Genomic DNA, 55,003 nt, shown 5'->3' with positions numbered 1-55,003 from the left:
TCGTGCTCACCGGCGGTCCCATGCTCAACGGGAAGTTCCGGGGCTGCGACGCGGGGTCCGGCACGCACGTGTGGCAGTTCGCCGAAGAGGTCCGGGCCGGGCGGATGAGCCGGGCCGAGTTCGGCCGGGCCGAGGCGTGCCTGTCCCGCAGCGCCGGGCACTGCACCACGATGGGCACCGCATCCACGATGGCCTGCCTGGTGGAGGTCATGGGGCTCTCGCTGCCGGGCAGCGCTGCCGTGCCCGCCGTGGACGCGGGCCGCTACGCGCTGGCCGAGCAGTCGGGCAAGCGGATCGTGTCCCTGGTGGAGGACGACGTGCGACCTTCGTCCATTCTGGACCGCAGGTCGTTCGAGAACGCCGCGCGGCTCAACGCCGCCATCGGCGGGTCCACCAACGCCATCGTGCACCTGAGCGCCCTGGCCGGGCGCGCCGAGGTCGACTTCCCGCTCGAGGAGTTCGACCGGCAGGCGCGCGACATCCCGCTGCTGGTGAACCTGCTGCCCTCCGGCCAGTTCCTGATGGAGGAGTTCAGCTACGCGGGCGGGGTGCCCGCGGTGGTGGCCGAGCTCGGCGAACGCCTGCACGGCGATGCGCGCACGGTCACCGGCCGGACCCTCGCCGAGAACTGCGAGGGCGCGCAGAACTGGAACCGCGAGGTCATCCACAGCTGCGCGGAACCGGTGCAGCCCGCGGGATCGGCCACCGCGGTGCTGCACGGCAACCTCGCCCCGAACGGCGCGGTGATCAAGCTGTCCGCGGCCTCGCCGGAGCTGATCGACCACACCGGCACCGCCCTGGTCTTCGACACCGTCGAGGAGTACTACGCGCGCTGCGACGATCCCGATCTGCCCGTGGACGCCGACACCGTGCTCGTCGTGCGGGGCGCCGGGCCGCGCGGCTACCCCGGGATGCCCGAGATCGGCAACCTGTCGATCCCGAAGAAGCTGCTCGACGCGGGGGTGCGCGACCTGGTCCGGATCACCGACGGCCGGATGAGCGGCACCTCCTACGGCACGATCGTCCTGCACGTCGCGCCCGAATCCGCCGCGGGCGGCCCGCTCGCGCTGCTGCGCACCGGCGACCGCGTGCACCTCGACGTGGCCAACCGCCAGCTCAACATGCTCGTCGACGACGCGGAGCTGGCCCGGCGCGCGTCCGAAGCCGCCGAGCGACCGGCGGACGCCCAGGGTGGTTGGACCGGGTTGTACCGGGAGCACGTCGGGCAGGCCGACACCGGCGCCGACCTCGACTTCCTGCGCGGACGGCGCGGGCACGCGATCCCCCGGCGGCACCTGTGACCGCCCCGCACACCAGCGAGAAAGGGAAGGACGAAGGCATGAACGAGCTCAGCGGGCGCAGGGCGCTCGTCACCGGCGCGGCGACCGGGATCGGCCGGGTCGTGGCGCAGGACCTGGCCCGGCGCGGCGCCGAGGTGCTCGGCGTCGACCGCGACGAGACCGTCGCCGAAATCGCCGAGGGCTGCGAGGATTCCGTTGCCGCGCGGCTGGAAGGCGCCGTCTTCGACCTCGCCGACACGGCGCAACTCGAGGCGCTCGCCGACCTCGCCGCCGCAGAACCCGGCTTCGACGTGCTGGTCAACTGCGCGGCGGCCTACCCGCCCCAGGGCGGTTTCCTCGAGGCGTCCATCGCGGACTGGACCCGCGTGCTCGCGGTGAACGTCGTCGCCACGGGCGTGCTGAGCACCGCCGTCGCGCGCGGGCTGCACGCGGTGGGCAAGGCCAGCGGTTCGATCGTGAACTTCTGCAGCCTCCAGGAGGCCATGCCGGTGCCCGGCTACGGGCCCTACGTCGCCAGCAAGGGCGGGGTGCGGGCGGCCACGAAGGCGTTGGCCGTGGAGCTCGCGCCGTGGGGGCTGCGGGTCAACGCGGTGGCACCGGGCGTGGTCAACACACCGTCCACTTTGGCCACTCTCGACGGCAGGAGCTGGGGTGACGACGGCGCACCACCGACGCTGCTCGGCCGCGCCGGGACCTCGGACGAGGTGGCCGACGCAGTGGCCTTCCTCGCCTCCGACGCCTCCTCGTTCATCACCGGCACCATCGTCCCGGTCGACGGCGGCCGCCACCTCAGCCGCCGCCCCGACCCGGTCGGCACCCGCGACGTCACCACCGGGAGGAACCGATGACCGATCCGGACCTGTCCCCGCTCACCGTCGTCTACCGGGGCATGGCTCCCCAGCAGGTGCTCCGGCTGAGCGAAGCGCTGCACCAGGCCGGGGTGCGCTCCTTCGAGGTCACCATGACCGGGGAGCGCCCGATGGAGACGATCGAGCTGCTGAGCCGGGAGCTCCCCGGCGACGCGCTGATCGGTGCGGGCACGGTCAGCACGCCCGAGCAGGTCTCGGCGTCGGCGGCCGCCGGTGCGCGCTTCGCGGTGTCGCCGCACTTCGACGCCGAGGTCGTCGAGCGCACCCGCGAGGAAGGTCTGCTGTCGGTGCCGGGGGCGTTCACCCCGACCGAGATCATGGCGGCGCGCAAGGCCGGTGCCGACGTGGTGAAGGTCTTCCCGATCAACGCGGTCGGCGCCGACTACCTCCGCCAGCTGCGCGGCCCGATGCCGGATCTGGTGGTGATGGCCAGCGGTGGCGTGACCCCCGCGCTGGCCGCCGAGGTGGTGGCGGCGGGCGCGGCGTGCGTCGCCGTCGGGCACCACCTGCTCGGGGCCGCCCCGGACGGCACCTTCGACCCCGCCGAGCTGCGGGTGCGGACGGGCGAGTTCCTGCGCGCCGTCGGAGCCGCGTCATGAGCGTCGACCCGGTGGGCGAGGTCCGCGCCCGCTTCGGTGAAGGGCCGTGCTGGGACGCCGACGCGAAAACCCTGCTGTGGGTGGACATCACGGGCGGGGCGGTGCACCGGACCAACCCCGCCGACGGGGTCACCGAGCAGTGCCCGCTGGGCGGTGAGGTCTCCGCGGTGTTCCCGACCACCCGCGGGACCTCGGTCGTGGCCCGCGACAGCGCGCTGCTGGAGGTGTCCGGCCCGGACGTCGTCGGCGAGATCGCGAGCGTGCCGCCGCACCCCCGGATGCGGTTCAACGACGGCGGCCCCGACCCGCGGGGCAGGCTGCTGATCGGCACGATGCACGCCGACAAGGATCCGGGCACCGCCGCGCTCTACCGACTCGACGACGAGCTGGTCCCGATCGTCACCGGGGCGACGGTGTCGAACGGTCTCGGCTGTAGCCCGGACGGCGGACTCCTCTACTACGCCGACAGCCCGACGTTGCGCATCGACGTGTTCGACTACGACGCCGATGCGGGAATGCCGCGCGGTCGCCGGACGTTCGCCGACGTCTCGGACCTCGGCGGGCGACCGGACGGGCTGACCGTCGACGCCGACGGCTGCGTGTGGGTGGCCATGATCGGCGGCTCCCAGCTGCTGCGGTACACACCGGAGGGGCGCCTCGACCGCGTCGTGCCGCTGCCGGTCTCGCACCCGACGAGCGTGGCCTTCGGCGGTGCCGACCTGGCCGAGCTGTTCGTGACGACCGCCCGCGACCCGCTGTCGGAGGCCGACCTCGCCGAGCAGCCGCTCGCCGGGCGGTTGCTGCGGCTCGACCCGGGCGTCACGGGCTCGGCCACCCCGTCAGTCCGGCTGCCCTGATCCGTCGTTCGCCGAGCGCTCGTCGTGCAGGTGCTTCAGCGCAGCACGACGAGCGCCGTCGATGTGCGCCTTGGCCGCTCGCCGCGCTGCGACGGGATCGCCCGCGATGACGGCTTCGTGGATGCGCGCGTGGTCGCGGCGGGACCGTTCCAGCCGCCCGGGCAGCTGCAGGGTGGTCTGCATGCCTCGCGCGAGGATGTCCTGCAGCACCGTCTCGGTGCGCGTCAGGAACCGGTTCCCCGCCGCCTCGACGATCCGGAGGTGGAAGGCGGAGTCCAGCGTGCGCAGCTCGGCCCAGTCGATCTCGGCGGAACGGGCGCAGCGGTCCAGCGCGTGGAAGGCCTCCGTCACCTTGGCCAGCAGCTCGCGGTCCTGGTTGCGCGCCGCCCACGCCGTGGCGGGGACCTCCAGCACTTCGCGCATGTCGAACAGCTCGGTGAGCGTGAGCTCCTCGGAGGCGATGGCGTCCCGCAGCGCGTGGGACCCGCGGGGGTCGGCGACGAACACGCCGCTGCCGTGCTTGATCTCGACGTGCCCGCTCGCCCGCAGCGAGCGCAGCGCCTCCCGCAGGGAGGGCCTGCTCGTGCCCAGGCGCGCGGCCAGCTCGCGCTCCGGGGGAAGCCGGTCCCCGGGTTGGAGGTCCTGGGACTTGATCGCGTGCAGGATCCGCTCCGCGATCAGGTCCGAGACGGAACCCTGGCGCAGCGGTACCCAGGGATCGTCCTCAACGCTCATGCCGTGTCTCCTCGCCCGGGCCGTAGAGGTTTGACCACTTTACCAGCCTACGGGCACCGGCCGGGCGGACTTCGGCGAGCGGGCCGGTCGCGCGGGCGGGGTGCCCGCGCGACCGGTGGTTCAGAACACCCAGGGGACCTCGTCGTGGCCGAAGTCGTGGAAGTCGCCGAACCTGCCGGAGTAGAACACCAATCCCGTTCCCTCCCGGCAGCGCAGGTTGCGGACCTGGCCGTAGAACACCGTGTGGTCGCCGATGTCGTGCGCGCTGCGCACGTCGCACTCGGCGTGGACCAGGGCGTCGGCGATCAGCGGCACCCCGAACTCGCCGTGCTCGCAGTCCAGGCCCTCGAACCGCGCGCCGCCGCGGGTGGCGAAGCGGCGGGCGACCGCCTCCTGCCGGGAGCTGAGGACCGAGACCGCGAACCGGCCGGTCGCGGCCACCATGCCGGTGGTGCGGGAGCCCTCGGTCAGGGACACCAGCAGGATCGCCGGGTCCAGGCAGATCGAGGTCAGCGAGCTGATCGTCATGCCGCAGGCGTTGTCGCCGCCCCCGCTGGACACGATCGCCACCCCGGTGGTGAAGCGCCCCATGCTGCGGCGCATGTCCGCCGCCGTCGGCGCTCGGAAGGCTGGAAGTGCCATGGCACGCCCTACTTCCCGCGGTAGCGGACTTCGAAGGTGACCACGCCCTCGTCGGTGCGCCAGGGGCCGTGCGGCATCCCCGGCGGGCGGCAGGCGTACATCCCGGCGGTGAAGGTCTCGCCGAGGGTGAGGTCGGTGAACGAGCCCTCCAGGATGTACACCTCCTCCCAGAAGTCGTGCTCCTGGACGCCCATCGGGGTCGAGTCCGCACCGGGTTCGTAGCGCAGGATGCGGGTGGCCACCCCGGTTTCGGGGTCCGCGGCCAGGATCCGCTCGGTGATCTTCGGGTCGTCGCCCGGGCAGACGGTGAACTCGACGTCGCTGACGGGGAAGAACTCGTGCTCCGGCTTGGCCATGCTGACCTCTCAATCCTCTTCGATCTGGTAGGAGCTCAGGAACTGCTCGACGTCGTGCAGCACCTCCTCGTAGCCGTAGTTGCGGTAGCAGTACGCGCCTTTGACCACGAAGGGCGCTCCGGCGTAGAACAGCTCGTACTGCTGGTGCCGCCCGCCGAACTCGGAACCGACGATGTCCCAGGCGAGCTTGAACAACTTCACCCGCTCCGCCGAGGAAACCCCCGGGGACTGCACGTAGCGCTCGACGTCGCCGGAGGTGAGCGGGCTCGTCAGGTCGCGGGCGCTGGAGGGCAGCTGCAGCACGCCGCCGCCGACGAGGTCGCGGAGGATCGCCAGCACGCGCGGGTAGGTCTCCGACTGCAACCCCATCGACCCGTACAGCGCGCGCTTGCCCGGCAGCCACATCCCGGCGTCGTCCTCGGTGGCGGTGTACTCGGCGGCGAGCACCGCGGACTCAACCCCGGAGACGAGGGCCGCCAGCTCCCCCAGCTTCTCCTGCACGCTGGGGATCTTGTCCACCCCGTTGACCTGGGTGACCCGGCGCGCGACCCCGGCGATGAACTTCAGCTTGGTGGCGAACCGGATCTGCGCCTGCCAGTTGCCCAGGACGTGCGCACCGGTGTCGAAGAACTGGCGGCGCACCCCGGCGGTGTCCCGGTTGACGAAGACGCGGTCCCACGGGATCAGCACGTCGTCGAACACCACCAGCGCGTCGGGCTCGTCGTAGCGGCTGGTCAGCGGGTAGTCGAACGCGCTGGTCGCCGCCGGGGCGTACGGGCGGCGGCAGAGCAGCTTGAGGCCGGGCGCCGCGGCGGGCACCACGAAGCCGAGGGCGAAGTCCTGGTCGTCGGGGCCCAGCGGCTTGATGCAGGACACGAAGATCTCGTCGGCGATCGCCGCCCCGGTCGCCAGCATCTGCGAACCGCGGACCACGATGCCCTCCTCGGTCTCCCGCACCACCCCGACCTGGAGGTACTCGCCCTCCCAGCCGGATGCGGTGGTGGCGCGGGAGACCTGCGGCGGGATGATGGCGTAGGAGACGTACAGGTCCTCCGCCAGCAGCCGCCGGTGGAAGGCCGTAACGTTGGCGGAGAAGTCGGCGAAGACCTCCGGGTGCGCCGCGAACGCGGCCAGGAAGGTCCCGACGTGGTCCGGGCTGCGGCCCACCCAGCCGTGCGTGTGCCGGGCCCAGGTCTCGATCGCCTCCCGGCGCAGCTTCAGCTCCTCCCGGCTGCGCGGGATGCCGAAGACGCGGTTGGCGGTGGCACCGGTTTCCGGTGCGGTGCACTGCATCCCGCTGCCCGGCTCGGCCGCGATGTCGTAGAGCTCCGCGATGGTGCGGGCCACCGGCGCGAAGGCCGGGTGGGTGGTGACGTCGACCTGCTCGCCGTCGACGAGCACGACGCGTCCGTCGTCGAGCGAAGCCAGGTAGTCGGCTCCGGTGCGCATGGTGAATCCCTTCGGTCGTGCAGTGGATGCGGGTCGAGTCGTCCGGCGGGGCAGCCGGACGCGAAAAGAGTCCGATGTGGACAGATCAGCGAGCGCGCGCTGGCGCGGCGGAGCTCTCCGCGCCGACCTCGGCCAGGTCGACGGACCTGGTCTCGGTGGCGAGCAGCGCCGCGCCGAGCGACACCGCGCCCATCGCCGCCAGGTAGGCGCTGATCGCGTACCCGCTGCCGAACGCCGAGTAGAGGGCGATGGCGATGATCGGCGCCAGCGAGCCCGCGAGGACCGAGGCGAGGTTGTAGGCCAGCGAGACGCCCGAGTAGCGCACCTCGGTGGGGAAAAGCTCCGAGAAGAACGCGCCGATGACCGCGCTGTAAGCGCTGAAGATCAGCATGCCGCCGACCACGGCAGCCGCGATCGCCACCGGATTCCCGGTGTCCAGCAGGGCGAAGAAGGCGAACGCCCACCCCACCGTGGCGATCGACGCTCCGATGTAGACGGGACGGCGGCCGATCCGGTCGGCGAGCACCGCGAACGCCGGGATCGCGGGCAGCGCGACGACCATGCCGATCATCACCGCGTTCAGCCCGGTGGCGCGGCCCAGGCCCTGGATCTGCGTGACGTAGGTGATGACGAACAGCGAGAACAGGTAGAAGCCCGCGTTCTCCCCGAACCGGGAGAAGGCGGCGAGCAGGATCTGCCGCCAGTGGCCGCGAACCGCGAGCCCGAGCGGCGCGGTCCGCGGCCGGTTCTGCGAGCGCATCTGCTCGAACAGCGGCGTTTCCGCGACGTAGAGCCGCAGCACCAGGCCGATCACCACGAGCAGCGCGGACAGCCCGAAGGCGATGCGCCAGCCCCAGGCCAGGAAGGCCTCCTCCGGCATGACTCCACTGAGGACGGACAGGACACCGGCGGCGAGCAGATTCCCCAGCGGTGGCCCCAGGTTCGGCCACGCCGCCCAGAACGCCCGGCGCTTCGAATCCCCGTGCTCGGACACGAGGAGCACCGCACCGCCCCACTCACCGCCGAGCGCGATGCCCTGCACCAGCCGGAGCACCACCAGGATGATCGGCGCGGCAACGCCGATCGACTCGTACGGCGGCAGGAACGCGATGAGGAAGGTCGAGATCCCCATCAGCAGCAGGCTTGCGATCAGGGTCGCGCGTCGGCCCTTGACGTCGCCGTAGTGCCCGAGGACCGCGGCCCCGAGCGGGCGGGCGACGAAGCCGACGGCGTAGGTCGCGAACGCCAGCAAGGTGCCGACCAGCGGATCTTCCGCGGGGAAGTAGAGCTCGTTGAAGACCAGCGCAGCGGCTGTTCCGTAGAGGAAGAAGTCGTACCACTCCACCGCCGTCCCGGCGAGGCTCGACCCGGCGATCACCGGGAGGCTGGTGTGGGTTCTTCGACTGCTAGGATTTCTGCTGGCAGTTGCCATAGTCGACTCCTGGGTCGAACCGTCGCGATCTGACGAGCCGCGCAACGTCCGCCTACCTGGCCGTAGGCGATCGGGACGAGTGCGCGGATGGTGCTGCCCGGCTCGGTGGTTGTTGGCGCAACCGCCGAGCCCCCTTGCCCCGCACCGCTTTTCGCGGCTGCGGAGCTCGCTGAACAATCGGTGTACTTGTTGTATACGACGTGTGGTGTGACCCGCAAGACTCTCGCCGAAATTTGTTCCGTGTACGCCCTAACTCGTCCCGCTCCCCCGCCGGCGATATAGTTCGTGCACGTCTTCGTGGGAGTGGGGAGGCCGGAGTGGCGTCCGATCGGGATGTCGGCGAGATGTTGGCGGCCGCGATCGGTGGGCTCGGGCCGCTGGCCCGTCGGCTGAACCAGCTGCACACCCGGCTGTGGTACGAGCAGGTGGACCGCGACCTCACCGGACCTCAGTTCACCGTGCTCAGCCTGCTGGAGATCCACGGCGACCTGGACCAGGGGACGCTGGGCTCGCTGGCGCACCTGGACAAGTCCACCGCGGCGCCGCTGCTCGACCGGCTGCGGCGGCGCGGCCTGGTCGAGCTCACCAAGGACCAGGCCGACAAGCGGCGCAAGCTGGTGCGCCTCACCGCCGACGGCCGGGCGGTGGCCCAGCGGCTGGGCCCGTCGGTCATCTCGGTGAGCGACCAGATGCTGGCGGTGCTGAACCCCGAGGAGCGCCAGCAGTTCCTGGCCTTCGTCCACCGCGTGCTGCAGGACGAACCGGCCGAATAGGTCCCGCCGTCAGGGCAGGGCTTCGCCGCGGGCGGTGATCCAGAGCCGGTACCACTCCTCGTGGGTGAGCTCCGGTTCCCGCTGGACCGCGTCCCGGCAGGCCCGGATGCGGTCCGGGTTCGCGCTGCCGATCACCGGCGCGATCCCGGCCGGGTGGCGCTGCAGCCACCACAGCACGACCGTCTCCGGCGAGGTGCCCTTCTCGGCCGCCAGTTCCGCGACGAGCTGCGCGGTCGCCCGCTCGGTCGCGGTCTCCTCGCGACCGGTGAAGCGGCCCTGCGCGAGCGGCCCCCACGCCTGCAGGGCGATCTCGTTGCGCCAGCAGTGCTCGACCGTCCCGGCCGGGAAGCCGTTGGCCGCGGCTTCCGGGGTGTTGACCAGCACCCCGGCCTCGCACCAGTCGCGCCGGTGCAGGCTCATCTCCAGCTGGTTGGCGACCAGCGGCACCCCGAGGTGCGCTTGGAGGTGGTCTATCTGCGCGGCGTTCATGTTGGACACGCCGAAGTGCCGGACGAGCCCCTGCTCGTGCAACGACATGAGCGCCTTGGCGACGTCCGCCGGATCGGCCAGCGGGTCCGGCCGGTGCAGCAGGAGCACGTCGATCACGTCGGTCCGGAGCCGGGTGAGGCTCTCCTCGACGCGCTGGACGATGCTGCGCCCGCGCAGGTCGTAGATCCCGGGCCGGTCGCCGTCGGCCAACCGGATGCCGCACTTGGTCTGCAGCACGATCCGCTCGCGCAACCCGGCCGAGCGGGACAGGACCTCGCCGAAAGCGGCCTCGGCCTTGCCGTTCCGGTAGATGTCGGCGTGGTCGAACATGGTGATCCCGACGTCCAGCGCCGCCTGCACGGCAGCCTCGGCCGCCGCGACGTCCCCGGCGCTGAGCGGTTCGCCGTCCCAGCTCCCGCCGAGCCCCATGCACCCGTACAACGCCCGATGCTCGCGCACATCCACCTCCGCGGTCACGCGGGGCATCATTCCATGATCACGCCCGGGTGACGAGGAGTGGCCGGGTGGTTACGATGCCCGCGTCGCCGGAACGTCGAAGGAGTTCTCCATGTCGTCTGATCACCTGAGCTGGGCCCGTGGCCGCGAGAGCCGCACCGGGCCCTCGGCCGACCTGGACACCGGGGTGCCGACCGCGGCTCGGGTCTACGACGTGATGCTCGACGGCAAGGACAACTACGCCGTGGACCGGGCGGTGGCCGAGGCCAGCCTCGCGGTGATGCCGGAGCTCAAGGAGATCGCGATCCACAACCGGGCGATCCTGCACCGGGTGGTGCGCCACCTCGCCGCGGAGGAGGGGATCACCCAGTTCCTCGACCTGGGTTCGGGGCTGCCGACCGCCCGGAACACCCACGAGGTCGCCCAGGAGGCCAACCCTGAAGCCCGGGTCGTCTACGTCGACATCGACCCCATCGTGCTCGCGCACGGCCGCGCGATCCTGGCCAACGACGACAACACCCGGGTCGTCACCGCCGACATCCGCGAACCGCAGCGGGTGCTCGCGCACCCGGACACCCGCGCGCTGATCGACTTCGACCAGCCGGTGTGCGTGATCCTGTGCGGCATCCTGCACCACCTCCTCGACGAGGAGGACCCGCGCGGCATCGTCGACGCCCTGCGCGAGGCCGTGGCACCCGGCTCCTTCTTCTTCATCACCAACTTCACCAGGCTCGGCGACGCACCGGAATCGGCCGAGCTGGAGAAGGTCCTGCTGTCCCAGCTGGGCACCGGTCGCGTCCGCACCCCGCAGGAGCTGGCCGAGTTCTTCACCGGGCTGGAACTCCTCACCCCCGGGATCGTGCCGCTGCCGCTGTGGCGCCCGGACGAGCCGGTCACCGACGCGACCTCCATCGCGGCCCGCTTCATGACCGGCGGCGTCGGGCGGAAGAACTAGTCGCCCGCGCTCCGCTCAGCGGTTGCGGCGGAGCTTCCGGCGTTCCCAGGCGTTGGGGTGGCGGATGACCACTCCGGCCGCCCCGCCGGTCCCGGTGAGGCGGACCACGGGTGCGCCGGGGTGGCGGTCGGGGGTGGTCTTGTCCTTCAGGCCGCCCAACCCCGGGTCCACGTCGTCGGTCTCGGCGGACCAGCCCTCGGGGATCACGATGGTCACCCCGGCCAGCTGGCCGTGCGCCTCCAGCTCGATCACCGGCAGTCGGCAGTCGACCTGGCTGAAGTCGAGCTTCACGCCGCCCATCCCGCCGTGCGCGCTGATCTGCGCGGGCACCTGCCAACGCCCGGTCCGCGAAGCGCCGTGCAGCCCGCCCTTGAGGACCAGCGGCTCGCCCTGGTCGATCACGCGCGCCGACGGCAGGTCGGCGGTGAGCGGTTCCAGCTCGGCGTAGGTCTTGGCGGCCAGCGCCCGGTCCACCCGCTCGGCCAGCTCGGCGAGGTCGATGCGGCCCTCGCCCGCGGCCTCCTGCAAACGCTGCACGACCGCATCGCGGTCGGCGTTGGAAGCGCGCATCTCGCCCCGGCGGTCGGGCAGATCGGACATCATGCGCGGATCATATCCAAGCCGCGATCCGGCCACCGGCGCTTCGCCGCACCAGCGGCTCAGATGGCGGCGATGGTTTCCGGGGCTCGTTCGGCGCGGCTCAGCGCGCGCAGCACCGAGGTCTGGCCGTGGCGCAGGACGGCGAGCTTGGCGAGCAGCCCGAGCACCGGTTCGACGACCTCCTCCGGGAGTTCCGGCGTTGCGATGCCCGCGCTGTGGGCCAGGTCGTCGGAGTGCACCGCGATCTCCATCATGCGCGTGAGCAGGAAGTCCGTCAGCAGCACCGGCCGCTGCCCGAAGGAGACGACCCGGTCGTCGGATTCCGCGGCCAGCGCGGCGCGCTGCTCCTCGACGGCCGCGGCGACCTCGGCGGCCAGCGCCTCGACGCCGCCGTCCGCCGCGTCCTCGCCCATCTTGCGGATGCGGACGTTGACGTCCGAATCGATGTCGGTGTGGAACGCCTGGGCCGCGGCGTAGAACCCGGCCAGGGTCAGCGGTCGCTCCGCCACCGGCTCCGCCGCCAGCAGCCGGGTGACGTACAGGACCTGGGACCCCAGGTGCCCGGCCAGGCCGCGGACGCTGAACTCCGGCAGCGAGCTGGGCCGGTCCCAGGCCTCGGCCACCGCCGGATTCCGGAGCAGCTCCACCGCCGCCTGCGCCGCCCGCAGGTAAACCCGGCTCATGCTGGTCATCACTGGCCTCCCGAACCACGCGCGATCATCGCGGGAACAAGTATGGCGCACCGGCTTTCCGCGCGATTCCCGGCTGCCCGCAACGAGAACGCGCTAACGGGAGGAAGCGGTACTTCCCGACACGTCGTCGCCGTTCTCGTCGGCGAGGACCACCTCGACGCCCCTGGCGCGGAACGGCTCCAGGTCGGCTTCCGCCGCCGACGCGTCCGTCACGAGTGTCCACTTAGGAGGAAGCGGCGCCCAGGCGTGGAACGGGCGGCGGCCGATCTTGGCCGCGTGGACCAGCACGTACACGCGGTCGCTGCGGCGCGCCATCAGCTCCTTGAGGCGGGTCTGGCGGATGTCGGCCTCGCAGATGCCGTCCTCCGCGGTGACCCCGTCCGCGCCCAGGAAGACCCGGTCGAAAGTCCGCCGTTCCAGCGCGGCTTCGGCCAGCGGGCCGATGAAGCCCTGGCTCTTCGGGCGGAGCACCCCGCCGAGGCACTCCACGGTCACCGCCTCGGCCGAGGCCAGCTCCTGCAGGGCCGTCATGCCGGTCGTCACCACGGTCAGCGCCGGGCCGTTGCGCAGCTCGTGGGCGAGCGCGCCGGTGGTCGAACCCGCGTCGAGCAGCACCGTTTCACCCGCCGCGAGCTGGCGGGCCGCCCACCGGGCGATGGCGCGCTTGGCCTCGAACTCCTCGCCGACGCGCTGGCGCAGGCTCGCCTCCGGGTGGGCGACGATCGCCATCGCCCCGCCGTAGGTGCGGGCCAGCGCGCCCGCCCGCTCGAGCTGGGCGAGGTCGCGCCGGATGGTCGACGCGGTGACGCCGAAGTGGGCGGACAGCTCGTCCACGCCGGTCAGACCGGTGGTGGTGGCCAGCTGGACGATGGCCTCCCGGCGGAGCTTGGAATCGCGGGCCACTCGCTGTCCCCTTCAGCCGACGGAAACCGGTGCCAGGTCCGCGGCCTGGCGCAGCGCCTCGACCATGCTACCCACCTCGGCCGTGCCGGTCCCGGCGATGTCGAAGGCCGTCCCGTGGTCCACCGACGTGCGGATCACCGGCAGCCCCACGGTGATGTTGACGCCCGCCTCGATGCCCAGCACCTTGACCGGCGCGTGCCCCTGGTCGTGGTACATCGCCACGATCAGGTCGTAGTCCCCGCGGCTGGCGAGGAAGAACGCGGTGTCCGCGGGCAGCGGGCCGCGCGCGTCGACGCCCTCGGCGCGCAGCTGCTCCAGCGCCGGGACGATCTTCTCCTCCTCCTCGCCCGCGCCGAACAGCCCGTTCTCCCCGGCGTGCGGGTTGATCCCGCAGACGCCGATGACCGGCGAGTCGACGCCCGAGGCGCGGATCGCCTGGTGGCCGCGGCGAACCGTGCGCGCCACCAGGCCGGGCTCGATCCGGGCGATGGCGTCGATCAGCCCGATGTGCGTGGTCACGTGGATGACCTTGACCTTGGGCGTGGACAGCATCATCGACACCTCCTCGGTGCCGGTGAGCGCGGCGAGCAGCTCGGTGTGCCCGGGGTAGAGGTGCCCGGCGGCGTGCAGCGCCTCCTTGTTGAGCGGGGCCGTGCAGATCGCCTGCACCTCCCCCGCGACCGCGAGTTCCGCGGCGACGCGCACGTACTGGTAGGCCGCTTCGCCCGCCGCCGCGCTCAGCTGCCCCCACGGCAGATCCGCCGGCAGCAGGCCGAGGTCGACGACGTCGATGCGCCCGGGCGCGAAGCGCGCTTCGGCGACCGAGCCGACCTCGACGACCTCGACCTCCGCGCCGCGCAGCCGGGCGGCTTCCCGCAAGCGGCGGGCGTCCCCGATGACCAGGGGGCGGCACAGCTCGTGCACGGCCGCGTCGGCGAGCGCGCCGACCACGACCTCGGGACCGATACCGGCCCCGTCCCCCATGGTGACGGCGATGACGGGCGACGACGAACTCACTGGGCCTCCTGAAGATCGAGCTGCTGGGTGATCGCGAACAGGCCGCCGAGCCGGGTCACGCGCTCGGACAACGCGCACCTGAACGTCCTAAGTATGCGCGAAACGCGCAATGTTGACCACATGTCCCCCGGCGACGGTGCACCCCCGGGAGGCGGAGGAACTCGGAAAGTTCAGCGTTCTTCGCTGATCCACGCCCACCCCCGCACATCGCTTTCTGCGCGAATCACGCTATCTATATTGCGCATATCGCGCAACTATGTCAGCGTGTCGCACCAACAGCTGCTCTCGGCAACGGCGCTCACGGGAGGTTCCAGGTGCGGACGGCGACGCCACGATCGGCGCGGTTATCCCGAAGAACACTGCTCAAGGCGCTGGGCGTCGTCGGCGGCGCGGCGGCGCTCCCGGCCTGCGCCGGTCCCACCGGCGGACCTCCGCCCGGTTCGGTGAGCCTCGGGCTGAACCGCACGCTCGTCTCGCTGGACAACAAGCTCAACCAGTTCGACGCCGCGGTGACCGTGCAGCGCGCGGTGCGCCAGGGGCTGACCCGCATCGGCCCCGACCTCACGCCCGTTCCCGTGCTCGCCGACCGGTTCGAGCGCACCGCCCCGACGCAGTGGACGGCGCGGCTGCGCGAGGGCATCCGCTACTCCGACGGCAGCCCCGTCCGCATCGCCGACGTCAGCACCGCGCTGGAGATGTACCGGCAGGTCAGCGGTTCCTACCTGGCCGCGTTCTTCCCGGAGTGGCCGACCGTGGTGCCCGTCGACGACCGGACCTTCACGCTCGAGACCGACCACCCGCTGCCGGTCCTCGACTACCTGATGGCCAACATCCTCATCACCCCGGCCGCCGCGAACCGGCCGGAGGAGCTGCAGAGCGGCGTCGGCACCGGCCCGTACGAGGTCATCGCGTCCAACCGCGGCACCGGCGAGTACACCTTGCGCCGCAACGAGAACTACTGGGCGGCGGCGCCGCGCGTGGCCCAGGTGCAGGTGCGGTTCGTGCCCGAGGAGTCCAACCGCGTGGTCGGGCTGCGCTCCGGCGAGCTCGACATCATCGACACCATCTCCCCGGACTCCGCCGTGCAGCTGCGCGGGTTGCCCGAGGTCGCGATCGAGCAGGTCCGCGGCACCCGGATCAACCAACTCTTCTACAACTTCCGCAAGCCCGCCGACCACCCGCTGGCCAAAGCCTCCGTCCGGCAGGCCCTCTCGCTCGCGGTGGACGGGCGGCGGCTGGCCGACGAGGTGCTGTCCGGTTCGGTGCGCTCGGCCACCGGGCCGGTCGCCGAAACGCTCAACGGCGCCGTCCGCTGCGGCAGCTACGAGTTCGACCCGCGGCGCGCCAAGCAGATGCTGGAGGCCGAGGGCATCGGCCACGGCGACCTGCGGCTCACGCTGATCTGGGAGACCGGGGAGTTCGCCGGGGACACCAGCGTGATGGAAGCCGTCGTGCAGATGCTCGGCGACATCGGCGTTCCGGTGGCGCTGCGCCAGTTCGAACCCGGCGGCGACATCTCCGAGTGGCGCCAGGGCCGCGGCGGGGACTGGGACGTGCTGGGCAACGGTTACGCCTCCCCCGTCGGCGCGGCGCTGCCGATCCTGCAGGGCATGTACGGCGGCACGCCGGAGCGCGAGCTCACCCGCGACACCTACCAGGGCTACGTCAACCACGAGGTGATCGCCCTGCTCGACGCGGCCTACGCCGAGGTCGACACCGCGCGGCGGCAGGAGATCACCGCCCGGTTGCAGCAGGTGGTGTGGGACTCGTGGCCGTCGATGTGGGCGTTCGTGCCGAACTCGGTGCTGGCCTACCGCACCCGCGTCACCGACGTCGCGCTGGAGGCCACCAACTCCTACGACCTCGCGAGCATCGGGCTGGGGGTGTGAGGTGATCCGCTACATCGCCGCCCGGCTCGGCCAGAGCGCGCTGGTCGTGCTGCTCACCGTCTCCACCGTGTTCGTGCTCATCCGCATGGCGCCGGGCGATCCGGCCACCGCCTTCGCCGCGCCCAACGCCACCGCCGAGGACCTGGCGGAGATCCGCACCCAGCTCGGGCTGGACGGCTCGATCCCCGCGCAGTACCTGACGTTCCTCGGGCAGCTGTTCACCGGTGACCTCGGCACGTCCTACTCGTTCCGGGCCCCCGCGCTCGACGTGGTGCTCGACCGGGTCCCGTACACGATCACGCTGGCGCTGGCCGCGATCGCGCTCACCGCGCTGGTCGCGCTGCCGCTGGGGATCTGGATGGCCCGCCGCGCCGACTCCGCGCGCGAGACCGGCGCGAACATCGCGGTGGTCGCCGCCCAGTCGATGCCCGAGTTCTGGAGCGGCATCATGCTGCTCACCGCCTTCTCCGTGCTGCTGCCGGTGCTCCCCGCCTCCGGCTTCACCACCTGGTCGGGCCTGGTGCTGCCCGCGGTCACCGTCGCGCTGCTGCAGGTCGCGCTCATCTCCCGGCTGGTGCGCCGCGAGATGGTCGGCAACCTGACCTCGCCGTACGTCACCGTGGCGCGCGCGCACGGCATCCCGGAGCGCCGCATCCTGTGGGGCTACGCGCTGGGCAACTCGGCCATTCCCGTGCTCACCGCGCTGGGCACCCGGTTCGCCGCGATGCTCAACGGCGTCGTCGTGGTCGAGGTCGTGTTCAACTGGCCCGGCGTCGGCTCGCTGGTGGTGCGCGCGCTGGAGACCCGCGACTACCCGCTGATCCAGGCGACGGTGCTGGTCACCGCCGCGCTGGCGATCCTCGCTCAACTCCTCGTCGACCTGCTGTACCCGCTGCTGGACCCGCGGGTGCGCCTCGGAAGGGCCACGGCGCGATGAACACCACGACCACCCAGGAGCGGCCCAGCCGCGTCACCCCCGCCCAGCTGCGGCGAGCCGGTGTCACCCGCCGGTCCCGCACCGCCAGGGCGAAGATCTGGACCGGGGCGGTCCTCACCGCGCTGGTGGTGCTGCCGGTCGCGCTCGCCGACCTGCTGCCGCTCCCCGGGGCCACCGAGCAGGACCTCGGGGCGCGGCGGCTGCCGCCGCTCACCGACGGCCACCTGTTCGGCACCGACCAGCTCGGCCGGGACGTGCTGGCCCGGGTCCTCGAAGGCGGGCAGGTGTCGATCCTCATCGGGGTGCTCGCCGTGGTCGTCTCCGGCCTGATCGGGCTCGCCGCGGGCGCCGCGGCTGGCTACTTCGGCGGCTGGGTGGACGCGGTGGTCTGCCGCCTCCTCGAAGCACAGATGTCGTTGCCGCTGCTGATGATGCTGCTGCTCGTGGTGGCGCTGTTCGGGCCGTCGGTGCCGGTGATCACGGCGGTGATCGCGGTCGCGCAGTGGCCCGACGTGGCCCGCATGACGCGGTCGATGGTGCTCGTGGAGCGCGAGAAGCCCTACGTGGACGCCGCCCGCACGCTCGGTCTCGCGCACCGCGCCGTGCTGCTGCGCCACCTGGTGCCCAACGTGGTCCGGCAGACCAGCCTGGTGGTGCTCCTGCTGCTGGCGCAGGCGGTGCTGCTGGAGAGCGCGCTGAGCTACCTCGGGGCGGGCCCGGAGCGGCCGTTCCCCACCTGGGGGCGGCTGATCTCCGACGGCCAGGACTACGTCACCACGTCGTGGTGGCTGGTCACGCTGCCCGGCCTGGTGATCGTGCTGCTGGTGGTCGGCGTGAACCTGCTCGGCGACGGACTGCGGGACGCCCCGCGCGGCAGGAAGGGAGCGGTGACGGCATGAACCGGCTGTTGGACGTCGAGGACCTGCAGGTCGAACTCATCACCGGGCGCGGCGTGGTCCGCGCCGTGGACGGGATCTCGCTGCACGTCGACCCCGGCGAGACGGTGACGCTGATCGGCGAGTCCGGTTCCGGCAAGTCGACCACGGCGATGGGCCTGCTGCGGTTGCTGCCGCCGGACCTGGCCGTGCTGTCGGGTCGCGCCGCGGTCGCCGGGCACGACGTCATCGCCGATCCCGCCGCGATCGAGGGCCTGCGCGGGCGCGTGGTGGGACTCGTCCCGCAGGACCCGATGACCGCGCTGAGCCCGGTGCACACCGTCGGCTCGCGGCTGGTCGAACTGGTCCGCCTGCGGCACCGGGGCACCAGCCGCCGCCAGGCCCGGGTGGCGGCGCGGGAGCTGCTGGAACGGGTGCGGGTGCCCGACCCGGAACGCGTGCTCGATCGCCATCCGCACCAGCTCTCCGGCGGCCTGCAGCAGCGGGTCCTGATCGCCTGCGCGCTGGTCGGCGAACCGGAGCTGCTGGTCGCCGACGAGCCGACCAGCGCGCTCGACGTCACGGTGCAGGCGGGGGTGCTGGACCTGCTCATGGAGCTGCAGGAGCGCACCGGGGTGGCGATCTTGATGATCACCCACGACCTCGGCGTGGCGCGGATGGTGTCCGACCGGGTGCACGTGATGCGCGGCGGGCGGTTCGTGGAGAGCGGCGAGGTCGAGCAGGTCATCGGCGCACCGGCGCACCCGTACCCGAAGCAGCTGCTGGCCGCCGTGCCGCGGCTGTCCGGCGAGGGGGCGACGGCATGAGCGAGGTCCTGCGGGTCGAAGACCTCGTCGTCGAGTTCCCCGCTCCCGGCAGGGGGAAGTTCCGCGCCGTCTCCGGCGTCGGGTTCAGCCTCGACGCGGGCCGCACCGTCGGCATCGTCGGCGAATCCGGGTGCGGCAAGAGCACCATCGCGCGCAGCATCGTGCGCCTGCAGCGCCCGACCTCGGGCCGGATCCTGCTGGACGGCACCGACATCTCGCAGCTGTCCGAGCGGCGCCTGCGCCCGCTGCGCGCCCGGGTCCAGATGATCTTCCAGGACCCGTACGGCTCGCTGGACCCGAGGCTCACCGCCGCCGAGATCGTCGGCGAGCCGCTCAAGCTGCGCGGGGTGCGGGACCGCAGGCGGCAGGCGCGGGAGCTGCTGGACCGCGTCGAGCTGCCGGAAAGCGCGCTGGACCGGCGCCCCGCCGAGTTCTCCGGCGGGCAGCGGCAGCGCATCGGCATCGCGCGGGCGCTGGCCTGCCGCCCCGACGTGCTCGTCTGCGACGAGGCCACCAGCGCGCTGGACGTGTCCGTGCAGGCGCAGGTCCTGGCCCTGCTCAAGGACATCCAGGCCGAGACCGGGGTGGCGTACGTGGTGATCTCGCACAACCTCGGCGTGGTGCACGAGCTCAGCGACGACGTGCTGGTGCTGCGGCGCGGCGAGGTCGTCGAGCGCGGCCCGGTGCGCGAGGTGCTGGCCCACCCCGCCTCCGACTACACCCGCGCGCTGCGTGACGCCGCGCTGGACCCGACGGCGATGTCCGGCCGCAAACCGCGGCACCTGCTGACCGCGATCAGCGCGAACCCCGACACGGGAGGGAAACCATGACCGACCCCAGGCTGGTCCTCGGCACGATGACCTTCGGCGACACCGCTCCGGTCGCAGAGGCCGAAGCGATGCTCGACGCCGCGCTCGACGCCGGGATCACCGAGGTGGACACCGCCAACGGCTACGCCAAGGGCACCACCGAGGAGCTGCTGGCCCCGCTCATCGCACCCCGCCGGGACCGGATCAGGCTGGCGACCAAGGCCGGGATGCCGCACCCGGACGCCGGGGAGCACTCACCGCTGTCGCCGCAGGGCCTGCGCGCCAGCGTCGAAGGCAGCCTGCGCCGACTCGGGGTGGACCACATCGACCTGTTCTACCTGCACCAGCCCGACTACGCGGCGAGCGTCGAGGACACCCTGCGCACCGTCGCCGACCTGGTCGCGGAGGGCAAGATCCGCGAGCTGGGCGTCTCGAACTTCGCGGCCTGGCAGATCGTCGAGCTCAACCACGTCGCCGACCGGGTCGGGGCGCCCCGGCCGGTGGTGGCGCAGCAGCTCTACAACCTGCTGGCGCGCCGGATCGACGACGAGTACGCGGCGATGGCGTCGGCCACCGGGCTGGACACCGTGGTCTACAACCCGCTCGGCGGCGGACTGCTCACCGGCAAGCACCGCTTCGGCAGCGAACCGGGCAGCGGCCGCTTCGGCGACTCCGTGCTCGCCGGGATGTACCGCCAGCGCTACTGGGACGAGCGGCTCTTCGAAGCCGTGTCGGCGCTGGGGCGGATCGCCGACGGTGCCGGGCTGCCGCTGACCGAGCTCGCGCTGCGCTGGTTGCCGACCCGGCCGGTGGTCGGCGCCGTGCTGCTCGGAGCGTCCAAACTGGACCACCTCACGTCCAACATCGCCGCGCTGCGCAGGGGTCCGCTGCCCGCCGACGTCGCCGCCGCCTGCGACGAGGTCGGTGCCGCGCTGCACGGCCCCATGCCCGCCTACAACCGCTGACCGAACGCGATTTCCCTTGAAATCGCACCTTCGATTTCCAGGGAAATCGCGGTCCCCCGGACGACGAGCCCGGAGAACAGGAGCAGATCCCGTGAACGCACTCGAATTCGCCCGCCGCGTCCGCAGCCGCCAGCAGGCCATCGGCTACTGGGTAGTGCTGGATGACCCGATCGCCACCGAACGCCTCGCCCGGCTCGGCTACGACTACGTCGCCGTCGACGCCCAGCACGGCCTGCTCGGCTACACCGGCATCCGCAACGCGATGCTCGCCATCGACGCCGGTGCCACGTCCGCGGCCGTGGTGCGCGTCGAGCAGAACGACCCGTTCGCCATCGGCCGGGTGCTCGACGCGGGCGCGACCGGTGTCATCGTGCCGCTGGTCGACACCGCCGAGGACGCCGCGGCAGCGGTCCGCGCCACGCGCTACCCGCCGGAGGGCCGCCGGTCCTACGGACCGATGCGCTCGCAGCTGCGCGTCGGCCCGAACCCCTCCGAGGCGAACGAATCGGTGCTGGTGCTGGCCATGATCGAAACCCCGGAGGGGCTGGCGAACGTCGCCGAGATCTGCGCGACCCCCGGCCTGGACGGGGTGTACGTCGGCCCGTCCGACCTGCGCCTGGCGGTCGGGGGTGCGACCTCGACCGACCCCGCGGTGGACGACGTCTTCGAGGCCGCGGTGCAGAAGATCGCCGAGACCGCCGCGGAGGCCGGGATCGCCGCGGGCATCCACACCCCCAGCGGGGAGGTCGCCCAGCGCAGGCTCGCGCAGGGCTACACCTACGCGACGGTGGCCTGCGACCTCGTGCACCTGGAGCAGGCGGCGAAGGCGCACCTGTCGGCAGCACGGGGCGAGCGGTGAAGCTGCGCGAGAACGGCCCCGGCCGCACCGACGCCACGCTCACCGCCCCGGTCGCGCAGTGCCACGCGGCGAACCTCGCCGTGCTGCCGGGTGGTGACATCGGCTGCGCCTGGTTCGGCGGCACCCAGGAGGGCGTGCACGACATCCGGATCTGGTTCTCCCGCCTCGCGCCCGACGGTGACACCTGGTCGCAACCCATCGCGCTCACCGGCGACCCGGACCGCTCCGAGCAGAACCCGGTGCTGTTCACCGCACCGGACGGCGTGCTGTGGCTGCTGTGGACCGCGCAGCGCGCGGGCCGCCAGGACACCGCCGAGGTGCGGTCCCGCCGCTCCGCCGACGGCGGCCGGACCTGGGACGAGCCGCGGGTCCTGCTGCCCGCCGACGAGCTGGGCGGGGTGTTCATCCGGCAACCGGTCCAGGTCACCGCGGCGGGCACCTGGCTGCTGCCCGCCTTCCGCTGCATCACCCCGGCCACCGGCACGTGGTCCGGCGGTGACGACACCAGCGCGGTGTACGCCAGCGACGACGCGGGCGCGACCTGGACGCGCTACGACGTGCCGAGCAGCCGCGGATCGGTGCACATGAACGTCCTGCCGTCCGACGCGGGCTACGTCGCGTTCTACCGGAGCCGCTTCGCCGACGTGATCCGCACCAGCACCTCCCCGGACGGTCTCAAGTGGACGGTCCCGGAACCGACGCAGCTGCCCAACAACAACTCGTCGATCCAGGCGACCGGGCTCGCCGACGGCCGGATCGCGCTGGTCTACAACGCCAGCAGCGCGGCCGACGCCACGCACCGCCGGGCGGGCCTCTACGACGAGGTGGACGAGCACGGCGCGCTCGCCGGGCAGGAGCGCGCAGCGGTCGCCGTCGACGGTGGCTGGGACGACCGGGAGGCGTTCTGGGGCGCGCCGCGAGCACCGCTGGCGCTGGCGACCTCGGCCGACGGCGGGCGCACCTGGCACCGGCACCCCGACCTCGCCAGGGGCGAGGGCACCTGCCTGACGAACAACTCCCGCGACGGGCTCAACAAGGAGCTGTCCTACCCGTCGATCGTCCAGGACGACCGCGGCCGCGTGCACGTGGCGTTCACCCACCACCGCTCGTCGATCTCCCACGTCCGGCTCGACCCGGACTGGCCCGGATGGCAGGAGACCGCATGACCCTGGTCCTGATCACCACACCGACGTTCGGCCGGTTCTCCGCCGAACCGTGGGACATGCTGCGCGACGCGGGCGTGCGCGCCGAACGGCCCTGCGAGGACGGCGCACTGCCCCGCGCCGACATGCTCGACCGGGTTCCGGAGGCCGAAGCGCTGATCGTCGGCATGGACCGGATCGACCGCGAGGTGTTCGAGGCGGCACCCCGGCTCAAGGTCGTCGCCAAGCACGGCGTCGGGTACGACAACATCGACCTCGACGCGGCGCGCGAAGCGGGCGTGCGCGTCGTCTACGCGCCCGGCAGCAACTCGCGCGCGGTCGCCGAGCTGACCTTCGGGCTGCTGCTCGACGTCGCGCGCGGGATCACCGCGAACGACCGGGGCGTGCGCGCCGGGGGCTGGCCCAAGACCTTCGGCGGCGAGCTGGCCGGGCGCAGCCTGGGCATCATCGGGTTCGGCCGGATCGGCAGGCTCGTGGCCGGGTACGCGACCGCGTTCGGCATGACCGTGGCCGCGCACGACCCGTTCCTGCCCGCCGAGGCCTTCGGCGACGTCCCGGCGGTCGACCTGGACACCGTGCTCGACAGCGACGTGGTGAGCCTGCACCTGCCCGCGACGCCCGGGGCGGAACCGCTGCTGGACCGCGACCGCCTCGCCGCGATGCGCCCCGGCGCGATCCTGCTCAACGCCGCGCGCGGCGGGCTGGTCGACGAGTCGGCCGCCGCTGAACTGCTGAGCAGCGGGCACCTGGCCGGGGCCGGGTTCGACGCCTTCGCCGTGGAACCGCTCGCAGACAGCCCGCTGCGCACCGCGCCCAACGTGGTCCTCACCGCCCACATCGGCGCGTGCAGCCGGGAGGCCAACCGGACGATGGGCGTCGCCGTCGCCGAAGGCGTGCTCGCGGTGCTCAACGGCACCGAACCACCGCACGCCGCCGCGTGAACCGATCTGAGACATCCGCCCTCGGTCAACCGCGGTTTCAGTTGAAACTGCGGAAACCCGTGGCCGGGGATCGCAGTTTCAACTGAAACCGCTCCCCTGACGATCCGCAGCACTGGAGCGCCGGGCGTTCAGCTCCGCGCAGGAAGCAAGGAAATCCATGGAGATCGAGCACGCCAGAACCCGCCGAACGAGGTTGATCGGGATCGACTTCACCAAGCACCGCAACGATTTCCCGGAGTCAGCCCGATGAGCGCCACCGCCACGACGACGGACCTGTACGCGCTGAGCGCGGACGACGTCAAGGAGCCGCCGGCGACGTTCCGGGCCAGGCTGCGCCACCTCGGCCCCGGCATGATCCTCTCGGCCGCGGTGGTGGGCTCGGGCGAGCTGATCCTGACCACCTCGCTCGGCGCCCGCGCCGGTTTCGCCCTGCTGTGGCTGATCATCGTGGCCACCACGGTGAAGGTCTGGGTGCAGCTGGAGCTCGGCCGCCTCACCGTCCTGTACGGACGACCAGCGCTGGAGGCGTTCAGCGACGTCAAGCCGCGCACCCGGCGGGGCGGCTGGATCAACTTCCTGTGGATCGGCATGGACTTCGCCAAGATGTTCCAGCGCGGCGGGATCATCGGCGGCACGGCCGCGGCGTGCTCGGTGCTGTGGCCGATCGCGGGTGCCCCGCTGAGCTGGACGTCGACCGCGGTGTGGTCGCTGATCATCGTCGCGGTCACGGTCGCGCTGCTGCAGAGCAGCCGCTACTCGGTCGTGGAAACGGCTTCGGTGATCGCGGTCGCGGTGTTCACCCTGATCACCGTCGCGCTGGCGCTGGCGCTGCCGTTCACCGAGTTCGGCTGGACGCCGGGCGATCTCGCGAGCGGCCTCGAGCTGGCGGTGCCCGCCGGAGCGCTGGGCATGGCGGTGGCGATGTTCGGCCTGACCGGCGTCGGTGCCGACGAGATGACCACTTATACCTACTGGTGCATGGAGAAGGGCTACGCCCGCTGGACCGGCCCCGCCGACGGCACCCCCGAGCGGGACCGCCGCGCGGTGGGCTGGCTGAAGGTGATGCGGCTGGACGTCGCGGTGTCGTGGCTGGTGTGCACCCTCTGCACGCTGTCGTTCTACGTCATCGGCGCCTCGGTGCTGCACCCGCAGCAGCTGGTGCCCGAGGGCAACGACATGATCACCACCCTCTCCCGGATGTACACCGACACGCTCGGCCCGTGGGCGGAGGTGCTGTTCCTGCTCGGCGCCATCGCGGTCCTGTTCTCCACGATCATCGGCTCGACGGCCAGCGTCCCCCGGCTGTGGACCAACACGCTCGGCATCCTCGGCGTCCTGGACTGGAAGAACCCCGAGGTGCGCAAGCGGACGATCCGCATCCTGACGTACTGCCTGCCACCGCTGTGGGCGGCGTCCTACCTGTTCGTCCAGTCCCCGGTGCTGATGGTCCAGATCGGCGGCTTCGGCGGCGGCGTCTTCCTCGTCGCGGTGGTGATCGCGGTGTGGTACCTCCGAGCGCACGAACCGGACAAGCACCTCCGCCCCCACCCGCTGGTCACCGCAGCCCTGATCCTGAGCAGCCTGGCGATCGCCGCCCTCGGCGTCTACTCCGCCCTGGAGGTCTTCGGCATCGAGATCAGCTGACCGGATCCGTCCCGAACAGCACCGCCCGCCGGTTCGCGGTGGGCGGTGCTGTTCGCGACGGTTCGGAGCAGGCCCGAGTGGTCCAGGTCACCGTCGCCGGCGACGACCATCCTGCCGAACTGGGCGCGCAGGAGCTCGGCCACCTCCGACGGCGCACCGGCGCTGTTCGCCGCTTCCACGGCGAACACGAGGTCCTTCAGCTGGTTCCGGGCGCTGCCACCACCGGTGAAGTCCTCGCTCAGCCAGCGCGCCGACTTCTGGTTCAACACCTCGGATCCGGCGAGACCGCCGCCGAGCGCCCGCAGCAGGTCCGCGCGGGGCAGACCGCCGCGCTGCGCCAAGCAGAGCGCCTCGCACAACGCCGCGATCGTGCCCGCCACCACCACCTGGTTGCACGCCTTGGCCAGCTGCCCGGAGCCGCACTCCCCCATGCGCACCACCGTTTCCGCGACCGCGGCGAACACCGGTTCCAGCGCCTCCACCGCGTCCGGATCGCCGCCCACCATCAGGCTCAGCGAGCCGCGTTCCGCACCGGGCACCCCGCCGCTCATCGGCGCGTCCACCACCCGGACCCCGTGGTCGGCCCGCAGGCGCTCGGCGAATTCCCGCACCGCGACGGGCGAAACGGTCCCGTGCACCACCAGGATCGGGTCCACCGCGCCGCGGCCGCGCCACCCCGCCAGCAGGCCTTCCGGGCCGGCGAGCAGGGACTCGACCTGCGGGAGGTCCGGCAGCGCGGTGAGGACCACGTCGCAGGCGGCTTCGGCCGGTGACGCGGCCTGCCGGGCCCCCAGCTCCACCACGCGCGACGCGCGTTCGGGCGTGCGGTTCCACACGGTGAGCGAGCCGAGGCGGCGAACCAGGTTGGCCGCCATCGGCTCACCCATCGGCCCCAGCCCGAGCAGGGACACCGAACGTGCGGCGGATGTCGTCATCGTTGCTCGCAATCCTCGCGCGGCCGGTCAGTCCCGGGCCAGGAGCTGTTCGGCTTCCGCCCGGAGTTCGAGCACCTGCGCGAAGGAGTCGTCGAGCTCGACGTCGTCGCGGGTGAGGACGGCACCCTTCGGGATGTCGCGCCGCAGCTTCACGTGGTGCGCCAGCGCGATCGGCAGCGCGCCCCGCTCCACCGAGGCCCGGGCCGAGATCAACTTGCCCCACACCGTGTAGCCGCCTTCGCCGTCGAGCTCGTCACCCGCCTTCAGGTCCTTCTTCGCCGTCGCCACCACGTCGCCGAAGAAGCCCTTCGGCGCACCGGTCGGCACCCCGCGCAGGACGGCGTTGGCGATGGTGATCCCGAGCTCCAGCCCGACGTAGTGGTAGGGCCGGTACAGCGCGGCGTACTGCTTCGTCGGGTCCGGGTGCCAGGGGTACTCCGCGAAGCAGCCCGAGACGTAGTCGTTGGTGGCCTTGACGACGACGAAGACGCCCTCCTGCGTGTTGTGCGGGATCCAGTCGCCGTCGCGGGTCACGCTGGACATCACGTCCACCGACCCCTCGTGCGCCAGCACACCGCCGGATTCCCTCGGTCGGCAGATGGTGGCGATCTCCTCGACGTCGCCCGGGGTGAAGGTGAGCCCGTCGTCGGAGGGCACCAGGCCCGCGGCGTTGGCGACGGCGGCCATCTCGATCGCCGCTTTCGTGCCGTCCCGGAACGCGGTGTGCATGTAGGGGTTGAGCTGCCCGGAATCGGTGAGCTCCTTGGAGAACTCCCAGTTCTCCCACACGTTGTCCGGGTTCATCTCGTGGTAGTGCTCGAGGTACTTGGCGCCTTTGCCCGCGCACACCACCTGGAACCCGGAAGTCCGCGCCCAGTCGACGAGTTCCATGATCAGCGCCGGTTGGTCGCCGTAGGCCAGCGAGTAGACCAGCCCGCGGTCGGCGGCCCGCCGGGCGAGCGCCGGTCCCAGCAGCGCATCGGCCTCGACGGTCACCATGACGATGTGCTGGCCGGTCTCGATGGCCTTCAACGCGTGCGAGGTCCCCGCGATGGGGTTCCCGGTGGCCTCCACGACCACGTCGATATCCGGGGTGAACAGCGGGCTCGCCTCGGGCAGGACTGCGGTCCGGTCGCTGGACAGCGCGTCGGCCAGATCGGTCGCGACGGCTTCCTGCGGCCAGTCGACCAGCTTGAGAGCCCGGTGCGCGCGGTCGAGGTCGATGTCGGCCACCGCGGCCACGTGCACACCCGGAGTCGCCCGGACCTGGGCGAGGAACATCGTGCCGAAGCGACCAGCGCCGATGACCCCGACCCGGATCGGCTTGCCGTCCTGTTCGCGCGCCAGCAGCAAATCGTGCAAGTTCACCGGAAACTCCCGAGGTGGTAACATGTGGTAACGGTTCCAGTTTTGTACCACCCCGGGTTTCCGGCCGTCAACGCCCGACCGCGCCGATCACCTCCCGCCCCGGCCCACCCGCAGCGGTGGCTTAGGGTCCGAGCTCGGGAAGGAGTGCCATGAAGAAGGCGGCAACCATTCGAGACGTCGCCGCGCGGGCGGGCGTGTCCGTCTCGGTGGTGTCACGCGTCCTCAACGACACCGGCCCGGTCGCGCCGGAGAAGCGGGCGAAGGTGCTCGCGGCGATCGACGCCCTCGCCTACCGGCCGCGCGCCGCCGCGCGGCAGCTGAGCCAGGGCCAGAGCAGCACCGTCGGCCTGCTGCTGGCGGATCTGACCAACCCGTTCTTCGCCCGGCTGGCCGACCGCGTGGTCGCCGAAGCTCGCTCGCGCGAGCTGCAGATCGTGCTCATGACCACGCAGGAGGACCCGCACCTGGAGGCGCAGGCGCTCGACACCCTGCTGGACCGCTCCGTCGGAGGCCTGATCGGCACGCCGACCAGCGCCAACGTCGAGCGCTGGGCGAAGCTCGCCGCGTTGGACATCCCGGTGGCATTCGTGGACCGGGCGATCGACGGGCTCGACCAGGTCGACGTGGTCAGCATCGAGAACGTCGACTCCGCTGCGACCGCGACGGCGCACCTGCTCACCCGCGGGCACCGGCGGATCGGCCTCGTCTCCGGCCCGCTGGACACCACGACCGGGTCCGACAGGGTGCGCGGGTACGAGCGGGCGCTGCAGGAGCACGGGGTGCCCGTGGACGACCGCCTGGTGCGCCCGGTGCCGTTCCGCGGCGACCAGGGCGCCGACGTGGTGGCGCAGATGCTGGCCCTGGACGAACCGCCGACCGGCCTCATCGTCGCCAACACCGCGCAGGTGCGCGTGGTGCTGCGGATGCTCTTCCAGGCCCGGGTGTCCATTCCGGACGACCTGTCCGTGGTGGTCTTCGACGACAACCCGTGGACCGAGCTGATCCACCCCCCGCTGACCGCGGTCCGCCAGCCGATCGAGCTGCTCGCGCTGCACGCCGTGGAGCTCATCCACGCGCGCATGCGGCAGAAGCTCGCCCCCCGGCCGCGCCACGTCCGCGTCGCCGCTGAGTTCTCGGAGCGGGCCAGCACCGCACGAGTGTGACCTGTCAGCACCAGATCGGAGCGAACATGCCAGTGATCGTCACCGCCGTCTTCGAACCGCTGCCCGACTCCCGAGCCGCGGCGAAGCAGGCCATCCAGGCCGCGCTCCCGGCCGTCCACGAGGAAGCGGGCTGCGTCCACTACGCGCTGCACGACGCGGCGGACGGCTCGCTGGTCCTCATCGAGAAGTGGGAGTCCCAGGAGCTCCTCGACGCCCACTCCGCCGGAGCGCCGGTGGCGCGGCTCAACGACTCCCTGGCCGGACTCCTCCGATCAGCCCCGACCGTCACGCTCATGACGCCGCTGCCCGGCGGGGACCCGGCCAAGGGCCAGATCTGACGAACCGGTGTGCCACCGAGCCGCGAAGGCCCGGTGGCACACCGGTTCTCGCATCAGGCTTCGGCTCGCGTCCGGACGACCATCCACGAGCAGCAGAGCCCGATGGCGGCCGCGATCACGGACAACGCCGGTTGGACGACCAGCAGCGCCACGGTGAGCAGGCAGGACGACGCGGTCATCGCCCGCCAGATCCGCACGTTCCGCTGGAACTCGCCGCTGGCCCGGCGCTGCCGGGCCCCTTCTGCGGGCCGCGCGGGCGCGGCTCGCCACCCGAGGTAGACCTGCGATGCGGCCGCCAGGGCGAAGATCGCGGCCCAGAGCCACGATCCCTCGGCTGCCCGGAAACCGGCCAGCAGCAGGAAACATCCGGCGCCCAGCAGGTGTCCGGGGGTGATCTGCCGCGCCGCGCTCATCGCAGGACCCCTGAGTATTGGGCCAGCGCGATGAGCCCGGCGACCAGCAGCACGGCCGAGGACGCGGCGATGAGCGACCGCCCGGTGCGGCCGATCCGGAAGGACTTCGGCAGCACCCGGCGTTCCAGCACCAGCAGGCCGAACCCGTAGATCCCCACCGCGACGGTTCCGCCGACGATGTTCGCCGGGCTGATCAGCGACACCAGGTCCGCCCCGGTGAGAATCAGCGCGAGGCCGCCGACCAGCACGTAGCCGTAGACCCAGCGGCGGGTCCGCGCGACGCCGCCCTCGCGCACCCGCTTCGAGACCGCGGACAGCGATTCGTGGGTCGTGCGGGTGTAGACCTCCCAGATCGCGTACATGGTGCCGAGGAAGACCATGATGATCGCGACGATGTAGAAGTAGCGCAGGACCGGGTGGATGATGCCCAGCACGTCGCCCTGGTAGGTCAGCACGTTGTTCCCGCTGGGCACGTTGTGCGCGGCCCCGAGGATCTCCTTGCCGGTGATGATGAAGGCGACCGCGGTCAACCCCATGGTCGCGAAGCTCAGCACGACGTCGCCCAGCGGCGCTCGGGCCCAGCCGCGCACCCGGCGGCGCTCCTCCGGGGTGTCGGCCAGCTCCAGCGGCCCGGCGGTCGACGCCGCGCCGTCGCGACCGGGCAGCCCCAGCGCACCCCACCGCTTCTCCCGCATCAGGCCCGCGTAGCCGATGTAGTCGTACATGCCGCCACCGAGACCGCCCATGAAGACCACAGCCTCCACCCACGCGGACCGCTCGGCGATCTCCGGGTACTCGGCGAAGACGAACGGCTCGTAGCCGAGGCCCTGCGGCACGAAGCCGCCGAGCACGTCGAGCCACTGCGGGTTCGCGGCGAACACCGCGACCACGACCAGCGCCACCTTCAGCGCGACGATCGCGATCTGGGCGCGTTCCAGCAGCGCGTACCAGCCGAACCAGGCGATCGCGGCGGCCAGGACGAGCAGCACCAACCCCCAGGCGACCGCGGCCCCGCCGACGACCTTGTTCAGGTAGCCGCCGATCCCGGACGCCAGGGCGCTGGCCACGAACGGGAAGGACAGCACCGCCAAGGCGCCGATGAGCAGCGGGAACCAACCGCGCGGCCCCGGGATCACCCGCGCCAGCCCGCTCATCGGGTGTTCCCCGGTCAGCACGATGTAGCGGTTGGAGGAGTAGATCACCGCGGCCTTCGCCACCGTGCCGACCACCACCACCCACAGCACTGCGAAGCCGAAGACCGCGCCCATCCGGGAGGCGAGAACGGTTTCCCCGCTGCCCACGGTCAACGACGCGATGATCGCGCCCGGCCCGAAGAACTTCACGATCGTGGCCAGGCTCAGCCGGCGCCGCGCGAGCTCCGTGGGGACCTCCGGCAAGCACGCCCGCTCGGCGGGCACCTCCCGAGCGCTCATGATCCGGTCCCCGTTGCGGGCGCGGGGTCTTCGAGAGGCCGATTTCGCCCGCCGCGGACGCGAGCTCGGGCAGTTCGGACGCCTGTCATGCTGACTCCCTCGTCAGTCATGTATAACGTTATACGAGATGTGCAACGTTGTACTTTGTGCCATCCGGCCACATCGGTGTCAACCCGCGAGGTGAAATCGACCGAGCGGCGAAGCTCCGGAAAGATGGCGGAATGCGGAGGAGGACCATGGCACGCGGCCGGGCACCGACGGTCAAGGACGTGGCCGAGCACGCCGGGGTGTCGCCGGGCGTGGTGTCACGAGTCGTCAACGCCAACGGCTCGGTCTCGGAGCGGACCCGCGAGCGGGTGCTCGCCTCGATCAAGGCGCTCGACTACCGCCCGCACAGCGCGGCCCGGGAACTGCGCACCCGCACCACGAACACCATCGGGCTGGTCCTGGCGGACGTGGCGAACCCGTTCTTCGCCCACCTCGCCGAGCACGTCGTCCGGCACGCCGCCGAGGTCGGCCTGGGCGTCCTGCTCACCACCACGCAAGAAGATCCCGCGATGGAACTGCGGAGCATCGAGCTGCTGATGCAGAAGCGGGTGCGGGGCGTGATCGCCGCGCCGGGCACCGGCAACGCGGCGGCCTGGCGGCACATGCGCGACCTCGGCATCGACCTGACCTTCGTGGACCGGGTCATCGACCGCATCCCGGGGATCGACGTCGTCGGCATGGACAACGAGAGCGCCGCCCACGCAGCGACCACAGCGCTGCTCGAGCGCGGCCACCGCCGCATCGCGCTGGTGAGCGGACCGAGCACCACCTCGACTGGGCATGAGCGCATCGACGGGTACCGCCGGGCACTGGACGAGCACGACGTCGCCGCAGACCCGGCGCTGGTGGCGGAACTGGCCTTCCAGCGCGCCGGGGTGGAGAACGCGGTGCGCGCGATGGCCGGGCTGGACGAGCCCCCGACCGCGCTCATCGTCGGCAACACCGCGGTATCCGCACACGTCGTGCGATACCTCCAGGAATGCGGCGTGCGCCTGCCCGAGGACCTCTCGGTGGTGGTGTTCCACGACGCGGAGTGGACGACGCTGATGACGCCGCAGATAACCGTCGTCCGCCACCAGCTCGACGATCTCGCCCGCACCGCCGTGGAGATGCTGCACAGCCGCATGAACTCCGACGAGCCGCTGCGCCGCCGCGAGATCCGCCTGGACAGCGAACTCGTGATCAGGAGCAGCCTCGCGCCCCCGCGGAAGCGCCGCGCCCTCCTGAACACCTGAGCGCGCTCCCGGTGGTGGGCAGAACGCCAGCTCTGCCCACCACCGGTCCACCTTCGCACCCGACCACGCCCCGGCGCAGTGGCTGAGCCAGTTGGCCATTCGGGTATTGACTTCGGCGGGTGGATCGCTGAAAGTGGCTTAGCCAGTCAGCCACTGTGCCGCGCGCCACACCGGGGCGCGGCTGCTCGCCCGGCAAGGAGGCAACGGTGCCGCCCGAGTTGATATCGATCCTGGTGCTGGTCGCCGCGTTCGTCATCGCCACCACGCTCTCGGTCAACATGGGCTTGCTGGCGTTCGCCGCGGCCTTCCTGGTCGGCGCGCTGGCCGGCGGGATGTCCGAGGACGACATCTTCGCCGGGTTCCCCGGCGACCTGTTCGTCGTGCTGGTCGGCGTCACCTTCCTGTTCGCCATCGCGCGGGCCAACGGCACCACCGACTGGTTGGTGCGGCAGGCCGTGCGGCTGGTCGGCGGGCGGATCGCGCTGATCCCGTGGGTGATGTTCGGCATCGGCGCGGTGCTGACCGCCATCGGCGCCGTCAGCCCGGCCGCGGTCGCCATCGTCGCGCCGATCGCGCTGAACCTCGCCGCGCAGTACCGGATCAACCCGCTGCTCATGGGCGCGATGGTGGTGCACGGGACGCAGGCCGGGAGCTTCTCGCCGATCAGCATCTACGGCACGATCGTCAACGGCGTGGTGGACCGCAGCGGGCTGCCGGGCGACCCGGTGGTGCTGTTCCTGGGCAGCCTGGTGGTCAACGCGGTGATCGCCGCGGTCGTGTTCGTGGTGTTCGGCGGGCTGCGCCTGCGGCGCGCGGCCGAGGCGAAGCAGCTCGTCACCGTCGGCGCGGGTTCCGGGGGCTCCGGGGAGGAACCTGCCGAGGAGCTCGGCCTGAACCGGGACCGGGTGCTCACGCTGGCCGGACTGGTCGTCCTGGTGGTCACCACGCTCGGGTTCGGGCTCGACGTGGGGCTGGTGGCGATGACCGTCGCCGTGGTCCTGAGCGTGCTCTCACCGAAGATGTGCAAGCAGGCGCCCAGCGAGGTGGCGTGGCCCACCGTGCTGCTGATCTGCGGCGTGCTCACCTACGTCGGCGTGCTGGAGAAGATGGGCACGATCGACTACGTGGGCAACTCGGTGGCCGGGATCGGCGTCCCGCTGCTCGCCGCGCTCCTGCTCTGCTACATCGGGGCGATCGTGTCGGCCTTCGCCTCGTCGGTGGGTCTCATGGGCGCGCTCATCCCGCTCGCCGTCCCCTTCCTGCAGGAGGGCAGCATCGGCGCGGTCGGCATGATCACCGCGCTGGCGGTGGCGGCGACCGTGGTCGACGTGAGCCCGTTCTCCACCAACGGCGCGATCGTGCTCGCCAACGCCAAGGGGGTCGACCGCGACGCGTTCTTCCGCCAGCTCCTGCTCTACGGCGCGATCATCGTCGCCGCGGTCCCGGCCGCGCTGTGGCTGGTGTTCGTCCTTCCCGGACTGCTGTGACGCACCGCCGGACCGGTCGTCCTCATCGGACTCTCCAGGCGCTGGAGCGGCGCAGCACGGGATCACCGCTGGTGCTGGTACCGCGCCGCCGCAGCCCGGTGATCACCGGTCCCGGCTGGAGCCGTCGCGCCTCCAACGCGTCGACACCCTGCCGGACCCTGCCTGGCACGGTCACCGACCGGCTGCTTGTCTGGCGGTGCACGCACCGCCAGACCGAGGAGATCGACATGACCGACACGCTGACCACCAGCGTTCTTGGCACCGGGATCATGGGCGCGGCGATGGCCCGCAACCTCGCTCGCGCCGGTCACACCGTGCGCGTCTGGAACCGCACGCGGGCGAAGGCCGAGCCGCTGGCCGCCGACGGGGCGCACGTCGCCGACACGCCCGCCGAGGCCGTCCGAGGCGCTGATGTGGTCCTCACGATGGTGCACGACGGCCCCGCGGCGCTCGACGTGATGCGGCGAGCGGGCGCTCGCCCCGGCACGGCGTGGGTGCAGTCGACCACGGCTGGCATCGACGCCGTCGGCGAGCTGGCCGCGCTGGCCCGCGAGCAGCAGCTCGTCTTCTTCGACGCCCCCGTCCTCGGTACCCGCCAGCCCGCCGAGGAGGGGCAGCTCGTCGTCCTGGCCGCCGGGCCGAGCGGGAGCCGGGACGTGGTGACGCCGGTGTTCGAGGCCATCGGCTCCCGCACGGTGTGGACCGGCGAGGACGGCGCCGAGGCGAGCGCCACGCGCCTCAAGCTCGTGGCCAACAGCTGGGTGCTCGCCGTCACGAACGCCGCCGGTGAAGCCCTCGCACTGGCCAAGGGCCTGGGCGTGGAGCCGCAGCGGTTCTTCGACATCATCAGCGGCGGCCCGCTCGACATGGGCTACCTGCACGCGAAGGCCAGGGCGATCCTCGAGGACCGGCTGACCCCGCCGAGCTTCGCCGTGACCACCGCCGCCAAGGACGCCGAGCTGATCGTCCAGGCGGGGAAGGCGTGCGGCGTCCGCCTCGACGTCGCCGAAGCAGGAGCGCGGCGCTTCAACCGCGCCGCCGAGCAGGGCCACTCCGCGGAGGACATGGCAGCCGCCTACTTCGCCAGCTTCGAGGAAACCCCCGGGCGCTGACCGGCAGGGACTACGAGCGGCGGCGCGGTTTCCCGCGCCGGGGTCCGGCCGAGCCGCGCGACCGGTTCCGGCCGGACGATCCCCTGGCAGCGGGCTTCTTGGCCTCGGCCGGTCGCTTGCGCTTGTCCTGCGGCGGTGTCGGCGGGCGACCGCGGGTGCTGTTGACCGTGCGGCCGCGCACGATCCCGATGAACTGCTCCTGCAGGTCCGTGGTCTCCTCCTCCGGCCAGGACAGCGCGACCTGGGACTGCGGGGCGTCGGTCACCGGCCGGTAGGTGAGGTCCTTGCGGTGGTGCAGGCGGGCCAGCGACTGCGGGACCACGAGCAGGCCCACCCCGGCCGCCACCAGCTCGACGGCGTCCCCGGTGGTGGCCGGGCGCTCGATCGCCGGTCGTCCGGGCGGGCCCGACCAGTCGAGGGTGTCGTCGAGGGGGTGCAGCACCACCTCGTCGGCCAGGTCGTCGCCGGAGACCTCGTCGACCGCGGCCACCACGTGGTCCTTCGGGACCACCACCACGGTCGTCTCGGTGTAGAGCGGGATCGCGTGCAGACCCGCGCGGTCGGTCGGGAACCGGAGCAGCACCATGTCCGCCTCGCCGCGGCGCACCACGTCGGCGGCACCGGCGGCGGGCACCTGGACGAGCTCCAGCGGCACCTCGGGCACCCGCTCCGCCCACTTGCGCGCCCACTTGCCCGGCGTCACGCCCGGCACGTAGGCGAGCGTGAAGGGGGGCTGCTCGTCCGAACCAGTCACGCGGGCCAGGTTACCGGGCGTCACCGCAGGTGGTGCGGGTGCGGTCGATACCCTGGAGGGCATGAAGGCGCGCCAGACCTCCCAGACGATGAAGCCCGCGACCGCGGCGAAGAAGCTCAACGTGTACCTCGGAGCCACCCCCGCGGAGTTCCAGGAGGGCGTCATCTCGCGCGAGGAGCTCAACGCCCTGCAGGCCGACCCGCCGGAGTGGCTCCGCGAGCTGCGCCGCAACGGCCCGCACCCGCGCCAGGTGGTGGCCGCGCGGCTGCGCATCTCCATCGGCGGCTTGACCCGCGCGGGCATCACCGACCCGCTGACCACCGACGAGATCAACGCCCTGCGCGAGGAGAACCCCGAGTGGCTCCAGCAGGAGCGCGCCACCCAGCTGGAGGTCAAGCGCGAAGCCGCGCGCATCAAGGACAAGGCCGAGGCGAAGCGCGCCAGGGCCGACCAGCGGCGCGCCTGATCCTTAGTCCTCCCCGTCGGTTCAGCGCGGGGAATGTGCGGGTGCGCAACGGCGTCGCGCACCCGCGGCCGGTCAGAGGTGGTCGATGACCGAGGCGACGACGTCGGAGGTCTTGGCGGTCCCGCCGACGTCCGGGGTCAGCACGCCGGACGCGGTGGTCGCCTCGATCGCCTTGTTCACGCGGACCGCTTCGTCGGGCAGTCCGAAGTGGTCGAGCATGAGCGCCGCGCTGCCGATCGCACCGATCGGGTTGGCCAGACCTCGACCGGCGATGTCCGGCGCGGACCCGTGGACGGGTTCGAACATCGACGGGAACCGGCGCTCCGGGTTCAGGTTCGCGCTGGCGGCCAGGCCGAGGCTCCCGGCCAGCGCCGAGCCGAGGTCGGACAGGATGTCGGCGTTGAGGTTGGAGGCCACCACGACCGAGAGGTCCTCCGGTTTGAGCACGAACTTCGCCGACATCGCGTCGACCAGCACGCTCTCCGTCTCGACGTCCGGGTAGTCGGCGGCGACGCGGACGAAGGTCTCGTCCCACAGCACCATCCCGTACTGCTGGGCGTTGCTCTTGGTGACCGAGGAGACCTTCTTCCGGGGCCGGGTGCGCGCCAGGTCGAAGGCGAAGCGGATGATCCGCTCGCAGCCGCGCTCGGTGAACAGCGCGGTCTGCAGCGCGACCTCGTTGCCCGGACCGCGGCCGGAGAGGTTGCGGCCGCCGAGGCCCGCGTACTCCCCCTCGCTGTTCTCCCGGACGACGACCCAGTCCAGCGGGGTGTGGTCGGCCTTGCGCAGCGGCGAGGTGATGCCGGGGTGGAAGTGCACCGGCCGGATGTTGGCCCACTGGTCGAAGTTCTGGCAGATCTTCAGCCGCAATCCCCAGAGGCTGGTGTGGTCGGGCACCGAGGGCCAGCCGACGGCACCGAAGTAGATGGCGTCGAACTCGCGCAGCGCCTCCAGACCGTCCTCGTCCATCATCCGGCCGGTGCGCTCGTAGTACCCGCAGCCCCACGGGAATTCGGTCCAGTCGAAGGCGAACGCACCGCCCGATCCCGCGGCCAGCGCGTCGAGCACCGCGCGCCCGGCGGCGACGACCTCGGTCCCCACCCCGTCAGCGGGAACCGCCGCGATCTTGAAGGTGCGGGTCGTGGGCTGAGCTGACATCGAGCGACTCCCCTGGTGTCGGGTGCTGGTGCACCGAGTCAAGCCCGGCGGGCCTGCGGACGTCCAACACGCTTTCGCGATGCCATTCATAGGTTCCGGTTATCCCGGCTGGTCACGCACCCAGGTGGTCCGCGGGCCGGTAGGAGCGGGCCACGGCGAGGAAGGCCCGCGCCGCGGGGGTCAGCGGGGCCGACCGGCTGAGCAGGGCGACGTGCAGCTGCGCCGGTGGGTCGATGCGGGCGACGCGGGCACCGGCGCGCCGGGCCAGCGGGGCCCACGCGGACGGCAGCACGGCCAGACCGGTGCCGTGCATCACCAGCGGGAGGATCGACGTGCGGTGGGCCACCTCGGCGACGATCTGCAGGTCCGCGCCGTCCGCCAGCACTTCGTCGACGATCTGCCGCATGTGGCTGCCCGGCGGCGAGACGATCAGGCGCGCACCGGTCAGCGCCGAGCGCTGGACCGGATCACCGCTCGGGAAGTCCGCGTCCGGTGCCCCGACGAGGACGAAGTCCTGCGCTTCCAGGGGCAGCACGTCGACGCCCGGGGCCTGCAGCGGTCCGGGCGTTCCGATCAGCCCGAGCTCGCAGGCCCCCTGCTTGATCTTCTGCACCACCTCGTCGGGGGTGAAGGCCGCGTCGGCGCCGACCGTGACTCCCGGGTGCTGCTGGGCGAACAGGCGGGTCAGCGTGCCGAGGGGCTCGATCCCGGGGGACGGCATCGTCACGAGCTCGACCCGGCCGCGACGGGCTCCCCGGACCCAGTCCATCGTCGACCGGGCCGTGCGCAGGTCGCGGATGACCTGCCGGGCCGGGCCGATCAGCTCGGTTCCGGCGCTGCTGAGGACGGCACCCCTGCCGATGCGGTGGAACAGCTGCACGCCGAGCTCGCGCTCCAGACCGGCGATGGCCTGCGACAGCGAGGGCTGGGCGACGTGCAGCGCTTGCGCCGCCTTGCCGAAACCGCCGTGGTCGACGATCGCCAGGAAGTACTCGAGCTGGCGCACGTCCATGGGCGCACTCCTCCACGCGACGTATGGGCAGGTCAGAGCCCACTGATCAGCAGAACCTATCAGTCGGGTAGCGACTTTCTCTTGGACGGCGCACCGCGTCCGCGGTCACTGTGGTGCCCACGTTCGCAGGGCGAGGAGGATGCATGCACGAGGTGGTCGTGGCTCTCGACTCGTTCAAGGGTTCCATCGACGCGGCCCGCGCGACCGCCGCGCTCTCCCGCGGGCTGCGGCGCCACCACTCCCGCCCCGCCGTCCGCGAACGGCCCGTGGCCGACGGCGGTGAAGGCACCCTGGACGCGTTCGAGGCGGCGGGCTTCACCCGCGTCCCGGTCACGGCCGCGGACCCGCTCGGTCGCCCCGTCGAGACCGGCTACGTCCAACGCGACGGCGTTGCGGTCGTGGAGCTCGCGGACGTCTCCGGCCTGGGCCGGATCCCGAGAACCACACCTGCCACCGCGATGGCGGCCTCCTCGCACGGCACCGGCCAGGTGATCGCCGCCGCCCTCGACGCGGGCCACCGCACCGTCGTCGTCGGGCTGGGCGGCAGCGCGACCACCGATGGCGGAACGGGCATCGTGGCCGCGCTCGGCGGTCGGCTGTTCGACCGGGCGGGAAACCGGACCTCGCTGCTGAGCGCCGTCCGCGCCGTCGATCTCAGCAGTCTGCACCCGCGCCTGACCGGGCCGGACGCAGCCCGGCTGGTCGTGGCCTGCGACGTCGACAACCCCCTGCTCGGACCGAACGGCGCCGCAGCGGTTTACGGACCGCAGAAGGGCGCCGACGCGGACGCGATCGCGGAACTCGAACCCGCCCTCGGCCGCTGGGCGGAGCTGCTGGAGAACGCCACCGGCACGGCGGTTTCGGGCCACCCGGGTGCCGGAGCGGCGGGCGGCGCCGGATTCGCGCTGCTGGCCCTCGGCGGGCAGCTGCGCTCCGGGATCGAGCTCGTCCTCGAGCTGACCGGGTTCGCCGAGCAGCTCCCGGGTGCGCACCTGGTGGTCACCGGGGAAGGGTCGCTGGACCACCAGACCCTGCGCGGCAAGGCACCCGCCGGGGTCGCCTCGGCCGCGCGAGCAGCCGGGGTTCCCGTCGTGGCGGCAGCCGGGCGCAACCAGCTCACCCGTGGAGAGCTCACCGCAGCGGGCTTCACCGCGGCTTTCGCGCTCACCGACGTCGAAGCGGACGTCAGCCGCTGCGTGCGCGAAGCCGAACCGCTGCTGGAACTGCTCGGCGAACGGATCGCCGCTGAAGCACTCGCCCCCGAACCGGCTTTCCGATGACCGCCCACCGCCGCTGACAACGGCGCTCGACCACGTGCAGGAGAATGCAATGGCGCAGACCGCACAAAAACCGCTGCCGCCCGGGAGAACCGGGGCGAAGCCCTGGTACCGGCAGCTCTACTTCCAGGTCCTGGTCGCGATCGTCGTCGGCATCCTGCTCGGCTGGCGGTGGCCGGATCTCGGCGAGGCGATGCAGCCGATCGGGACGACCTTCATCGCCGCGATGAAGATGCTCATCGGGCCGATCGTCTTCCTGACCATCATCGGCGGGATCGCCGGTGTCGCCGACCTGAAGAAGGTCGGGCTCACCGGGCTGAAAGCGCTGACCTACTTCCAGATCGGCACCATCGTCGCGCTGGTGATCGGGCTCGTCGCGATCAACGTCGTCCGGCTCGGCGAAGGCGTCAACGCCGACCCGTCGAAGATCCAGGTGAGCGGGACCGCGCAGCAGTACGTCGAGACCGGCGAAACCCAGCAGTGGTGGGAGTTCTTCACGCACCTGGTGCCGGAGAGCTTCTTCGGCGCGTTCGCCGAGGGCGACATCCTGCAGATCATCTTCCTGGCCGTGCTCTTCGGCATCGCGATCAAGGCGGTCGGCCCGATCGGCGAGCCGATCGCCGCCGGGGTCAAGCGGCTGACCGAGGTCGTGTTCAAGGTCCTGAGCTTCGTGATGAAGGCCGCCCCGCTCGGCGCCTTCGGCGCCATGGCCTACGCGGTCGGGGCGTTCGGACTGTCCACGTTGACCAGTCTCGGCTCGCTGATCGCGCTGTTCTACGCCACATCGGTCCTGTTCGTGGTGGTCGTCCTGGGCGGCTTCCTCGCGCTCCACGTCCGGCTCAACATCTTCCAGCTGTTCCGCTACCTCAAGGACGAGTTCTTCCTCGTCCTCGGCACCTCCACCGCCGAACCGGCGCTGCCCGGCCTGATGCGGAAGATGACCTTCATGGGCGCCGACCGCACCACGGTGGGCCTGGTCGTGCCCACCGGCTACAGCTTCAACCTCGACGGCGCGGCGATCTACCTGTCGCTGGCCGCCGTCTACATCGCCCAGGCCACCAACACCCCGCTGAGCGTCGGCCAGCAGATCGGCCTGCTCGCGGTCATGCTCCTCACCTCGAAGGGCGCGGCCGGGGTGGCCGGTGGCGGATTCATCGCGCTGACCGCCACCCTGTCGACCATCGGCACCGTCCCCGCGGCGGGCATCATGCTGATCTTCGGCATCGACAAGTTCATGTCCGAGTGCCGAGCGCTGGTCAACTTCTACGGCAACGCGGTGGCGACGCTGGCGATCGCCAAGTGGGACGGGGCACTCGACGTCGAGCGCGCCCGCCGCGTCCTCGCCGACCGGACCTCCGCAGAGCGAGCGACGGCGCAGGAACCTGAAGCACCGCCCCGGTCTTCCGACGTGCCGAAGCAGACGTCGGCGGACGGGCTCACCCCGACGAGCGCGAGCAGCTGAGCCCCGGCCGCCCGGCTCAGGTGGTCGGGGGGAAGCGCGTCTCGTTGCGGTCGATCTTGGCGTTGGCGGCTTCGACGAGGTCGATGCCGCAGACGTCGGTCAGCCTGATGAGGTAGAGCAGGACGTCGGCCGCCTCGTCGGCCAGCCGGTCCTTGAGCCCGCCTTCCGCCAGGCCCGCCACGGCACCGGCGTCGTCCACCCACTGCAGCTCCGCGACCAGCTCCCCGGCCTCCCCGCTGAGCGCCATCGCCAGGTTCTTCGGCGTGTGGTACTGCTCCCAGTCCCGCGCCGCCGCGAAGTCCCGCAACCTGTCCCGGAGCCCGTCAACGCTGTCCATGCCGACCACCGTAGTCGGCAGCCCCTCCGCAGCGTGCACAGGTCGCTTTTCCGTGAGCACTTTCCGGTGCCACAGCCCCGGAAAGCGCTCACGGGCGTCGACCTGCGCAGCGGGATCAGGCGTGGACCTCGTGGTCGGCGACCGTCCAGGACCGGGCCTGGTCGCTGATCGTCACGCCGAGGCCCGGGCGCGGCGAGAGGTGCATCCGGCCGCCCTCGATGCGCAGGTGCTCGTCGAACAGGGGGTCCAGCCACTCGAAGTGCTCCACCCAGGGCTCCCGGGCGTAGGCCGCCGCCAGGTGGATGTGGATCTCCATCGCGAAGTGCGGGGCCAGCTGGAGGTTCCGGTCGTCGGCCAGGGCCATCACCTTCAGGAACTGGGTGATGCCGCCGACCCGCGGGGCGTCGGGCTGGACGATGTCGGCGCCGCCCGCCCGGATCAGCTCGCGGTGCTCGGCGACGCTGGTCAGCATCTCGCCGGTGGCGATCGGGGTGTCGAAGTGCGACGCGAGCAGCGCGTGCCCCTCGAAGTCGTGGGCGTCCAGGGGTTCCTCGATCCACACCAGGTCCAGCGGTTCCAGGGCGCGGCACATGCGGCGGGCCGTCGGGCGGTCCCACTGCTGGTTGGCGTCGACCATCAGCGGCACGTCGCCGATCTTCTCCCGGACCGCGGTGACCCGGGCCAGGTCGACCGCGTTGTCCGGATGGCCGACCTTGATCTTGATGCCGCCGATGCCCCCGGCCACCGCCTCCGCCGCGCGGTCCACGACCTCCTCGACCGGCGCGTGCAGGAAGCCGCCGGAGGTGTTGTAGCAGCGCACCGAATCGCGGTGCGCGCCGAGGAGCTTCGCCAGCGGCAGACCGGCGCGCTTGGCCTTCAGGTCCCACAGCGCGACGTCGAAGGCGGCGATCGCCTGCACCGACAGCCCGCTGCGCCCGACGGAGGCACCCGCCCAGACGAGCTTGTCCCAGATCTTGGCGATGTCGCTGGGGTCCTCGCCGAGCAGCACCGGGGCGATCTCGCGGGCGTGGGCGAACTGCCCCGGTCCACCGGCCCGCTTGGAGTAGCTGAAGCCGACGCCTTCCAGCCCGCTGGCGGTGGTGATCTCGGCGAACAGCACGGCCACCTCGGTCATCGGCTTCTGCCTGCCGGTGAGCACTTTCGCATCGCTGATCGCGGTGGGCAGCGGCAGCGCCACCGACGAGATCTCGACCCGGGTGATCCGGTCCAGCACGGCGGTTTCGGTCATGGTCACCTCTCCTATGCGTCCACTGCGGATGTTCAGTCGTCGAACCGGATGCGCTTGATGGTTCCCATCACGGCCAACCCGACCAGGGCCAGCGCGCCGTGCGCGGCGACGAACCACAGCGCCACGTCGAACGAACCGGTGGCCTGCACGGTGTAGCCGATGACGATCGGGGTCACGATGCCCGCCACGTTGCCGAACGCGTTCATCGTCGAGCCGACGAAGCTGGCGGCCTGCGGCGGTGCGAGGTCCGTGGTGATCGCCCACCCCAGCGAGCCGATCCCCTTGCCGAAGAACGCCAGCGTCATGATCGCCACGATCAGCGCGCTGCTGTCGGTGATGCTGCAGAGCGCGATGCTGGTCGCCAGGACCATGCCGACGACCGACGGGAGCTTGCGGGCGAAGGTCAGCGAGTGGCCGCGGCGCAGCAGCGCGTCGGAGGCGAAACCGCCCACCAGGCCTCCGGCGAAGCCGCACAGCGCGGGCAGCGCGGCGACGAAACCGACCTCCAGCAGCGACAACCCGCGGCCTTCGAGCAGGTACACCGGGAACCAGGTGATGAAGAAGTAGGTCAGCGCGTTGATCGCGTACTGGGAGAGGTAGACGCCCCACAGCGGTCGGGTGGTGAAGATCTTCGCGATGGTCCGCCGGTCCAGGCGGGCGCGCTGCCCGCCGGTCGTCGGCGCGTCCAGGTCGACCAGTCCCCCGCCGGAGCTGATCGTCTCCAGCTCCTCCGGCGTGACCCGCGGGTGCTGCCGCGGCGAGTCCATCCAGCGCAGCCACACCACGGCCAGCACCAGGCCGAGCACGCCGAGCAGGACGAACACCCACCGCCAGCCGAACTGGTGGGTGATCCAGCCCATCAGCGGTGCGAACAGGGCGGTGGCGAAGTACTGGGCGGAGTTGAACACCGCCGTCGCCCGGCCGCGCTCGGCGGTCGGGAACCACGCCGTGGCCACCCGCGCGTTCGCCGGGAACGCCGGGGATTCGAAGACGCCCAGCAGGAGCCGGAGCGCGAAGATGATCGCCACCGACACCAGCACCGGTGTGGTGATCAGGCCGACCAGGCTGATCGCGGCGGTCACCAGCGTCCACAGCGCGAGGCTCAGCGCGTAGATGCGCCGGGCGCCGAACCGGTCGAGCAGGATCCCGCCGGGCAGCTGGCCGAGCACGTAGGCCCAGCTGAACGCGGAGAAGATGTAGCCGAGCTGCACGCTGCTGAAGCCCAGGTCGGCCTGCAGGCTGGTGCCGGTGATCGACAGGCTGCTGCGGTCGGCGTAGTTGAGCGCGGTGATGATGAAGATCAGCGCCAGGACCAGATAGCGGGTCGGGATGCGGCGGCTGATCGGCGCACCTGCCCGCCCGACGGTGGAAGCTGTTGCGGTGTCAGACATCGGTGTCCTCCCGGTCGCCGCGGAGCGCTCCGCGGTGTTCAGGACACTAAGTCGGCCCGCCGATTCCGGTCCAACACCGAATGGACATCGATCAATACCCCGCCAGCATCGAAATCGGGTCCGGCGCGGGGTTTCGGGCGGCGATGCGCGGACGGTATCACTCGATACCGAATCGACCTTGGACACGCATCGACCGCGAACTTAGGCTGCCGAGCGTTCGACACCGTGACCGCGCTCACAGCGCGGCGGTGGGCCGCCTCGAACCGAAGGAGCCCCAGTGACGTCGAAGTCCCTCGCACGCCGAAGAGTTCTGCCGCCCCTGCTCGCCGCGGCGCTGTCCCTGCCGCTCGCCGCCTGCGGGGGCAACCTGTCCAGCAGCGGTGGCGGGGACTTCCCCAGCGGTCCGGTGACGATGCTGGTCGGCCAGTCGCCGGGCGGGAGCACCGACCTCATCGGACGCGCCCTGGCCGACGGCGCCGCCGACGACCTCGGGGTCGCGATGCCGGTGGTCAACACGCCCGGCGCGAACGGGGCGCTCGCGGCGAAGGAGTTGTCCGGCAAGCAACCCGACGGCCAGCACGTGCTGGTCCTCAACGCCTCGCTGACCTCGATCACGCCGCTGGCGGTCGCTCCGGAGGAAGCCGTCGACATCGACGACTTCGAGGTGATCACCGGGGTTTCCCGGGACGACTACGTGCTGGTCGCCAACGCCGCCTCGGGCCTGCGCTCGGTGCCGGACCTGGTCGGGGCGGGCCGCGACCTGAAGTTCGCCACGACGGGCGTCGGCACCGGCAGCCAGCTGTCCCAGGAGCTGCTGTTCAAGCAGGCCGGGATCGCAGGCACAGCAGTGCCGTTCGACGGCGGATCACCGGCGGTGACCGCGGTGCTCGGCAACCAGGTCGACGTCGCCGCCGTCCAGCTCGGCGAGGCGATCGGCCAGATCGAGGCCGGGCAGCTGACCCCGATCGTCACCTTCTCCGCGCAGCGCAGCCGGTACCTGCCGGGGACGCCGACGGCCGTGGAACAGGGTTACGACGTGCGGGTTTCGCAGTTCCGCGCGGTCGTCGCGCCGAAGGGCACCCCGCCGGACCGGATCGACCGGCTGCGCAAGGCGTTCCAGGCCACCTTCGCCACCGAGCGGTACCGCGAGTTCAACGAGGACAACCTGCTCGCGCCGCACGAGATCGACGGCGCGCAGGTGGTGCGGGAGTGGACCAGCTCGCTGGAGAGCTACCGCGCCATGACGCAGCAGTACGGGATCGACCTCGGCGGGCCGAAGTGAGCGGAGCCCAGCGGGAGCGCCCGGCCGGGACGACCGCGAACCTGGTCGTCGCGCTGGTCGTGGTCGGAGTCGGCGTCTGCGGCGCGGTCGGGTCCTGGTCGTTGGGGCTGGGCAGCGCCGCGGAACCGGCGGCCGGTACCTGGCCGTTCCTGGTCAGCCTCGCGATCGCGGTGCTCGGCGTGGCGCTCGGGCTGCAAGCGCGGCGGTCGCGCGACGCGGAGCGGATGTCGGCGGCGAGCTGGCCGGTCCTGGCCGCGGTCGCGAGCATGGTCTGCTTCGCCGCGCTGATCACCACGATCGGGTTCGAGATCCCGGCCGCGCTGCTGGCCTTCGCGTGGCTGCGGTTCCTCGGCCGGGAGTCGTGGCGGGCGTCGGTGCTCGGCGGGCTCGCCATCGTGGTCGGCTTCTACGCGGTGTTCGTCGGACTGCTCGACGTCCCCATCCCCCACCTGTTCTGAGGAGCGGCGATGGATCTCGCCCCGGTGCTCGACGGGTTCGGGGTCGTCCTCGAACCCACCAACCTGCTGCACTGCCTGATCGGCGTGGTGGTCGGGATGCTGGTCGGCGTGCTGCCCGGGCTCGGCCCGGCCGCCACGATCGCGATCCTGCTGCCGCTGACCTTCGACGTCGAGCCGGTCACGGCGATCATCATGCTGGCCGGGATCTTCTACGGCGCGCAGTACGGCGGGACCATCACCTCGGTGCTGCTGCGGCTGCCCGGCGAGGCGTCGTCGGTGGTGACGGTCTTCGACGGCTACGCGCTGGCTCGCCAGGGCCGGGCCGGGACCGCGCTGGGGATCGCGGCGATCGGCTCCTTCGTCGGCGGCACCGCCTCGATCGTGGTGCTGTCGCTGCTCGCCCCGCTGATCGCCGGGTTCGCCCTCGACTTCGGCCCGCCCGAGTACACCGCCCTGGCCCTGCTCGGCATCCTGCTGGTCGCCACCGTCAGCAACGGCAGCCGGGTGAAGGCCGTCGTCGCCGCGTGCGTCGGCCTGCTGCTGGCCACGGTCGGCCGGGACGCGTTCACCGGATCCGAGCGGTTCACCTTCGACCTGCTGCCGCTGTCGGACGGGCTCGACTTCGTGCCGATCGCGATGGGCGTGTTCGGGCTCGGCGAGATCCTGCACAACCTCGAACAGCGCCAGCAAGGCACTGCGACCACCGCGACGGTCGCCAACGCCTGGCCGTCGCGGAGCGACCTCCGGCAGTCGGCGGGGGCGATCGGCCGGGGTTCGGTGCTCGGGTTCGCGCTCGGCGTGCTGCCCGGCGGTGGTGCGACGCTCTCCTCGCTCGCGGCGTACGCGGTGGAGAAGCGGCGGTCGAAGACCCCGGAGCGGTTCGGGCAGGGCGCCGTCGAGGGCGTGGCCGCGCCGGAGACGGCGAACAACGCCGCGGCGACCTCGTCGTTCATCCCGCTGCTCACGCTCGGGATCCCGGCGAACGCCACGATGGCGATGATCTTCGGCGCGCTGCTGATCCAGGGCGTGACGCCCGGCCCGCAGCTGGTCGACGAGGACCCGGAGCTGTTCTGGGGCGTGGTCAACTCCATGTACCTCGGCAACGTCCTGCTGCTGATCATGAGCATCCCGCTGGTCGGGCTGTTCGTGAAGATCCTGCGAGTGCGCCCGGCCGTGCTCGCGCCCATCACGGTGCTGATCACGCTGGTGGGCGTGTACACCGTCCGCAACAGCGTCTTCGACATCGCGCTGGTCATCGCGTTCGGCGCGCTCGGCTACCTGATGAAGAAGTACGGGTTCGAACCCGGGCCCCTGGTGCTGGCGTTCGTCCTCGGCTCGCTGCTGGAGACCTCGCTGCGCCGTTCGCTGCTGCTGTTCGAGGGGGATCCGACCGGCTTCCTCACCAGGCCGATCTCCGGCACCCTGCTGGCGCTGCTGGCCGTGGTCGCGCTGTTCCCGCTGGTGCAGCGGCTGGTCCGCACCCGGGCCCGTTGAGCGTCCACAGTGGATCAGAGCAGGTCCAGCAGGGCGTGCAGCGCCGGGTTGTCGTTGGCCCGGCGCCAGACCAGGTGCAGTTCCACCGGATCCGGCTCGGGCAGCTGCAGCGGGCGGAAGTGCACGCCCTCGAAGTGCAACCGCGCCGCGGTGGCGGGCACCAGCGCGCTGCCGAGGCCGACCTGCACCAGCGCCAGGGCGGTGTGGATCTGGCTGACGTGCTGCACGTACGTCGGCTGCACACCGGTCCGGCCGAAGGCGGTGACGAGCAGCTCGTGGAAGTACCGCGCTTCGGTCGGCGAGTACATCACCACGTCGGCGCCGTGGAACTCGCCCAGCTCCAGCGGCTCGGTCCCGCTGGCGAGCGGGTGCCCGTCCGGCAGCGCGGCCAGCAGCGGCTCGGAGCGGAACAGCCGGGACTCGAGCTCGGGGCGCGCGGCCGGAGGTCGGGCGAGCCCGAGGTCCAGGGAACCGCCCGACAACCGCTCCGCCTGGTCGCGGGTGACCAGCTCGTGCAGCACCACCTCCACGCGCGGCAGGTGCTCGCGAACGGTGGCCAGCAGGCCGCCGAGCACCCCGTACGCCGAGGTCGCGGTGAACCCGATGCGGATGATCCCGGCCTGCCCCAGGGTCACCCGCCGCACCGAGAGCGCGGCGTTCTCCGCCTCGTGCAGCAGCCGCCGCGCGTCCTGCAGGAACGCGCGACCGGCCGGGGTCAGCCGCACGGTGCGGCTGGTGCGGTCGAACAGCTGGACCTTGAGCTCCTTCTCCAGCTGCTGGATCTGCCGCGTCAGCGGGGGCTGGGTCATGCGCAGGCGCTGCGCGGCCCGGCCGAAGTGCTGCTCCTCGGCCACCGCGACGAAACCGGTGAGTTGGTTGAGCGTGAACATCGATGCTGCCCCGGTATCAGTAGATGCATTGTTTGAGTTGGACGGGCATTGATGGCTCACCTTACTGTCATCCGCAGAACCAGGAAGTCGCTCCTGCTCGTCAGCGAACGCACCGCCCAGCCGCCGGGCCGCGCAGACAGCCACGACGTCGTCAGGAATCGCCCACGGAGGAGATCTTTGATGTCCGCGTACTCGCCCACCGACATGGCCCGGCAGCTCGCCGGCGGACTGCTGTCGTTCCCGGTGACCCACTTCCGCCCCGACCTCTCCTTCGACGAGGCCGCCTACCGCGAGAACATCGGCTGGTTGAGCGGTTTCGGCCCGGCCGGGCTGTTCGCGGCCGGTGGCACCGGCGAGTTCTTCTCGCTGACCCCGGCCGAGGTCGAGCAGGTGGTGACCGCCGCCGTGCAGGAGGTCCCGGACGGGCTGCCGGTGATCGCCCCGGCCGGGTACGGCACGGCGACCGCGGTCGAGATGGCCCGCGCCGCCGAGCGCGCCGGGGCCGCCGGTCTGCTGCTGCTCCCGCCCTACCTGACCGAAGCCGACCAGGAAGGGCTCGCCGCGCACGTCCGCGCGGTCTGCGCCGCCACCGGGCTCGGGGTGGTCCTCTACAGCCGGGCCAACGCGATCTTCGAGGACAGCACGGTCGCCGAGCTGGCCGAGGACTGCCCGAACCTGGTCGGGTTCAAGGACGGCGTGGGCAACGTGGAGAAGATGACCCGGCTGTACTCCCGGCTCGGCGACCGGCTCACCTACGTCGGCGGGCTGCCCACCGCGGAGACCTTCGCGCTGCCGCTGCTGGAGCTGGGCGTGACCACCTACTCCTCGGCGATGTTCAACTTCGTGCCGGAGTTCGCGCTGCGCTTCTACCGGGCGGTGCGCGACCGGGACCGCGCCGCGGTGTACCGGTACCTCGACGAGTTCGTGCTGCCCTACTGCGACATCCGCAACCGGCGCGCCGGGTACGCGGTGAGCATCGTGAAGGCGGGCATGAAGGTCATCGGCCGCCCGGCCGGTCCGGTGCGCCCGCCGCTCGTGGACCTGGACGACACCGAGCTCGCCGCGCTGTCCGACCTGGTCAAGCGCCTGCCGGAGGAGTGATCATGACGCAACCCACCGGACGGATGCTGATCGCCGGGACCGAGGTCTTCGGGACGGGCGGGAAGGTCCGCGCGATCGACCCGAGCACCGGCGACGAGCTGGAACCCGCCTTCGGGCACGGCGGGGCCGACGAGGTCGACCGGGCGTGCGCCGCCGCCCGCGAGGCCTTCCCCGCCTACCGGGGGCTTCCCGACGCGAAGCGCGCGGAGCTGCTGGAGCGGATCGCGGACCGGATCGAGTCGCTCGGGGACGCGCTGATCGAACGCGCCCACCGCGAGACCGGCCTCCCCGTCGCCCGCCTGACCGGCGAGCGCGGGCGCACCACCGGTCAGCTGCGGCTGTTCGCCGAGGTCGTGCGGGAGGGCAGCTGGGCCGGGGTGCGCGTCGACCCGGCCCTGCCCGACCGGAAACCCTTGCCGCGCAGCGACATCCGGCAGCGCAAGATCCCGCTCGGCCCGGTCGCGGTGTTCGGCGCGAGCAACTTCCCGCTGGCCTTCTCCGTCGCGGGCGGGGACACCGCCGCTGCGCTCGCGGCGGGCTGCCCGGTCGTGGTCAAGGGCCACGACGCCCACCCCGGCACCTCGGAGCTGGTCGCGCGGGCGGTGACCGGCGCGGTGGCCGACCTCGGCCTGCCGCCCGGCACCTTCTCGCTGCTGTTCGGCTCCGGACCGGACCTGGGCATCCGCCTGGTCACCGACCCGCGCATCCAGGCCGTCGGGTTCACCGGGTCGCGCTCCGGCGGGCTGGCGATCGTGGCCGCCGCCCAGGCGCGCCCGCAGCCGATCCCGGTGTACGCCGAGATGAGCAGCACGAACCCGGTGTTCCTGCTGCCCGGCGCGCTGGCGGAGCGGGGCGCGGAGATCGCCGACGGGTTCGTCGCCTCGCTCACGCTGGGATCCGGGCAGTTCTGCACCAACCCGGGCCTGGTGCTCGCGGTCGACGGGCCGGACCTGCGGGCCTTCCTGGAGGCGGCTGGCGCGGCGGTCGCTGCGAGCCGGGCGACCACGATGCTCACGCCGAACATCGCGCGCAGCTACGCCGACGGCGTGGCCGCGCTCTCGGCCCACCCCGCGGTGGAGGTGCTGGCCAGGGGTGCGGAGACCGACCTGCCGAACGCCTGCCAGCCGGCCCTGCTGGCCACCGATGCCGACAGCTTCACCTCGGACGTCGCCCTGCAGCAGGAGGTCTTCGGCGCGTGCTCGCTGGTCGTCCGCTGCCGCGACGCGGCGCAGGTGCGGGCGGTGGCCGAAGGCCTGGAGGGCCAGTTGACCGCCACGGTGCACGCCGCCGACGGCGACCGCGCCGAGGCCGCGGAGCTGCTGCCGGTGCTGGAGCTGAAGGCCGGGCGGATCCTGTTCAACGGCTGGCCGACCGGGGTCGAGGTGGGGCACGCGATGGTCCACGGTGGACCGTTCCCCGCGACCTCGGACTCCCGCACCACCTCGGTCGGCACCCTCGCCATCGAGCGGTTCCTGCGCCCGGTTGCCTACCAGGACGTCCCCGCTTCGCTGCTGCCCAGCGCGATCGCCGACCGGGGGTGAGGCGATCTCAATGAGGTTTTCCAACCTCGTTCTGAGTGGCGGTGCAAGTGGCGGAACCTCAGCGCCCGCCTGGACTCCGGGTGCCCTGACTGATGTATGACCCGATACACGGCGTCAGGGCCGTCCTCGCCGGAAGGAACCCCAGAGGGGTGGGCACCGTGAACCCGCGGCGGTGCAAGCTGCAAGGGTGGGCTATGCGCCTGCGGCGCATGCGACACCTGCCGACCGGTGCCGTTCGCCCTTCGCAGCTGCGGTCCACAGACAGGATGAACAAGTTCAATGGAAATCAGATCTCCGATTTCCATTGAAATCGCCGGAATCACCCTCCGCCCGGGCGTGTCGGACGTCCGATCCACCGGAGGACCGACCCGCCAGCCGATACCGAGCACGGAGGAACGCATGACGCAGAAGCAGCCCGTGGTCACCGCGATGCGGGTGGTCCCGGTCGCCGGGCACGACAGCATGCTGCTCAACCTCAGCGGGGCCCACGCCCCGCACTTCACCCGGAACCTGGTGATCCTCACCGACTCCGAGGGCCGGACCGGGGTCGGCGAGGTGCCCGGCGGCGAACCCATCCGCCGCACCCTCGAGGACGCGGCGGAGCTGGTCGTCGGGCAGCGGACCGGCCGGGTGCGCTCGGTCCTCAACGAGGTGCGCACCCGGTTCGCCGACCGCGACTCGGGCGGCCGCGGGGTGCAGACCTTCGACCTGCGCGTCACCGTCCACGCCGTCACCGCGATCGAGGCGGCCCTGCTCGACCTGCTCGGCCAGCACCTGGAGGTGCCGGTGGCCGAGCTGCTCGGCGACGGCCAGCAGCGGCAGCAGGTGCCGGTGCTCGGCTACCTGTTCTTCATCGGCGACCGGCAGCGGACCGACCTCCCCTACCGGGCCCCGGCCGACGAACCCGACGACGACTGGCTGCGCCTGCGCCACGAGGAGGCCATGACCCCGGAGTCGGTGGTGCGGCTGGCGGAGGCGGCGCAGCAGCGCTACGGGTTCCGGGACTTCAAGCTCAAGGGCGGTGTCCTGCCCGGTCCGGCCGAAGCCGAGGTGGTCACCGCGCTGGCCCGGCGGTTCCCCGACGCCCGGATCACCCTCGACCCCAACGGCGCGTGGCAGCTGGCCGAGGCGATCGACATCGGCCGCGCCCTGCGCGACGTGCTCGCCTACGCCGAAGATCCGTGCGGCGCGGAAGGCGGCTACTCCGGCCGCGAGACGATGGCGGAGTTCCGCCGCGCGACGGGACTCCCCACCGCCACCAACATGATCGCCACCGACTGGCGGCAGCTGCACCACGCGGTGCGCGCGGGCGCGGTGGACATCCCGCTGGCCGACCCGCACTTCTGGACGATGAGCGGATCGGTGCGGGTGGCCCAGCTCTGCCACGACTGGGGCCTGACCTGGGGTTCGCACTCCAACAACCACTTCGACGTGTCGCTGGCGATGTTCACCCACGTCGCGGCGGCCGCGCCCGGCGAGATCACCGCGATCGACACGCACTGGATCTGGCAGGACGGCCAGCGCCTCACCCGCGACCCGCTGCGCATCACCGACGGCCTGCTGCCGGTCCCGACCGCACCGGGCCTGGGCGTGGAGCTGGACATGGACCGCGTGGAAGCCGCCCACGAGCTCTACCTGGAGCAGGGGCTGGGCGCCCGCGACGACGCGGCGGCGATGCAGTACCTGGTGCCGGGCTGGACCTTCGACCCCAAGCGCCCCGCCCTGGAGCGGGACTAGCCGTCCGCGGGGGTCGTGAGTGCGAACCCGTGCTGGAACACTGTTACGCGCTCACGACCGGGTCAGACGCTGCGCAGGACCGAGACGACGATGCCCAGGACGACCGCGTTGTCGCCGTCGATGACCTCGTAGGCCGGGTTCCGGGGTTCGAGCAGGACGTGGCCGTTGCGGCGGCGGTAGACCTTCACCGTCGCCTCGTCGTCGATCATCGCCGCCACGATCTGGCCGGAGTGCGCCTCCTGCTGCTGGCGGACCACCACGATGTCGCCGTCGCAGATCGCCGCGTCGACCATCGAATCGCCGCGCACCCGCAGGCCGAACACGTTGCCCCGGCCGGTGAGCTCGCGGGGCAGGCTCATCACGTCGTCGAGGTGCTCGTCCGCGGTGATCGGGGTGCCCGCCGCGATGTCGCCGACCACCGGCACCGGCACCGAGGCCGCGTCGTCGCGCGCCGCCGACGGCCGGAGGAACGCCCGGACGTCCATCGGGCGGGACACCGTCGCGCTGCGGCGCAGGAATCCCTTCTCCTCCAAGGCGTTCAGGTGCTTCGACACCGAGGACGAGGAGCGCAGGCCGACCGCCTCGCCGATCTGGCGGGTGCTCGGCGAATAGCCGTAGCGGTTCACCCAGTCCTGGATCGCGGCCAGGATGCGCTGCTGGCGCAGCGGCAGTTCCGAGGCGTCCAGGTGCTCGAAGGCGTCGAAGTCGTAGGCGGCCACGCCCGAATGGTAGAGGTCAGCGCCGCCACCCGGAGCACTGCCCCGGTCCCGGGCGTGATCTCGCCCCGCCGCCCTTGACACCCACCCCGGCCGGTGCCAACGTCGCCGCTGGAGTTCATGCGACGGTGCGCAGGAAGCCGGTGCGAATCCGGCACGGTCCCGCCACTGTGAACGGGGAGCTGTCGCCACCCGCGCCACTGCCGCTCGCGCGGCGGGAAGGCAGGCGAGCAGCGTCGATCCGCGAGTCAGGAGACTGACGCCGTCGTGCCGATTCGCTCGGGGTCGCGGAGCCCCGGAGGAGGTGCGGAACATGCAGCTGCGCGCTGCTCACGATCTCGCCGTCGGGCATCGACCTTCACCGCTCGTGTCGTAACACCGGCCCTGCCGACGCGCGCTGACCTGCACTCCCCCACGTCCTGGACCAGGAGCTCCGGGCGGCGCATCTGGAAACGACCGTCCAACGTGTCCTGATCGCCAGCCGGGACCGCGGGGAGGGGAACTCGATGATCACCGTCAACCGGCGGACGCTGCTCAAAGGGGCGCTGGGGTCGCTCGCCGTCGCTTCGCTCACGGGCTGCGGCGGCGGTGGCGCACCGGACGGGCGGCTGCGCGCGGCGTTTCCGACCGGCGGCGCGAAGGAATCGCTCGACCCGCACACCAGCTCGCTGTTCGTCGACCAGGCCCGGGCGAAGGCGCTGTTCGACACGCTGGTCGGCTACGCCGACGACATGAGCGTCGTGCCGCGGCTGGCCGAGTCGTGGGAGCCCGACGCCACCGGCACCCGGTGGTCGATCCGGCTGCGCGCGGCCCGCTTCCACGACAACCGCCCGGTCACCGCCGAGGACGTGCTCTACAGCTACCGCCGCATCGCCGATCCGGCCACGTCCTCGCCCGCCCGCAAGCAGTTCCTCGACGTCGACTTCGCGGCCAGCCGGGCGCGGTCGGCCACCGAGCTGGAGCTCGTGCTGCACGCCCCGAACTTCGAGTTCCCGTCGGCGTGGGGCGCCCCGGCGACCGAGATCGTCCCGGCCCGGACCAGCGACTTCACCGCGCCGGTCGGCTCTGGCCCGTTCCGGTTCGGCTCCTTCCGGCCCGGGCAGCCCGCCGTGTTCCGCCGCTTCGACGGGTACTGGGCGGGTGCTCCGGCGCTCGCCGAGCTGGAGTTCGTGCCCGTCAACGACGAGAGCGCCCGCGTCGCGGCGCTGCTGTCCGGCCAGGTGCACTACATCCACGACATCAGCGCGAACTCCGCGCAGCTGGTGCACGGCGACGGGCGGGCGCAGCTGCTCGCCGCGCCGCACGGGACCATGCAGGCGGTGGCGCTCAAGGTCGACCGCGCGCCGTTCGACGATCCGCGTCTGGTGCAGGCCGTCCTGTCCGGTGTGGACCGGGAGGCGCTGGTCTCGGTGGCGCTCAGCGGGCACGGGCAGGTCGGCAACGACCTGTTCGGCAAGGGGCTCGAGCACTACCCGCCGGACCTGCCGCAGCGGGAGCGCGACGTCGACCGCGCCCGGTCGCTGGTGCGGGAGGCCGGGCTGGAGGGCCTCGAGTTCGAGCTGCTCACCAGCTCGGTCGACCCGTGCTTCGAGTCCGCCTCGACGCTGATCGCCCAGCAGCTGGCCGAGGTCGGGCTGCGGGTCACCGCGCGGATCGGCCCGGCGGAGACCTACTTCAGCGACATCCGCACCAACGGCGTCGCCGCCCTCACCCGGACCGCGCCGCTGCCGCTGACGACGTTCCTGGCCGAGCGGATGCGCAGCGGTGCGGGCACCAACAACTACACCGGCTACCGGTCGCCGGAGTTCGACGGGCTGTTCCACCGGGCGATGAGCACAGTGGACGGAACCGAGCGGTCGCGGCTGCTCGGCGACGCCCAGCGCCTGGCGCGGGAGGAGAGCGGGCTGCTCGTGTGGGGCTTCAGCGACTGGAACGTGGCGGTGTCCAGCGCGGTGTCCGGGATCCGGGCGGCCCCGCCCAACTCGCTGGACTGGGCGCGCTTCGAGCGGGCGTCGCTGGGCTGATGGCGGCGCTGGTGCTGCGGCGGCTGGTGGTCGCCGCGCTGCAGCTCGCCGCGGTGGCGGTCACCGTCTTCGCGCTCACCTCGCTGCT

General features: G+C 72.0%; 54 protein-coding genes and 1 riboswitch (2 of these 55 running past the window's edge). Of the genes, 32 read left to right on the top strand and 22 right to left on the bottom strand.

Features of this window, described 5'->3' with window-relative positions; translation table 11 throughout:
- The 4 genes in view from F1721_RS28355 to F1721_RS28340 are tightly spaced (at most 38 nt apart) and all read left to right on the top strand, a layout consistent with a single transcriptional unit that may run on beyond the window.
- Nucleotides 1-1,301, top strand: partial view of an IlvD/Edd family dehydratase gene (locus F1721_RS28355; protein ID WP_150069860.1) — the 3' portion only. The gene continues 427 nt to the left of window position 1, outside the view; 1,301 of the gene's 1,728 nt are visible here — the last part of the coding sequence; the start codon falls outside the window, past its left edge; the stop codon is at nucleotides 1,299-1,301.
- A 38-nt stretch (nucleotides 1,302-1,339) separates the two neighbouring features.
- Entirely contained in the window at nucleotides 1,340-2,149 is an 810-nt protein-coding gene (locus F1721_RS28350) for an SDR family NAD(P)-dependent oxidoreductase (protein ID WP_150069859.1), read from the top strand.
- Nucleotides 2,146-2,769: a bifunctional 4-hydroxy-2-oxoglutarate aldolase/2-dehydro-3-deoxy-phosphogluconate aldolase gene (locus F1721_RS28345; protein WP_150069858.1), complete on the top strand. Its 624-nt coding sequence runs from the start codon at nucleotides 2,146-2,148 to the stop codon at nucleotides 2,767-2,769. The genes F1721_RS28350 and F1721_RS28345 overlap by 4 nt, the downstream gene beginning before the upstream one ends.
- Nucleotides 2,766-3,626, top strand: a complete 861-nt coding sequence (locus F1721_RS28340; RefSeq protein WP_150069857.1) for an SMP-30/gluconolactonase/LRE family protein — start codon at nucleotides 2,766-2,768, stop codon at nucleotides 3,624-3,626. Before F1721_RS28345 ends, F1721_RS28340 begins: the two co-directional genes overlap by 4 nt.
- Here the strand turns inward: F1721_RS28340 and F1721_RS28335 are convergent.
- From F1721_RS28335 to F1721_RS28315, 5 genes are all read right to left on the bottom strand, one after another.
- Nucleotides 3,609-4,361, bottom strand: a complete 753-nt coding sequence (locus F1721_RS28335) for a FadR/GntR family transcriptional regulator (RefSeq protein WP_150069856.1) — start codon at nucleotides 4,359-4,361, stop codon at nucleotides 3,609-3,611. The genes F1721_RS28340 and F1721_RS28335 overlap by 18 nt on opposite strands.
- Before the next feature lie 120 nt (nucleotides 4,362-4,481).
- Nucleotides 4,482-5,003 carry a flavin reductase family protein gene (locus F1721_RS28330; protein WP_150069855.1) on the bottom strand — a complete coding sequence of 174 codons (522 nt, stop codon included), beginning with the start codon at nucleotides 5,001-5,003 and terminating at the stop codon, nucleotides 4,482-4,484.
- Between the two features lie 8 nt (nucleotides 5,004-5,011).
- On the bottom strand, nucleotides 5,012-5,359 hold the full coding sequence (locus tag F1721_RS28325; RefSeq protein ID WP_150069854.1) for a cupin domain-containing protein: 348 nt from the start codon (nucleotides 5,357-5,359) through the stop codon (nucleotides 5,012-5,014).
- A 9-nt stretch (nucleotides 5,360-5,368) separates the two neighbouring features.
- Nucleotides 5,369-6,808, bottom strand: coding sequence for a 4-hydroxyphenylacetate 3-hydroxylase family protein (locus tag F1721_RS28320; protein WP_150069853.1), 1,440 nt, complete (start codon nucleotides 6,806-6,808; stop codon nucleotides 5,369-5,371).
- Between the two features lie 85 nt (nucleotides 6,809-6,893).
- Nucleotides 6,894-8,240, bottom strand: a complete 1,347-nt coding sequence (locus tag F1721_RS28315) for an MFS transporter (RefSeq protein ID WP_150069852.1) — start codon at nucleotides 8,238-8,240, stop codon at nucleotides 6,894-6,896.
- A gap of 317 nt (nucleotides 8,241-8,557) precedes the next feature.
- Between F1721_RS28315 and F1721_RS28310 the strand changes: the two genes are divergently transcribed.
- Nucleotides 8,558-9,013, top strand: a complete 456-nt coding sequence (locus F1721_RS28310; RefSeq protein WP_211840664.1) for a MarR family winged helix-turn-helix transcriptional regulator — start codon at nucleotides 8,558-8,560, stop codon at nucleotides 9,011-9,013.
- A 9-nt stretch (nucleotides 9,014-9,022) separates the two neighbouring features.
- Here the strand turns inward: F1721_RS28310 and F1721_RS28305 are convergent, their stop codons facing one another.
- Complete coding sequence (locus F1721_RS28305; RefSeq protein ID WP_246155363.1) at nucleotides 9,023-9,979, bottom strand: aldo/keto reductase; 957 nt, start codon at nucleotides 9,977-9,979, stop codon at nucleotides 9,023-9,025.
- 91 nt (nucleotides 9,980-10,070) lie between these two features.
- Between F1721_RS28305 and F1721_RS28300 the strand changes: the two genes are divergently transcribed.
- Nucleotides 10,071-10,913, top strand: a complete 843-nt coding sequence (locus F1721_RS28300) for an SAM-dependent methyltransferase (protein WP_150069851.1) — start codon at nucleotides 10,071-10,073, stop codon at nucleotides 10,911-10,913.
- A gap of 15 nt (nucleotides 10,914-10,928) precedes the next feature.
- On the opposite strand, the gene F1721_RS28295 is transcribed toward F1721_RS28300, so the two are convergent.
- The 4 genes from F1721_RS28295 to pdxA form a co-directional block, all read right to left on the bottom strand.
- The gene (locus F1721_RS28295; protein WP_211840662.1) at nucleotides 10,929-11,516 is read right to left on the bottom strand and encodes a DUF1707 SHOCT-like domain-containing protein; all 588 of its coding nucleotides are present in this window, start codon (nucleotides 11,514-11,516) and stop codon (nucleotides 10,929-10,931) included.
- Nucleotides 11,517-11,572: 56 nt separating this feature from the next.
- Nucleotides 11,573-12,205 carry a maleylpyruvate isomerase N-terminal domain-containing protein gene (locus F1721_RS28290; protein ID WP_150069850.1) on the bottom strand — a complete coding sequence of 211 codons (633 nt, stop codon included), beginning with the start codon at nucleotides 12,203-12,205 and terminating at the stop codon, nucleotides 11,573-11,575.
- A 93-nt stretch (nucleotides 12,206-12,298) separates the two neighbouring features.
- Nucleotides 12,299-13,108, bottom strand: coding sequence for a DeoR/GlpR family DNA-binding transcription regulator (locus F1721_RS28285; protein ID WP_150069849.1), 810 nt, complete (start codon nucleotides 13,106-13,108; stop codon nucleotides 12,299-12,301).
- A 12-nt stretch (nucleotides 13,109-13,120) separates the two neighbouring features.
- Nucleotides 13,121-14,125, bottom strand: coding sequence for a 4-hydroxythreonine-4-phosphate dehydrogenase PdxA (pdxA, locus tag F1721_RS28280; RefSeq protein WP_211840661.1), 1,005 nt, complete (start codon nucleotides 14,123-14,125; stop codon nucleotides 13,121-13,123).
- Nucleotides 14,126-14,439: 314 nt separating this feature from the next.
- On the opposite strand from pdxA, the gene F1721_RS28275 reads away from it, so the two are divergent.
- From F1721_RS28275 to F1721_RS28230, 10 genes are all read left to right on the top strand, one after another.
- Nucleotides 14,440-16,014: an ABC transporter substrate-binding protein gene (locus F1721_RS28275; RefSeq protein WP_150069848.1), complete on the top strand. Its 1,575-nt coding sequence runs from the start codon at nucleotides 14,440-14,442 to the stop codon at nucleotides 16,012-16,014.
- 1 nt (nucleotide 16,015) lies between these two features.
- Nucleotides 16,016-16,951: an ABC transporter permease gene (locus F1721_RS28270; RefSeq protein WP_150069847.1), complete on the top strand. Its 936-nt coding sequence runs from the start codon at nucleotides 16,016-16,018 to the stop codon at nucleotides 16,949-16,951.
- Complete coding sequence (locus F1721_RS28265; protein WP_150069846.1) at nucleotides 16,948-17,850, top strand: ABC transporter permease; 903 nt, start codon at nucleotides 16,948-16,950, stop codon at nucleotides 17,848-17,850. Before F1721_RS28270 ends, F1721_RS28265 begins: the two co-directional genes overlap by 4 nt.
- Entirely contained in the window at nucleotides 17,847-18,653 is an 807-nt protein-coding gene (locus tag F1721_RS28260; RefSeq protein ID WP_150069845.1) for an ABC transporter ATP-binding protein, read from the top strand. The genes F1721_RS28265 and F1721_RS28260 overlap by 4 nt, the downstream gene beginning before the upstream one ends.
- Nucleotides 18,650-19,483, top strand: a complete 834-nt coding sequence (locus tag F1721_RS28255) for an ABC transporter ATP-binding protein (protein ID WP_150069844.1) — start codon at nucleotides 18,650-18,652, stop codon at nucleotides 19,481-19,483. The genes F1721_RS28260 and F1721_RS28255 overlap by 4 nt, the downstream gene beginning before the upstream one ends.
- Nucleotides 19,480-20,427, top strand: coding sequence for an aldo/keto reductase (locus tag F1721_RS28250; protein ID WP_150069843.1), 948 nt, complete (start codon nucleotides 19,480-19,482; stop codon nucleotides 20,425-20,427). The genes F1721_RS28255 and F1721_RS28250 overlap by 4 nt, the downstream gene beginning before the upstream one ends.
- A 91-nt stretch (nucleotides 20,428-20,518) precedes the next feature.
- The gene (locus tag F1721_RS28245) at nucleotides 20,519-21,286 is read left to right on the top strand and encodes an HpcH/HpaI aldolase family protein (protein WP_150069842.1); all 768 of its coding nucleotides are present in this window, start codon (nucleotides 20,519-20,521) and stop codon (nucleotides 21,284-21,286) included.
- On the top strand, nucleotides 21,283-22,452 hold the full coding sequence (locus F1721_RS28240; RefSeq protein ID WP_150069841.1) for a sialidase family protein: 1,170 nt from the start codon (nucleotides 21,283-21,285) through the stop codon (nucleotides 22,450-22,452). Before F1721_RS28245 ends, F1721_RS28240 begins: the two co-directional genes overlap by 4 nt.
- A complete protein-coding gene (locus F1721_RS28235) occupies nucleotides 22,449-23,390 on the top strand; it encodes a phosphoglycerate dehydrogenase (RefSeq protein ID WP_150069840.1) in 942 nt (313 codons plus the stop codon). Before F1721_RS28240 ends, F1721_RS28235 begins: the two co-directional genes overlap by 4 nt.
- A gap of 246 nt (nucleotides 23,391-23,636) precedes the next feature.
- Nucleotides 23,637-25,034, top strand: a complete 1,398-nt coding sequence (locus tag F1721_RS28230) for an Nramp family divalent metal transporter (protein WP_150069839.1) — start codon at nucleotides 23,637-23,639, stop codon at nucleotides 25,032-25,034.
- On the opposite strand, the gene F1721_RS28225 is transcribed toward F1721_RS28230, so the two are convergent.
- Nucleotides 24,995-25,969, bottom strand: a complete 975-nt coding sequence (locus tag F1721_RS28225; protein WP_150069838.1) for an NAD(P)-dependent oxidoreductase — start codon at nucleotides 25,967-25,969, stop codon at nucleotides 24,995-24,997. The two genes, F1721_RS28230 and F1721_RS28225, sit on opposite strands and share 40 nt — an antisense overlap.
- A gap of 27 nt (nucleotides 25,970-25,996) precedes the next feature.
- Complete coding sequence (locus F1721_RS28220; RefSeq protein WP_150069837.1) at nucleotides 25,997-27,337, bottom strand: NAD(P)H-dependent oxidoreductase; 1,341 nt, start codon at nucleotides 27,335-27,337, stop codon at nucleotides 25,997-25,999.
- Nucleotides 27,338-27,486: 149 nt separating this feature from the next.
- Between F1721_RS28220 and F1721_RS28215 the strand changes: the two genes are divergently transcribed.
- Nucleotides 27,487-28,500, top strand: a complete 1,014-nt coding sequence (locus F1721_RS28215) for a LacI family DNA-binding transcriptional regulator (RefSeq protein WP_150069836.1) — start codon at nucleotides 27,487-27,489, stop codon at nucleotides 28,498-28,500.
- A gap of 26 nt (nucleotides 28,501-28,526) precedes the next feature.
- Nucleotides 28,527-28,838 (top strand): putative quinol monooxygenase, encoded by a 312-nt coding sequence (locus F1721_RS28210; protein ID WP_150069835.1) that lies wholly within the window; start codon nucleotides 28,527-28,529, stop codon nucleotides 28,836-28,838.
- Nucleotides 28,839-28,891: 53 nt separating this feature from the next.
- On the opposite strand, the gene F1721_RS28205 is transcribed toward F1721_RS28210, so the two are convergent.
- Together F1721_RS28205 and F1721_RS28200 are read right to left on the bottom strand one after the other, a co-directional pair.
- Nucleotides 28,892-29,251: a hypothetical protein gene (locus F1721_RS28205; protein ID WP_150069834.1), complete on the bottom strand. Its 360-nt coding sequence runs from the start codon at nucleotides 29,249-29,251 to the stop codon at nucleotides 28,892-28,894.
- On the bottom strand, nucleotides 29,248-30,684 hold the full coding sequence (locus F1721_RS28200; protein WP_150069833.1) for an Nramp family divalent metal transporter: 1,437 nt from the start codon (nucleotides 30,682-30,684) through the stop codon (nucleotides 29,248-29,250). The genes F1721_RS28205 and F1721_RS28200 overlap by 4 nt, the downstream gene beginning before the upstream one ends.
- 236 nt (nucleotides 30,685-30,920) lie before the next feature.
- On the opposite strand from F1721_RS28200, the gene F1721_RS28195 reads away from it, so the two are divergent.
- The 3 genes from F1721_RS28195 (at nucleotide 30,921) to F1721_RS28185 (ending at nucleotide 34,566) form a co-directional block, all read left to right on the top strand.
- The gene (locus tag F1721_RS28195; protein ID WP_170301633.1) at nucleotides 30,921-31,967 is read left to right on the top strand and encodes a LacI family DNA-binding transcriptional regulator; all 1,047 of its coding nucleotides are present in this window, start codon (nucleotides 30,921-30,923) and stop codon (nucleotides 31,965-31,967) included.
- 206 nt (nucleotides 31,968-32,173) lie between these two features.
- Nucleotides 32,174-33,454 (top strand): SLC13 family permease, encoded by a 1,281-nt coding sequence (locus F1721_RS28190; RefSeq protein ID WP_150069831.1) that lies wholly within the window; start codon nucleotides 32,174-32,176, stop codon nucleotides 33,452-33,454.
- A gap of 227 nt (nucleotides 33,455-33,681) precedes the next feature.
- Nucleotides 33,682-34,566, top strand: a complete 885-nt coding sequence (locus F1721_RS28185; RefSeq protein WP_150069830.1) for an NAD(P)-dependent oxidoreductase — start codon at nucleotides 33,682-33,684, stop codon at nucleotides 34,564-34,566.
- A 10-nt stretch (nucleotides 34,567-34,576) separates the two neighbouring features.
- Here the strand turns inward: F1721_RS28185 and F1721_RS28180 are convergent, their stop codons facing one another.
- Nucleotides 34,577-35,320 carry a LysR family transcriptional regulator substrate-binding protein gene (locus F1721_RS28180; protein WP_150069829.1) on the bottom strand — a complete coding sequence of 248 codons (744 nt, stop codon included), beginning with the start codon at nucleotides 35,318-35,320 and terminating at the stop codon, nucleotides 34,577-34,579.
- Nucleotides 35,321-35,381: 61 nt separating this feature from the next.
- On the opposite strand from F1721_RS28180, the gene F1721_RS28175 reads away from it, so the two are divergent.
- On the top strand, nucleotides 35,382-35,786 hold the full coding sequence (locus F1721_RS28175; protein ID WP_150069828.1) for a DUF5997 family protein: 405 nt from the start codon (nucleotides 35,382-35,384) through the stop codon (nucleotides 35,784-35,786).
- Between the two features lie 72 nt (nucleotides 35,787-35,858).
- On the opposite strand, the gene F1721_RS28170 is transcribed toward F1721_RS28175, so the two are convergent.
- Both F1721_RS28170 and F1721_RS28165 read right to left on the bottom strand, forming a co-directional pair.
- Nucleotides 35,859-36,944, bottom strand: coding sequence for a tartrate dehydrogenase (locus F1721_RS28170; protein WP_150069827.1), 1,086 nt, complete (start codon nucleotides 36,942-36,944; stop codon nucleotides 35,859-35,861).
- A gap of 112 nt (nucleotides 36,945-37,056) precedes the next feature.
- Nucleotides 37,057-37,956, bottom strand: a complete 900-nt coding sequence (locus F1721_RS28165; RefSeq protein ID WP_150069826.1) for a LysR family transcriptional regulator — start codon at nucleotides 37,954-37,956, stop codon at nucleotides 37,057-37,059.
- Nucleotides 37,957-38,099: 143 nt separating this feature from the next.
- Here F1721_RS28165 and F1721_RS28160 point away from each other — a divergent pair, with 143 nt between their 5' ends.
- Together F1721_RS28160 and dctA are read left to right on the top strand one after the other, a co-directional pair.
- A complete protein-coding gene (locus F1721_RS28160; protein WP_150069825.1) occupies nucleotides 38,100-39,236 on the top strand; it encodes a glycerate kinase in 1,137 nt (378 codons plus the stop codon).
- Nucleotides 39,237-39,285: 49 nt separating this feature from the next.
- Nucleotides 39,286-40,695 (top strand): C4-dicarboxylate transporter DctA, encoded by a 1,410-nt coding sequence (gene dctA, locus F1721_RS28155; RefSeq protein WP_150069824.1) that lies wholly within the window; start codon nucleotides 39,286-39,288, stop codon nucleotides 40,693-40,695.
- Nucleotides 40,696-40,711: 16 nt separating this feature from the next.
- On the opposite strand, the gene F1721_RS28150 is transcribed toward dctA, so the two are convergent.
- The 3 genes from F1721_RS28150 to F1721_RS28140 all read right to left on the bottom strand — a co-directional run bounded on the left by F1721_RS28150 (nucleotide 40,712) and on the right by F1721_RS28140 (nucleotide 43,672).
- Entirely contained in the window at nucleotides 40,712-41,032 is a 321-nt protein-coding gene (locus tag F1721_RS28150) for a nucleotide pyrophosphohydrolase (RefSeq protein WP_150069823.1), read from the bottom strand.
- 115 nt (nucleotides 41,033-41,147) lie between these two features.
- Entirely contained in the window at nucleotides 41,148-42,281 is a 1,134-nt protein-coding gene (locus F1721_RS28145; protein ID WP_150069822.1) for an L-talarate/galactarate dehydratase, read from the bottom strand.
- 32 nt (nucleotides 42,282-42,313) lie between these two features.
- On the bottom strand, nucleotides 42,314-43,672 hold the full coding sequence (locus F1721_RS28140) for an MFS transporter (RefSeq protein WP_150069821.1): 1,359 nt from the start codon (nucleotides 43,670-43,672) through the stop codon (nucleotides 42,314-42,316).
- A 277-nt stretch (nucleotides 43,673-43,949) separates the two neighbouring features.
- On the opposite strand from F1721_RS28140, the gene F1721_RS28135 reads away from it, so the two are divergent.
- Genes F1721_RS28135 through F1721_RS28125 form a run of 3 tightly spaced genes read left to right on the top strand, consistent with a single transcriptional unit; the run spans nucleotide 43,950 to nucleotide 46,906 of the window.
- Nucleotides 43,950-44,954 (top strand): tripartite tricarboxylate transporter substrate binding protein, encoded by a 1,005-nt coding sequence (locus F1721_RS28135; RefSeq protein WP_150069820.1) that lies wholly within the window; start codon nucleotides 43,950-43,952, stop codon nucleotides 44,952-44,954.
- Entirely contained in the window at nucleotides 44,951-45,412 is a 462-nt protein-coding gene (locus tag F1721_RS28130; protein ID WP_211840659.1) for a tripartite tricarboxylate transporter TctB family protein, read from the top strand. Before F1721_RS28135 ends, F1721_RS28130 begins: the two co-directional genes overlap by 4 nt.
- A 9-nt stretch (nucleotides 45,413-45,421) precedes the next feature.
- Nucleotides 45,422-46,906, top strand: coding sequence for a tripartite tricarboxylate transporter permease (locus tag F1721_RS28125; protein WP_150069818.1), 1,485 nt, complete (start codon nucleotides 45,422-45,424; stop codon nucleotides 46,904-46,906).
- Between the two features lie 14 nt (nucleotides 46,907-46,920).
- On the opposite strand, the gene F1721_RS28120 is transcribed toward F1721_RS28125, so the two are convergent.
- Nucleotides 46,921-47,796, bottom strand: a complete 876-nt coding sequence (locus F1721_RS28120) for a LysR family transcriptional regulator (RefSeq protein WP_150069817.1) — start codon at nucleotides 47,794-47,796, stop codon at nucleotides 46,921-46,923.
- Between the two features lie 180 nt (nucleotides 47,797-47,976).
- Here F1721_RS28120 and kdgD point away from each other — a divergent pair, with 180 nt between their 5' ends.
- The 3 genes from kdgD to gudD all read left to right on the top strand — a co-directional run bounded on the left by kdgD (nucleotide 47,977) and on the right by gudD (nucleotide 52,175).
- On the top strand, nucleotides 47,977-48,897 hold the full coding sequence (gene kdgD / locus F1721_RS28115) for a 5-dehydro-4-deoxyglucarate dehydratase (protein WP_150069816.1): 921 nt from the start codon (nucleotides 47,977-47,979) through the stop codon (nucleotides 48,895-48,897).
- 2 nt (nucleotides 48,898-48,899) lie between these two features.
- Nucleotides 48,900-50,438, top strand: coding sequence for an aldehyde dehydrogenase (NADP(+)) (locus F1721_RS28110; protein WP_211840658.1), 1,539 nt, complete (start codon nucleotides 48,900-48,902; stop codon nucleotides 50,436-50,438).
- 399 nt (nucleotides 50,439-50,837) lie between these two features.
- A complete protein-coding gene (gene gudD / locus F1721_RS28105) occupies nucleotides 50,838-52,175 on the top strand; it encodes a glucarate dehydratase (protein ID WP_150069815.1) in 1,338 nt (445 codons plus the stop codon).
- Between the two features lie 62 nt (nucleotides 52,176-52,237).
- Here the strand turns inward: gudD and lexA are convergent, their stop codons facing one another.
- Complete coding sequence (gene lexA, locus F1721_RS28100; RefSeq protein ID WP_150069814.1) at nucleotides 52,238-52,894, bottom strand: transcriptional repressor LexA; 657 nt, start codon at nucleotides 52,892-52,894, stop codon at nucleotides 52,238-52,240.
- Nucleotides 52,895-53,000: 106 nt separating this feature from the next.
- Nucleotides 53,001-53,172: riboswitch (cobalamin riboswitch) on the top strand.
- Nucleotides 53,173-53,397: 225 nt separating this feature from the next.
- Between lexA and F1721_RS28095 the strand changes: the two genes are divergently transcribed.
- Together F1721_RS28095 and F1721_RS28090 are read left to right on the top strand one after the other, a co-directional pair.
- Nucleotides 53,398-54,915 carry an ABC transporter substrate-binding protein gene (locus F1721_RS28095; protein ID WP_150069813.1) on the top strand — a complete coding sequence of 506 codons (1,518 nt, stop codon included), beginning with the start codon at nucleotides 53,398-53,400 and terminating at the stop codon, nucleotides 54,913-54,915.
- Nucleotides 54,915-55,003, top strand: partial view of an ABC transporter permease gene (locus F1721_RS28090; RefSeq protein ID WP_150069812.1) — the 5' portion only. The gene runs 859 nt beyond the window's last position; only the first 89 of its 948 coding nucleotides appear in the window; its start codon is at nucleotides 54,915-54,917; its stop codon lies beyond the right edge, outside the window. The genes F1721_RS28095 and F1721_RS28090 overlap by 1 nt, the downstream gene beginning before the upstream one ends.

This window comes from Saccharopolyspora hirsuta (genome assembly GCF_008630535.1).
Taxonomy (GTDB): domain Bacteria; phylum Actinomycetota; class Actinomycetes; order Mycobacteriales; family Pseudonocardiaceae; genus Saccharopolyspora; species Saccharopolyspora hirsuta.
The sequence above is the reverse complement of the archived record's forward strand: the minus strand, read 5'-3'. Positions and strand labels throughout refer to the sequence as shown.

What these genes read in the sequence shown, in the direction of transcription:
- F1721_RS28350 (WP_150069859.1), top strand. Translation starts at nt 1,340, where the DNA reads ATGAACGAGCTCAGCGGGCGCAGGGCGCTCGTCACCGGCGCGGCGACC.
- F1721_RS28345 (WP_150069858.1), top strand. Translation starts at nt 2,146, where the DNA reads ATGACCGATCCGGACCTGTCCCCGCTCACCGTCGTCTACCGGGGCATG.
- F1721_RS28340 (WP_150069857.1), top strand. Translation starts at nt 2,766, where the DNA reads ATGAGCGTCGACCCGGTGGGCGAGGTCCGCGCCCGCTTCGGTGAAGGG.
- F1721_RS28335 (WP_150069856.1), bottom strand. Translation starts at nt 4,361, where the DNA reads ATGAGCGTTGAGGACGATCCCTGGGTACCGCTGCGCCAGGGTTCCGTC.
- F1721_RS28330 (WP_150069855.1), bottom strand. Translation starts at nt 5,003, where the DNA reads ATGGCACTTCCAGCCTTCCGAGCGCCGACGGCGGCGGACATGCGCCGC.
- F1721_RS28325 (WP_150069854.1), bottom strand. Translation starts at nt 5,359, where the DNA reads ATGGCCAAGCCGGAGCACGAGTTCTTCCCCGTCAGCGACGTCGAGTTC.
- F1721_RS28320 (WP_150069853.1), bottom strand. Translation starts at nt 6,808, where the DNA reads ATGCGCACCGGAGCCGACTACCTGGCTTCGCTCGACGACGGACGCGTC.
- F1721_RS28315 (WP_150069852.1), bottom strand. Translation starts at nt 8,240, where the DNA reads ATGGCAACTGCCAGCAGAAATCCTAGCAGTCGAAGAACCCACACCAGC.
- F1721_RS28300 (WP_150069851.1), top strand. Translation starts at nt 10,071, where the DNA reads ATGTCGTCTGATCACCTGAGCTGGGCCCGTGGCCGCGAGAGCCGCACC.
- F1721_RS28295 (WP_211840662.1), bottom strand. Translation starts at nt 11,516, where the DNA reads ATGATGTCCGATCTGCCCGACCGCCGGGGCGAGATGCGCGCTTCCAAC.
- F1721_RS28290 (WP_150069850.1), bottom strand. Translation starts at nt 12,205, where the DNA reads ATGACCAGCATGAGCCGGGTTTACCTGCGGGCGGCGCAGGCGGCGGTG.
- F1721_RS28265 (WP_150069846.1), top strand. Translation starts at nt 16,948, where the DNA reads ATGAACACCACGACCACCCAGGAGCGGCCCAGCCGCGTCACCCCCGCC.
- F1721_RS28260 (WP_150069845.1), top strand. Translation starts at nt 17,847, where the DNA reads ATGAACCGGCTGTTGGACGTCGAGGACCTGCAGGTCGAACTCATCACC.
- F1721_RS28255 (WP_150069844.1), top strand. Translation starts at nt 18,650, where the DNA reads ATGAGCGAGGTCCTGCGGGTCGAAGACCTCGTCGTCGAGTTCCCCGCT.
- F1721_RS28250 (WP_150069843.1), top strand. Translation starts at nt 19,480, where the DNA reads ATGACCGACCCCAGGCTGGTCCTCGGCACGATGACCTTCGGCGACACC.
- F1721_RS28235 (WP_150069840.1), top strand. Translation starts at nt 22,449, where the DNA reads ATGACCCTGGTCCTGATCACCACACCGACGTTCGGCCGGTTCTCCGCC.
- F1721_RS28230 (WP_150069839.1), top strand. Translation starts at nt 23,637, where the DNA reads ATGAGCGCCACCGCCACGACGACGGACCTGTACGCGCTGAGCGCGGAC.
- F1721_RS28225 (WP_150069838.1), bottom strand. Translation starts at nt 25,969, where the DNA reads ATGACGACATCCGCCGCACGTTCGGTGTCCCTGCTCGGGCTGGGGCCG.
- F1721_RS28215 (WP_150069836.1), top strand. Translation starts at nt 27,487, where the DNA reads ATGAAGAAGGCGGCAACCATTCGAGACGTCGCCGCGCGGGCGGGCGTG.
- F1721_RS28210 (WP_150069835.1), top strand. Translation starts at nt 28,527, where the DNA reads ATGCCAGTGATCGTCACCGCCGTCTTCGAACCGCTGCCCGACTCCCGA.
- F1721_RS28205 (WP_150069834.1), bottom strand. Translation starts at nt 29,251, where the DNA reads ATGAGCGCGGCGCGGCAGATCACCCCCGGACACCTGCTGGGCGCCGGA.
- F1721_RS28200 (WP_150069833.1), bottom strand. Translation starts at nt 30,684, where the DNA reads ATGAGCGCTCGGGAGGTGCCCGCCGAGCGGGCGTGCTTGCCGGAGGTC.
- F1721_RS28195 (WP_170301633.1), top strand. Translation starts at nt 30,921, where the DNA reads ATGGCACGCGGCCGGGCACCGACGGTCAAGGACGTGGCCGAGCACGCC.
- F1721_RS28185 (WP_150069830.1), top strand. Translation starts at nt 33,682, where the DNA reads ATGACCGACACGCTGACCACCAGCGTTCTTGGCACCGGGATCATGGGC.
- F1721_RS28175 (WP_150069828.1), top strand. Translation starts at nt 35,382, where the DNA reads ATGAAGGCGCGCCAGACCTCCCAGACGATGAAGCCCGCGACCGCGGCG.
- F1721_RS28170 (WP_150069827.1), bottom strand. Translation starts at nt 36,944, where the DNA reads ATGTCAGCTCAGCCCACGACCCGCACCTTCAAGATCGCGGCGGTTCCC.
- F1721_RS28165 (WP_150069826.1), bottom strand. Translation starts at nt 37,956, where the DNA reads ATGGACGTGCGCCAGCTCGAGTACTTCCTGGCGATCGTCGACCACGGC.
- F1721_RS28160 (WP_150069825.1), top strand. Translation starts at nt 38,100, where the DNA reads ATGCACGAGGTGGTCGTGGCTCTCGACTCGTTCAAGGGTTCCATCGAC.
- dctA (WP_150069824.1), top strand. Translation starts at nt 39,286, where the DNA reads ATGGCGCAGACCGCACAAAAACCGCTGCCGCCCGGGAGAACCGGGGCG.
- F1721_RS28150 (WP_150069823.1), bottom strand. Translation starts at nt 41,032, where the DNA reads ATGGACAGCGTTGACGGGCTCCGGGACAGGTTGCGGGACTTCGCGGCG.
- F1721_RS28145 (WP_150069822.1), bottom strand. Translation starts at nt 42,281, where the DNA reads ATGACCGAAACCGCCGTGCTGGACCGGATCACCCGGGTCGAGATCTCG.
- F1721_RS28140 (WP_150069821.1), bottom strand. Translation starts at nt 43,672, where the DNA reads ATGTCTGACACCGCAACAGCTTCCACCGTCGGGCGGGCAGGTGCGCCG.
- F1721_RS28125 (WP_150069818.1), top strand. Translation starts at nt 45,422, where the DNA reads ATGGATCTCGCCCCGGTGCTCGACGGGTTCGGGGTCGTCCTCGAACCC.
- F1721_RS28120 (WP_150069817.1), bottom strand. Translation starts at nt 47,796, where the DNA reads ATGTTCACGCTCAACCAACTCACCGGTTTCGTCGCGGTGGCCGAGGAG.
- kdgD (WP_150069816.1), top strand. Translation starts at nt 47,977, where the DNA reads ATGTCCGCGTACTCGCCCACCGACATGGCCCGGCAGCTCGCCGGCGGA.
- F1721_RS28110 (WP_211840658.1), top strand. Translation starts at nt 48,900, where the DNA reads ATGACGCAACCCACCGGACGGATGCTGATCGCCGGGACCGAGGTCTTC.
- gudD (WP_150069815.1), top strand. Translation starts at nt 50,838, where the DNA reads ATGACGCAGAAGCAGCCCGTGGTCACCGCGATGCGGGTGGTCCCGGTC.
- F1721_RS28095 (WP_150069813.1), top strand. Translation starts at nt 53,398, where the DNA reads ATGATCACCGTCAACCGGCGGACGCTGCTCAAAGGGGCGCTGGGGTCG.